57 protein-coding genes (2 of these 57 running past the window's edge) are annotated in these 55,353 nt (G+C 62.4%); 35 read left to right on the top strand and 22 right to left on the bottom strand.

The annotated features are described in order from the left end of the window. The 4 genes from AB7290_RS38635 to AB7290_RS38620 form a co-directional block, all read right to left on the bottom strand. Positions 1–695 carry the 5' portion of a phytanoyl-CoA dioxygenase family protein gene (locus AB7290_RS38635; RefSeq protein ID WP_085401952.1) on the bottom strand. The gene continues 106 nt to the left of window position 1, outside the view, so 695 of the gene's 801 nt are visible here — the first part of the coding sequence; the start codon lies at positions 693–695; the stop codon falls past the left edge of the window. A 143-nt stretch (positions 696–838) separates the two neighbouring features. Beyond that, positions 839–1,516, bottom strand: a complete 678-nt coding sequence (locus tag AB7290_RS38630; protein ID WP_085401953.1) for a GntR family transcriptional regulator — start codon at positions 1,514–1,516, stop codon at positions 839–841. 183 nt (positions 1,517–1,699) lie between these two features. Continuing rightward, positions 1,700–2,956, bottom strand: coding sequence for a M20/M25/M40 family metallo-hydrolase (locus tag AB7290_RS38625; RefSeq protein WP_085401954.1), 1,257 nt, complete (start codon positions 2,954–2,956; stop codon positions 1,700–1,702). 89 nt (positions 2,957–3,045) lie between these two features. After that, positions 3,046–3,915, bottom strand: coding sequence for a sigma-70 family RNA polymerase sigma factor (locus AB7290_RS38620; protein ID WP_085401955.1), 870 nt, complete (start codon positions 3,913–3,915; stop codon positions 3,046–3,048). Between the two features lie 99 nt (positions 3,916–4,014). On the opposite strand from AB7290_RS38620, the gene AB7290_RS38615 reads away from it, so the two are divergent. Then, on the top strand, positions 4,015–4,470 hold the full coding sequence (locus AB7290_RS38615; protein WP_085401961.1) for a carboxymuconolactone decarboxylase family protein: 456 nt from the start codon (positions 4,015–4,017) through the stop codon (positions 4,468–4,470). Between the two features lie 42 nt (positions 4,471–4,512). Here AB7290_RS38615 and AB7290_RS38610 read toward each other — a convergent pair whose 3' ends face one another. Next, positions 4,513–5,325 (bottom strand): alpha/beta fold hydrolase, encoded by an 813-nt coding sequence (locus AB7290_RS38610; protein ID WP_085401956.1) that lies wholly within the window; start codon positions 5,323–5,325, stop codon positions 4,513–4,515. Positions 5,326–5,327: 2 nt separating this feature from the next. Further along, positions 5,328–6,146 (bottom strand): alpha/beta fold hydrolase, encoded by an 819-nt coding sequence (locus AB7290_RS38605; RefSeq protein WP_085401957.1) that lies wholly within the window; start codon positions 6,144–6,146, stop codon positions 5,328–5,330. A 138-nt stretch (positions 6,147–6,284) separates the two neighbouring features. Between AB7290_RS38605 and AB7290_RS38600 the strand changes: the two genes are divergently transcribed. Continuing rightward, entirely contained in the window at positions 6,285–6,827 is a 543-nt protein-coding gene (locus AB7290_RS38600) for a methylated-DNA--[protein]-cysteine S-methyltransferase (protein ID WP_063985757.1), read from the top strand. 173 nt (positions 6,828–7,000) lie between these two features. Here the strand turns inward: AB7290_RS38600 and AB7290_RS38595 are convergent, their stop codons facing one another. Continuing rightward, complete coding sequence (locus AB7290_RS38595) at positions 7,001–8,545, bottom strand: acyl-CoA synthetase (RefSeq protein WP_085398963.1); 1,545 nt, start codon at positions 8,543–8,545, stop codon at positions 7,001–7,003. 177 nt (positions 8,546–8,722) lie between these two features. Next, positions 8,723–9,895: an acetyl-CoA C-acetyltransferase gene (locus tag AB7290_RS38590; RefSeq protein ID WP_085398964.1), complete on the bottom strand. Its 1,173-nt coding sequence runs from the start codon at positions 9,893–9,895 to the stop codon at positions 8,723–8,725. A gap of 213 nt (positions 9,896–10,108) precedes the next feature. Between AB7290_RS38590 and AB7290_RS38585 the strand changes: the two genes are divergently transcribed. From AB7290_RS38585 to AB7290_RS38550, 8 genes are all read left to right on the top strand, one after another. Continuing rightward, positions 10,109–10,711: a TetR family transcriptional regulator gene (locus AB7290_RS38585; RefSeq protein ID WP_085398965.1), complete on the top strand. Its 603-nt coding sequence runs from the start codon at positions 10,109–10,111 to the stop codon at positions 10,709–10,711. Between the two features lie 55 nt (positions 10,712–10,766). Continuing rightward, positions 10,767–11,525, top strand: a complete 759-nt coding sequence (locus tag AB7290_RS38580) for an SDR family NAD(P)-dependent oxidoreductase (protein WP_085398966.1) — start codon at positions 10,767–10,769, stop codon at positions 11,523–11,525. Positions 11,526–11,760: 235 nt separating this feature from the next. Then, positions 11,761–12,567, top strand: a complete 807-nt coding sequence (locus AB7290_RS38575) for an enoyl-CoA hydratase/isomerase family protein (RefSeq protein ID WP_085398967.1) — start codon at positions 11,761–11,763, stop codon at positions 12,565–12,567. A 44-nt stretch (positions 12,568–12,611) separates the two neighbouring features. Beyond that, the gene (locus AB7290_RS38570; RefSeq protein WP_085398968.1) at positions 12,612–14,483 is read left to right on the top strand and encodes an AMP-binding protein; all 1,872 of its coding nucleotides are present in this window, start codon (positions 12,612–12,614) and stop codon (positions 14,481–14,483) included. Positions 14,484–14,641: 158 nt separating this feature from the next. Beyond that, a complete protein-coding gene (locus tag AB7290_RS38565; protein ID WP_135214786.1) occupies positions 14,642–15,769 on the top strand; it encodes an acyl-CoA dehydrogenase family protein in 1,128 nt (375 codons plus the stop codon). Between the two features lie 119 nt (positions 15,770–15,888). Beyond that, positions 15,889–17,133: an acyl-CoA dehydrogenase gene (locus tag AB7290_RS38560; protein WP_085398970.1), complete on the top strand. Its 1,245-nt coding sequence runs from the start codon at positions 15,889–15,891 to the stop codon at positions 17,131–17,133. Between the two features lie 123 nt (positions 17,134–17,256). Continuing rightward, positions 17,257–18,501 carry an acyl-CoA dehydrogenase gene (locus AB7290_RS38555; RefSeq protein ID WP_085398971.1) on the top strand — a complete coding sequence of 415 codons (1,245 nt, stop codon included), beginning with the start codon at positions 17,257–17,259 and terminating at the stop codon, positions 18,499–18,501. A 136-nt stretch (positions 18,502–18,637) separates the two neighbouring features. Further along, complete coding sequence (locus tag AB7290_RS38550; RefSeq protein ID WP_085398972.1) at positions 18,638–19,339, top strand: nitroreductase; 702 nt, start codon at positions 18,638–18,640, stop codon at positions 19,337–19,339. A gap of 97 nt (positions 19,340–19,436) precedes the next feature. Here AB7290_RS38550 and AB7290_RS38545 read toward each other — a convergent pair whose 3' ends face one another. Together AB7290_RS38545 and AB7290_RS38540 are read right to left on the bottom strand one after the other, a co-directional pair. Next, the gene (locus AB7290_RS38545; RefSeq protein ID WP_014491704.1) at positions 19,437–19,985 is read right to left on the bottom strand and encodes a sigma-70 family RNA polymerase sigma factor; all 549 of its coding nucleotides are present in this window, start codon (positions 19,983–19,985) and stop codon (positions 19,437–19,439) included. Beyond that, the gene (locus tag AB7290_RS38540) at positions 19,985–20,215 is read right to left on the bottom strand and encodes a NepR family anti-sigma factor (protein ID WP_063986724.1); all 231 of its coding nucleotides are present in this window, start codon (positions 20,213–20,215) and stop codon (positions 19,985–19,987) included. Before AB7290_RS38540 ends, AB7290_RS38545 begins: the two co-directional genes overlap by 1 nt. 221 nt (positions 20,216–20,436) lie before the next feature. On the opposite strand from AB7290_RS38540, the gene AB7290_RS38535 reads away from it, so the two are divergent. Next, positions 20,437–21,243 (top strand): response regulator, encoded by an 807-nt coding sequence (locus AB7290_RS38535; protein ID WP_014491706.1) that lies wholly within the window; start codon positions 20,437–20,439, stop codon positions 21,241–21,243. An 8-nt stretch (positions 21,244–21,251) separates the two neighbouring features. Here the strand turns inward: AB7290_RS38535 and AB7290_RS38530 are convergent, their stop codons facing one another. Next, the gene (locus tag AB7290_RS38530) at positions 21,252–22,193 is read right to left on the bottom strand and encodes an energy transducer TonB family protein (protein ID WP_441254319.1); all 942 of its coding nucleotides are present in this window, start codon (positions 22,191–22,193) and stop codon (positions 21,252–21,254) included. 179 nt (positions 22,194–22,372) lie between these two features. Between AB7290_RS38530 and AB7290_RS38525 the strand changes: the two genes are divergently transcribed. The 13 genes from AB7290_RS38525 to AB7290_RS38465 all read left to right on the top strand — a co-directional run bounded on the left by AB7290_RS38525 (position 22,373) and on the right by AB7290_RS38465 (position 37,231). Beyond that, positions 22,373–22,987 (top strand): nuclear transport factor 2 family protein, encoded by a 615-nt coding sequence (locus tag AB7290_RS38525; protein WP_085398973.1) that lies wholly within the window; start codon positions 22,373–22,375, stop codon positions 22,985–22,987. 202 nt (positions 22,988–23,189) lie between these two features. Continuing rightward, the gene (locus AB7290_RS38520; RefSeq protein WP_441254317.1) at positions 23,190–24,461 is read left to right on the top strand and encodes a tyrosine-type recombinase/integrase; all 1,272 of its coding nucleotides are present in this window, start codon (positions 23,190–23,192) and stop codon (positions 24,459–24,461) included. A gap of 375 nt (positions 24,462–24,836) precedes the next feature. Continuing rightward, positions 24,837–25,280: a type I restriction-modification system subunit M N-terminal domain-containing protein gene (locus AB7290_RS38515; protein WP_441254315.1), complete on the top strand. Its 444-nt coding sequence runs from the start codon at positions 24,837–24,839 to the stop codon at positions 25,278–25,280. A gap of 14 nt (positions 25,281–25,294) precedes the next feature. Further along, positions 25,295–26,395: an HsdM family class I SAM-dependent methyltransferase gene (locus tag AB7290_RS38510; protein WP_441254313.1), complete on the top strand. Its 1,101-nt coding sequence runs from the start codon at positions 25,295–25,297 to the stop codon at positions 26,393–26,395. Next, complete coding sequence (locus tag AB7290_RS38505; RefSeq protein WP_441254311.1) at positions 26,392–26,814, top strand: restriction endonuclease subunit S; 423 nt, start codon at positions 26,392–26,394, stop codon at positions 26,812–26,814. The genes AB7290_RS38510 and AB7290_RS38505 overlap by 4 nt, the downstream gene beginning before the upstream one ends. Then, the gene (locus AB7290_RS38500) at positions 26,723–27,577 is read left to right on the top strand and encodes a restriction endonuclease subunit S (protein ID WP_441254309.1); all 855 of its coding nucleotides are present in this window, start codon (positions 26,723–26,725) and stop codon (positions 27,575–27,577) included. Before AB7290_RS38505 ends, AB7290_RS38500 begins: the two co-directional genes overlap by 92 nt. Beyond that, positions 27,577–30,750 carry a type I restriction endonuclease subunit R gene (locus AB7290_RS38495; RefSeq protein ID WP_441254307.1) on the top strand — a complete coding sequence of 1,058 codons (3,174 nt, stop codon included), beginning with the start codon at positions 27,577–27,579 and terminating at the stop codon, positions 30,748–30,750. Before AB7290_RS38500 ends, AB7290_RS38495 begins: the two co-directional genes overlap by 1 nt. A 14-nt stretch (positions 30,751–30,764) precedes the next feature. Next, complete coding sequence (locus tag AB7290_RS38490; protein ID WP_441254306.1) at positions 30,765–31,238, top strand: hypothetical protein; 474 nt, start codon at positions 30,765–30,767, stop codon at positions 31,236–31,238. Between the two features lie 227 nt (positions 31,239–31,465). Beyond that, the gene (locus tag AB7290_RS38485; protein ID WP_441254305.1) at positions 31,466–32,413 is read left to right on the top strand and encodes a hypothetical protein; all 948 of its coding nucleotides are present in this window, start codon (positions 31,466–31,468) and stop codon (positions 32,411–32,413) included. A gap of 107 nt (positions 32,414–32,520) precedes the next feature. Then, entirely contained in the window at positions 32,521–32,700 is a 180-nt protein-coding gene (locus tag AB7290_RS38480) for a hypothetical protein (protein WP_441254303.1), read from the top strand. A gap of 232 nt (positions 32,701–32,932) precedes the next feature. Continuing rightward, the gene (locus AB7290_RS38475) at positions 32,933–33,532 is read left to right on the top strand and encodes a DUF4760 domain-containing protein (protein WP_441254301.1); all 600 of its coding nucleotides are present in this window, start codon (positions 32,933–32,935) and stop codon (positions 33,530–33,532) included. A 464-nt stretch (positions 33,533–33,996) separates the two neighbouring features. Continuing rightward, the gene (locus tag AB7290_RS38470) at positions 33,997–34,602 is read left to right on the top strand and encodes a hypothetical protein (RefSeq protein ID WP_441254300.1); all 606 of its coding nucleotides are present in this window, start codon (positions 33,997–33,999) and stop codon (positions 34,600–34,602) included. Between the two features lie 1,204 nt (positions 34,603–35,806). Then, positions 35,807–37,231: a DUF1214 domain-containing protein gene (locus AB7290_RS38465; protein ID WP_441254299.1), complete on the top strand. Its 1,425-nt coding sequence runs from the start codon at positions 35,807–35,809 to the stop codon at positions 37,229–37,231. Between the two features lie 106 nt (positions 37,232–37,337). Here AB7290_RS38465 and AB7290_RS38460 read toward each other — a convergent pair whose 3' ends face one another. Then, positions 37,338–37,880: a recombinase family protein gene (locus AB7290_RS38460; protein WP_441254297.1), complete on the bottom strand. Its 543-nt coding sequence runs from the start codon at positions 37,878–37,880 to the stop codon at positions 37,338–37,340. Between the two features lie 453 nt (positions 37,881–38,333). Beyond that, positions 38,334–38,516 (bottom strand): hypothetical protein, encoded by a 183-nt coding sequence (locus AB7290_RS38455; RefSeq protein WP_441254295.1) that lies wholly within the window; start codon positions 38,514–38,516, stop codon positions 38,334–38,336. Positions 38,517–38,629: 113 nt separating this feature from the next. Here AB7290_RS38455 and AB7290_RS38450 point away from each other — a divergent pair, with 113 nt between their 5' ends. After that, positions 38,630–38,839, top strand: coding sequence for a hypothetical protein (locus AB7290_RS38450; protein WP_441254294.1), 210 nt, complete (start codon positions 38,630–38,632; stop codon positions 38,837–38,839). Positions 38,840–38,921: 82 nt separating this feature from the next. Here AB7290_RS38450 and AB7290_RS38445 read toward each other — a convergent pair whose 3' ends face one another. The 5 genes from AB7290_RS38445 to AB7290_RS38425 all read right to left on the bottom strand — a co-directional run bounded on the left by AB7290_RS38445 (position 38,922) and on the right by AB7290_RS38425 (position 42,298). Further along, positions 38,922–39,446, bottom strand: a complete 525-nt coding sequence (locus tag AB7290_RS38445) for a DUF5681 domain-containing protein (RefSeq protein WP_441254292.1) — start codon at positions 39,444–39,446, stop codon at positions 38,922–38,924. A 141-nt stretch (positions 39,447–39,587) separates the two neighbouring features. After that, positions 39,588–40,205 carry a hypothetical protein gene (locus AB7290_RS38440; protein WP_441254290.1) on the bottom strand — a complete coding sequence of 206 codons (618 nt, stop codon included), beginning with the start codon at positions 40,203–40,205 and terminating at the stop codon, positions 39,588–39,590. A gap of 145 nt (positions 40,206–40,350) precedes the next feature. Further along, positions 40,351–41,166: a hypothetical protein gene (locus AB7290_RS38435; protein ID WP_441254289.1), complete on the bottom strand. Its 816-nt coding sequence runs from the start codon at positions 41,164–41,166 to the stop codon at positions 40,351–40,353. Positions 41,167–41,238: 72 nt separating this feature from the next. Further along, complete coding sequence (locus tag AB7290_RS38430) at positions 41,239–41,433, bottom strand: helix-turn-helix domain-containing protein (RefSeq protein WP_441254287.1); 195 nt, start codon at positions 41,431–41,433, stop codon at positions 41,239–41,241. Between the two features lie 124 nt (positions 41,434–41,557). Next, the gene (locus AB7290_RS38425) at positions 41,558–42,298 is read right to left on the bottom strand and encodes a hypothetical protein (RefSeq protein WP_441254285.1); all 741 of its coding nucleotides are present in this window, start codon (positions 42,296–42,298) and stop codon (positions 41,558–41,560) included. A gap of 451 nt (positions 42,299–42,749) precedes the next feature. Between AB7290_RS38425 and AB7290_RS38420 the strand changes: the two genes are divergently transcribed. The 4 genes from AB7290_RS38420 (at position 42,750) to AB7290_RS38405 (ending at position 45,898) form a co-directional block, all read left to right on the top strand. Beyond that, positions 42,750–43,175 (top strand): hypothetical protein, encoded by a 426-nt coding sequence (locus tag AB7290_RS38420; RefSeq protein ID WP_071909388.1) that lies wholly within the window; start codon positions 42,750–42,752, stop codon positions 43,173–43,175. 136 nt (positions 43,176–43,311) lie between these two features. Further along, positions 43,312–45,189, top strand: a complete 1,878-nt coding sequence (htpG, locus tag AB7290_RS38415) for a molecular chaperone HtpG (protein WP_063985743.1) — start codon at positions 43,312–43,314, stop codon at positions 45,187–45,189. A gap of 127 nt (positions 45,190–45,316) precedes the next feature. Beyond that, entirely contained in the window at positions 45,317–45,595 is a 279-nt protein-coding gene (locus AB7290_RS38410) for a DUF3551 domain-containing protein (RefSeq protein WP_085398974.1), read from the top strand. A gap of 33 nt (positions 45,596–45,628) precedes the next feature. Beyond that, positions 45,629–45,898, top strand: a complete 270-nt coding sequence (locus AB7290_RS38405) for a DUF3551 domain-containing protein (protein ID WP_085398975.1) — start codon at positions 45,629–45,631, stop codon at positions 45,896–45,898. 44 nt (positions 45,899–45,942) lie between these two features. On the opposite strand, the gene AB7290_RS38400 is transcribed toward AB7290_RS38405, so the two are convergent. Then, positions 45,943–46,647 carry an SGNH/GDSL hydrolase family protein gene (locus AB7290_RS38400; protein WP_085398976.1) on the bottom strand — a complete coding sequence of 235 codons (705 nt, stop codon included), beginning with the start codon at positions 46,645–46,647 and terminating at the stop codon, positions 45,943–45,945. A 285-nt stretch (positions 46,648–46,932) separates the two neighbouring features. On the opposite strand from AB7290_RS38400, the gene AB7290_RS38395 reads away from it, so the two are divergent. The 5 genes from AB7290_RS38395 to AB7290_RS38375 all read left to right on the top strand — a co-directional run bounded on the left by AB7290_RS38395 (position 46,933) and on the right by AB7290_RS38375 (position 51,775). Continuing rightward, on the top strand, positions 46,933–48,747 hold the full coding sequence (locus AB7290_RS38395; protein WP_085398977.1) for a long-chain-acyl-CoA synthetase: 1,815 nt from the start codon (positions 46,933–46,935) through the stop codon (positions 48,745–48,747). Positions 48,748–49,110: 363 nt separating this feature from the next. After that, positions 49,111–49,356, top strand: a complete 246-nt coding sequence (locus tag AB7290_RS38390; RefSeq protein WP_014491754.1) for an acyl carrier protein — start codon at positions 49,111–49,113, stop codon at positions 49,354–49,356. Then, a complete protein-coding gene (locus tag AB7290_RS38385) occupies positions 49,343–50,725 on the top strand; it encodes a class I adenylate-forming enzyme family protein (RefSeq protein ID WP_085398978.1) in 1,383 nt (460 codons plus the stop codon). The genes AB7290_RS38390 and AB7290_RS38385 overlap by 14 nt, the downstream gene beginning before the upstream one ends. Further along, on the top strand, positions 50,718–51,440 hold the full coding sequence (locus tag AB7290_RS38380; protein ID WP_071909394.1) for an SDR family NAD(P)-dependent oxidoreductase: 723 nt from the start codon (positions 50,718–50,720) through the stop codon (positions 51,438–51,440). The genes AB7290_RS38385 and AB7290_RS38380 overlap by 8 nt, the downstream gene beginning before the upstream one ends. A 125-nt stretch (positions 51,441–51,565) precedes the next feature. Beyond that, a complete protein-coding gene (locus tag AB7290_RS38375) occupies positions 51,566–51,775 on the top strand; it encodes a hypothetical protein (protein ID WP_094183850.1) in 210 nt (69 codons plus the stop codon). A gap of 4 nt (positions 51,776–51,779) precedes the next feature. Here the strand turns inward: AB7290_RS38375 and AB7290_RS38370 are convergent, their stop codons facing one another. Further along, the gene (locus AB7290_RS38370) at positions 51,780–52,157 is read right to left on the bottom strand and encodes a hypothetical protein (protein WP_085398979.1); all 378 of its coding nucleotides are present in this window, start codon (positions 52,155–52,157) and stop codon (positions 51,780–51,782) included. A 223-nt stretch (positions 52,158–52,380) separates the two neighbouring features. Between AB7290_RS38370 and AB7290_RS38365 the strand changes: the two genes are divergently transcribed. After that, a complete protein-coding gene (locus AB7290_RS38365) occupies positions 52,381–53,535 on the top strand; it encodes a DUF3095 domain-containing protein (protein ID WP_085398980.1) in 1,155 nt (384 codons plus the stop codon). On the opposite strand, the gene AB7290_RS38360 is transcribed toward AB7290_RS38365, so the two are convergent. Next, complete coding sequence (locus AB7290_RS38360) at positions 53,532–53,966, bottom strand: DUF2147 domain-containing protein (RefSeq protein ID WP_085398981.1); 435 nt, start codon at positions 53,964–53,966, stop codon at positions 53,532–53,534. The genes AB7290_RS38365 and AB7290_RS38360 overlap by 4 nt on opposite strands. Before the next feature lie 106 nt (positions 53,967–54,072). Then, a protein-coding gene (locus AB7290_RS38355) for an MATE family efflux transporter (protein WP_085398982.1) crosses the window boundary here: on the bottom strand, positions 54,073–55,353 show its 3' portion. Its footprint extends 105 nt past the window's final position; only the last 1,281 of its 1,386 coding nucleotides appear in the window; its start codon lies beyond the right edge, outside the window — the gene reads right to left on this strand; it ends in the stop codon at positions 54,073–54,075.

The raw sequence follows: 55,353 nt of genomic DNA, 5'->3' as shown, positions 1-55,353 counted from the left end.
GGGGTACGGATGTAGTTCGAGACCGCGTTCAGCGTCAGGTACACGATCTTGCGCGGGTAGGGCGTGATGTTGCCGGCCGAGCCATGCACGAGATTGCCGTGGAACATCAGCATGCCGCCCGGCTTGCCTGTGGGCGCGACGATGCCGCCCTGCTTGACGAGGCGCGTCACGGTCTCTTCGTCCAGCGTCCACAGCGGATAGGAGGTCGTCGCAAGGTCATGCGAGGCCTGGAGATCGCCGGCATTCTGGCTCTGCGGCACCAGCATCAGGGGGCCGTTGATCGGCATGACTTCGTCGAGGAAGATCGCGATGTTCATCGCGCGCGGCTCCGGCATGCCGTCGTCGCGCTTCCAGGTGCCGTAATCCTGGTGCCATTGCCAGACGTCGCCGGTGAAGGCCGATTTCGCGTTGATCTTGAACTGGTGCATGTAGACCGGCTCGCCGAACAATTGCTCGACCGGGTCGATCATGCGCGGATGCGCGCCCAGGATGCCGAAGGCCTCGTTGTAGAGATGCGCGGCAAAGGCCGTGCGCGGCGCGCCGCTCTTCTCGCGCCAGACCTCGGGCCGATCGGCGTCATAGATGCCGACAGCCTCGCGCGCGAGGAAGTCGACCTCCTCCTGGCTGAACAATTCGGGGAGGAACAGCCAGCCCTCGCGATGGAAGAACTCCAATTGCTCCTGAGACAGTTTCATGGGTCGCTTCCTCCTTGGTTGTTTCATTGTTTTCTCTCGTCATGGCCGGGCTTGACCCGGCCATCCACGTCTTTGCTCCACGTTCGCGAGAAGAACGTGGATGCCCGGGACAAGCCCGGGCATGACGGCGGGCGCGCAAATGGCTACGCCGCCGCCTCGTCCGTCGCCTTCAATCTCTCCTCGGTCATCCGTCCCGCCGTCTGCGCATGCGCCAGCGCGGCGCGCTCGGCGGCTTTCGCATCGCCTGCGAGAATGTGTCCGGCAATCGTCGCGTGCTCGGCCCACGCGCTGCCGCGATAATCGAGCTCGGAGAGCACCGTCGCCATCGAGCGGCGCATATGCGGCCATTGCGGCGCGATCGTCTCCTCGATCACGGGATTGCCCGCGAGCTGATAGATCGCGCGGTGAAAATCGACGTCGAGCACGATCAGCTCGGCGAGCGAAGTCTTGCGGTCGATGCGGCGTCCGGCGGCGAGGGCCGCGTCCAGCCGCGCGCGTCCCGCCGCGTCGCTTGCGGCGCGCTGAGCGGCGAGCCGGGCGGCCAGCGCATCGATGGCGCCGCGCACCTCGTAGAGCTGGCGGATGCGCGAGGGGTCGAGCTGGGTGACTTCAAAGCCGCGACGGCCGCTCTCGGCGACGAGACCCTGCCGGTGCAACAAATGCAGCGCATGCGACACCGGCTGGCGCGACACGCCGAGCTTGTCGGCGAGTTCGTTCTGCCGGATGCGCTGGCCGGGCTGAAGCGTGCGGTCGGAGATCGCCTCCAGGATCCGCGCATAGACCTGGTCGATCAGGTTCGGGAGCGGGTCGAGAGGGATCACGCCGGCAGCTCCGAGACATAAAAGGGAATACGGAATTCCGTATTCGAAGGTATCGCAGGAGGGGGAGGGCGTCAAGGCGGACCTCAAGCCGCCGTTTTGGCCTCGCTAAGCCATTGATATCGCTAGGGCCGTCTACTGTGCATGGGGTTGTTTTCGCCGAAATGGCTTGGCCGGCCCCGGCGCCTACTTCTTCTTGCCCTGCTCGATCAGTATCCGGCTCATCAGATAGAGCCGCGGCACGATCGAGTTGGTGTCGATGAACTCGTCCCGGGCGTGATAGCCGAAGCCGGCGAGGCCAAAGCTCTCGACCACGACCGCCTTGCCGCTGCGGTTGGCATAGCCGGCGTCGGTGGCGCCGCCGGTCATCTCGGCGATGTCGAGCTTGCGGTCGATCTCGGCATAGATCGCCTGCCCCTCCTGCGCGAGCGCGCGGCCGCGATCGCTGGCGACGAAGGGCGGGCGGCCCGCAATGATCGTCACTGTGGTCTCGGTGTCGGGCACGAACTTGTCCTTCACCTTCGCGTCGAGCGCCGCCTGCAATTTGGCGATGCCATCGGGGATGGTCAGGCGGATGTCGGCGCCGGCCTCGGCCTTTTCCGGAATCTGGTTGCGCACCGTGCCCGCCTGCGCCGTGGTCCAGTTGAGCTGCGTGCCCGGGATCGACTTGGCGACGTCCTTCGTCTGCTGCAATTGATGTGCGAGCTCGATCAGCGCGTTGCGGCCCAGATCGGGCGCGGCGCCGGCATGCGAGGCGCGGCCCTTCACCTCCATCTTCGCCGTGGCAGTGCCGCTCGCGCCCAGCAGCAGCCCGTCATTCTTGGCGATCGGCGCGGCCACCGTCGGTTCGCAGGAGAGCACGACGTCGTGCTGGTCGGCGAGCTCGGCAATGATCTCGCCCGACCCGATCGAGCCGACCTCTTCATCCGGATTGAAGGACACGGTGAGCCTGGCGTAGTCCTGCCAGCCGGCGTCCTTCAGGATCTTGAGCGCATGCAGGACCACGGCAATGCCGCCCTTGTCGTCGGCGATGCCGGGGCCGTAGATGCGGTTGCCGTCGATACGGTACGGCTCGCTTGCGAGGATGCCGCGCTGATAGACCGTGTCCATATGCGCGATCAGCATCAGCTTGCGCGACCCGGTGCCCTGGAAGGTGGCGATCACCATGTCGGCGCCCGTACCCGCGGTGGTCTTGCGCCGCTCGATGGTGGCGCCCAGCGCCTTCAGGCGCGCTTCGGTGAATTCGGCCATCTTCTTCAGGCCGTCGGCATCGCTGCTGCCGCTCTCGATCATCACCATGTCGTGCAGGGTCTCGATCAGCGGCGCCTTCTCCTGCTCGGCCGCGGCTTTCAGCTTTTCGTCGGCGGCCGCAAGCGCGGTGGTGCTGCCGGCGGCGAGGCCGAGCAGGGACAAGGCGAGCAGGGGAATGAAGCGGACTGTCATGGAAATCGTCCTTTCGCGTCTTGAGCGCTGGCACCGCGCGCGATTGCGCGGAAAGCCTAGCATCCGGAAAGACGCGATGCCACGTCCCGCTAGCGCTCCAGCACCTCCACCTCCATCGTCGCGATCTGGTCCGCATCGGCTACCGCCTCGATCCCCGCGATCCGGTCGCCGTTGAACGTCACGCGCAGCGCGATGCGCAGACGTTCGCCGAAGATGACGGCGACGCCGATCTCGCCATCGACCAGCGCCGTCCGTGCAGCCTGCGCACGGCCCTTGTAGAGCTGTGCGACCGCATCCGCGCCGCGGATCTCCGGCAGCGTGCCGAGCCGCACCGCAGCCTGGTCGGCACGGAACACGACGTCGGGATCGAGCAGGGCCAGCAGGCCCTCGAAATTGCCCTCGCGCGAAGCCCTGAGGAAAGCATCGACGATCGCGCGCTGGTGCGAGATGTGCGCCTCGGGCACCGGCGCACCCTGGACGCGCCGACGTGCGCGGCTCGCAAGCTGCCGTGAGGCGTCGACCGAGCGTCCGACGATCGGCGCGATCTCCTCGAAGGGGACTGCGAACATATCGTGCAGCACGAAGGCCAGCCGTTCCGCCGGCTGCAATGTCTCGAGCACGACGAGAAGGGCCGCGCCGACGGAATCGGCCATCTCCGCCTCGCGCTCCCGCGTCTCGTCGACCGGCTCGGGCACGTGCGGGCCCATCGGGTCCTCGCGGCGCGATTTGCGCGCGCGCAGCATGTCGAGGCAGATGCGCGCGACCACGGTGGTCAGCCAGCCGCGCAGGTTCGCGACATCGGACGTGTCGTAACGGCTGACCCGCAGCCAGGCCTCCTGCACGGCATCGTCGACCTCGGCACTGGAACCCAGCATCCGGTAGGCGACCGCGCGCAAATGGTCCCTGCTGGCCTCGAACTGGCGGCTGAGAAAATTTTCTTCGAAGTTTTTCTGGGTCATCGGTCACATTCCCTCATCGCAATCCGTCATGCCCATGACGAAGCCAATCCGGCCGATGTGACCGGAACCTTCGAAATTCTCAAACGGAGACGCAAGATGATGCACGCGCGCATGAACCACCCCGTCATGGTCCTGCCTGAAGCCATGAACCACCTTCAATCCCTCGGCAATTTGACCAAGCAGGGGCTGCCGGAAAAGCTCCTGGAACTGGTGCACCTGCGCGCCAGCCAGATCAACGGCTGCAGTGTCTGTGTCGACATGCATCCGAAGATCGCCCGCAGGGCTGGCGAGACCGACGAGCGCTTGTTCGCCGTCTCGGCCTGGCGCGACGCGCCCTATTTCAGCGACGCCGAACGCGCCGCGCTGGCGCTGACCGAAGCCGTCACGCGCCTTGCCGATCGCGAGGACCCGGTGCCGGATGCGATCTGGAACGAGGCCGCCAAGCATTTTGACGAGCGCGAGCTCGCAACCCTGATCCTCTCGATCGCGACCATCAACGTCTGGAACCGGCTGAATGCGACGATCAAGATGCCGGTGGGTGTCTGGAAGGTGTGAGGCTCTTTTTCCTCTCCCCGCACGCGGGGAGAGGCGAAGAAGCTACTCCGCCAGAAACCTGTTTACGACCTCGCCGAACTCAAGCGGCGCCTGCTCGAACATCCAGTGGCCGGCATTCTCGATCACCGCCGTCTTGCTGCCCGCGATGTGCTCGGCCAGCACGCGCCACATTACCGACAGGCTGCCGGTGGTCGCACCGCCGCCGATCAGCAGCGTCGGTGTCCTGATCGCCTGCGCATCCGCGAGCGTGTAGGACCGGCGCTGCTCGTTGATCTGGCCGAGGAAGGTGAGCGTGTTGTCGCGCAGCTGTTGCTTCGCCGCCGCCGGCACGCGCCGCCACGAGCCGTCGCCTTCGATGCCCTCGTAGAAATTCTGCAGCGCGCCGTCGATGTCGCCGGCACGGATCATCTCGACCGAGCGCACCGTCTTCGCGGCGAGCGGCGGATGCGCGGGCGTGCCTTCCGGCACCGGCAGGCTGGCGTCGAGATCGCCGCCCGGCTCGGCCAGCACCAGCTTGCGCAGCAGGTCAGGCCGCGCTTGCGCGACGCGAAACGCGATGTGGCCGCCGCGCGAATGGCCCATCAGGTCGACCGGGCCGGGTCTGACCTGCTCGATGAAGGCGATCGTGTCCGCGACGTGCTGCGCCATCTTGTAATCGTCGCCGACGGCGTCCCAATGCTCGGGAAAGAAGTGCCGCAGGCTGACCGAGATGACGCGATGGGACTTCGACAGCGAGCCGAGCACTGAATACCAGGTGCGGAAATCACCTAACGTGCCATGGACGCAGACCAGCGGCGGGCCGTCGCCGACTTCGAGATAGGCCATGTCGTAACCGTTGACGCGAAAGCTCTGCATGATCAGCTCGCCAGGAAATCCAGAACCAGTTCGGTGTATTTTTGCGGCGCCTGCTCGAACATCGGATGGGTCGCGTTCGGGATGATCGCCGTCTTGGAATAGGGTACGTGCGCGGCCAGCGCATGCAGCACCTTTGGCAGCAGGCCTTTGGTCCGCGCACCCAGGATGAACAGCGTCGGCATCCTGATCGATTCCGCATCCGCCTTCAAGAAGGGCGGACGGTTGTCGCGGACCTGCCCGATCAGGGTATAGGCGTTGTCGCGCAGATTCTGCTTCACCATCGCCGGCAGCCGCGGCCAGGTGCCGGCGCCCTCCAGCGTGTCCACGAAGACGGCAAGGCCGCCGTCGACATCGCCGGCCGCGATCTTCTCGGCCGAGGCCGTGAACCGCGCCAACAGCGGCGAGGGGCCGCCGACGTAATCGGGATCGAGGCTCGCATCGAGCTCGCCGCCGGGTTCGGCCAGGATCAGCCGCCGCAACAGGTCGGGGCGCGCCTGTGCCACGCGGAAGCAGATGTGCCCGCCGCGGGAATGGCCCATCAGATCGACCGGGCCGACGTCGAGCTTCTCGATGAAGGCGATGACGTCCTGGACATGCTGGGCGATCGAATAGGTGTCGCCGACGCCATCCCAGCGGTCCGGGAAGAAGTGCCGCAAGCTGACGGCGATCACCCGATGCCGCTGCGTCAGCGGTCCGAGCACGCAGCCCCAGACGCGGAAGTCATTGAGCGAGCCATGTACACAGACCAGCGGCGGCCGGCTCCTGTCTTCGCCCACGTCGAGATAGGGCATGTCGTATCCGTTGACGTGGAGGCTTTGCATTCGGGGCTCGCGGGAGGGGGCAGGAACTCCTGTGCAAGATTCCCGGAAACCGGGTGGATCGCAACTATTTCCAAGCCTAGATTTAGGCATGGATCACAATGGGGGCATGCGACGAGGGCGCAAGCCAGGAACCAAGTCATGACCGACCAGCATTTTGCCCTGTTCGACACCAGGATCGGCCTCTGTGCCATCGCCTGGGGCCCGCGTGGTATCAACGGCACGCAACTGCCCATGGGCGGCGAGGAGAAGATCCGCACCCGCATCAGCCAGCGCCATGCCGACGCCACCGAGGCAGAGCCGACCGCCGAGGTGCGAGAGGCGATCGACCGCATCACAAAATTGCTCGCGGGCGAGCCGGACGATCTCACCGACATCCCGCTCGATCTCGACGGCGTGCCCGACTTCAACCGCGGCGTCTACGAGATCGCCCGCGCCATCCCGCCCGGCAAGACCATCACCTATGGCGACATCGCCAAGCAGCTCGGCGGCGTCCAGCTGTCGCGCGATGTCGGTCAGGCGCTCGGCCGCAACCCGTGCCCGATCGTCGTGCCCTGCCATCGCGTGCTGGCCGCCGGCAACAAGCCCGGCGGCTTCTCGGCCAATGGCGGCGTGGTGACGAAGCTGAAGATGCTCGAGATCGAAGGCGCGCTGGTGAACCACACGCCGAGTTTGTTTGATTAATCTCCGCTTCACCCTCCCCTGGAGGGGGAGGGTCGATGCGCATGCAGCGAAGCGGAATGCGCAGCGGGGCGGGGTGACAGTCTCTCCGAGTGGAACAGTGCCCGAGTGGAGAGATCACCCCACCCCGTCGCTTCGCGCCGACCCTCCCCCTCCAGGGGAGGGTAAGCAAGTGGCTAAATCTTTGCCGTCGTCTTCGGCCAATACCGGTCGCGCAGATGCCGCTTCACCAGCTTGCCCGTCGGCGTGCGCGGCAGCTCGGCTTCGAAATCGATCGAGCGCGGGCATTTGATCGCCGAGAGACGTGTCTTGCAGTAGGCGATCAGGTCGGCTTCGAGCGCCTTGCCGGCGCGGCTCATGTCGTGTGGCTGCACCACCGCCTTCACCTCTTCGCCCATCTCCTCGTTCGGCACGCCGAACACGGCGACGTCGGCGATATCAGGGTGAGTGATGAGCACGTCCTCGGTCTCCTGCGGGTAGATGTTCACCCCGCCGGAGATGATCATGTAGGACTTGCGGTCGGTGAGGAACAGAAAACCGTCCTTGTCGAGGTAGCCGACGTCGCCAAGCGTCGACCAACCCTTGGCGTTGTAGGCCTTCTTCGTTTTCTCTGGATCGTTGTGATAGGTGAAAACAGGCGCATCGGCGAAATAGACCGTGCCGATCTCGCCCACCGGCTGCTCCTCGTCGTTCTCGTCCAGGATCTTGATCTTGCCGACCACGGCGCGGCCGACGCTGCCGCGATGCTCCAGCCATTGCTGCGAATTGCAGACGGTGACGCCGTTGCCTTCCGAGCCGGCGTAATACTCGATCAGGATCGGTCCCCACCATTCGATCATTTTTGCCTTGACGTCGACAGGGCAGGGGGCAGCGGCGTGGATCGCGCCCTTCAGCGTGGAGACGTTGTACTTGCCGCGAACCTCGTCCGGCAGCTTCAGCATGCGCACGAACATGGTCGGTACAAGCTGTGACTGCGTGACCTTGTACTTCTCGACGAGCTTGAGAAAATCCTCGGCGTCAAAATGCTCCATGATGATGGAGGTGCCGCCCAGCACGATCGCCATCATGTTGAAGCGCAGCGGAGCCGCGTGATAGAGCGGCGCCGGCGAGAGATAGGTGCTCTCCGCATTCATGCCACACATGTCGGCGCAGAGGACGCGCAGGAAGGCGTTCGGCACGTCGATCTTGTTGCCTTCGAAGGCCCTCTTGATGCCCTTCGGTCGGCCGGTGGTGCCGGACGAATACAGCATGTCGTAGCCGGCGACCTCGTCCGCAATCGGCGTTGTCGGCTGTGCCGACGCTTCCTTGTCGTAGGAGCGGAAGCCGGGCTGGGGTTCGTCGACCATGTAGAAGATCGGCTCGCCTGCGGTCCCCTTGATCAGGGCCCTGATCTGGTCGGCGCATTTCGGCGTGGTGATCACGACCTTGGCGCCGCAATCGCCGATGATGTAGTCGATCTCGTCCTGCTTCAGATAGCGGCTGATGGCGGTGTAATAGAGCCCGCTGCGTTGCGCGGCCCAGCAGATCTCCATGAACGCGAGACGGTTTTCCATCAAGAGCGCGATGTGGTCGCCGGCCTTCAGGCCGAGCGAGCGGAACAGGTTTGCGCCCTGGTTCGAGAGCTCGTCGAGCTCGCGATAGGTGATCGCCCTGCCGGTCCCGGCCATCTGGTAGGCGATCTTGTCGGGCGTGGTTTTGGCGTAGACGGACGGATGGGTCATAAGCGTAGGTCCCAAGGCACACGAGATGTCGTCCCGGCGAAAGCCGGGACCCATAACCACAGGGCGTCGTTTGGCAGAGGATTGTCGTTCGGTACTGCGACCAACCACAATCGATAGATTTCGCGGTATGGGTCCCGGCTTTCGCCGGGACGACACCGTTAGTGTGGCAGCAGCAGCTTACAGCCGCTCCACGATCGTTACATTCGCCATGCCGCCGCCTTCGCACATAGTCTGCAGGCCATAGCGCTTGCCGCGCTGGTGCAGGGCGTGGACCAGTGTGGTCATCAACTTGGTGCCGGAGCCGCCGAGCGGATGACCGAGCGCGATGGCGCCGCCATTGACGTTGAGGCGGGCTGGATCGGCGCCGGTGGTCTTGAGCCAGCCGGTCGGCACCGAGGCGAAGGCCTCGTTGACCTCGAACAGGTCGATGTCGTCGATCGTCATGCCGGCCTTCTCCAGCGCGCGCTTGGTGGCGTGCAGCGGAGCATCGAGCATGATGACGGGATCGCCGCCGGTCATGGTCATGTGATGGATGCGCGCCAGCGGTGTGAGTCCGAGCTGCTTGAGGCCGCGCTCGTTCACCACCATGACACCGGAGGCGCCGTCGCAGATCTGGCTGGCGCTCGCCGCCGTCAGCTTGCCGTTCTCGGCAATCAGCTTGACGCCCTTGATGCCGTCGAGCGTGGCGTCGAAGCGGATGCCTTCGTCGATGTGATGGGTGTCCTTGCTGCCGTCGGCGCGGGTGATCTCGAGCGGCACGATCTCCTTCTTGAAGTGGCCGGCTTGCGTCGCTGCGATCGCGCGCTGATGGCTGTTGTAGGAGTATTCGTCGAGATCATTCTTCGACAGGCCGTACTTCTCGGCCATCATCTCCGCGCCGGTGAACTGGCTGAACACGATGTTCGGATATTTGTGCTCGATGCCCGGGCTCTTGTAATTGCCAAAGCCGTTCTTGGCCGGAAGCTGCGAGGACAGGCCCATCGGCACGCGCGTCATCGATTCCACGCCGGCGGCGATCACCACGTCCATCGTGCCGGACATCACGGCTTGCGCGGCGAAGTGCAGCGCCTGCTGCGAGGAGCCGCACTGCCGGTCGATCGAGGTGCCCGGAACGCTCTCCGGCAGCTTCGAGGCCATGATCGCGTTGCGCGCGACGTTGTTGGACTGCTCACCGACCTGCATCACGCAGCCCATGATCACGTCCTCGACCAGGGCGGGATCGATCTTGGTGCGATCGACCAGTTCGTCCAGCACTTTTGCGGCGAGATCGGCCGGATGCCAGCCGGCGAGGCGGCCCCCCTTGCGCCCGCCCGCGGTACGCGCAGCGGCGACGATGTAAGCCTCGGCCATGTCGGTCTCTCCCTGGATTGTTCTCTATCGAGTTGGATTGTCGGCGCGGATTTAATGGGCGTGATATCGTTTAGTCAATCGATCAATTAACTCTTGTGATGAGGCGCTGCTTCGGCTTATCTGCGGCCGCTTCAAGCGGCGAGAACAGGGAACTCCGTGACTACCAGCGTACCGAACAGGCTCCCGAGCGGAAAGAATTCCACGGCAGAGAAATTGCTCGTGGCCGCGAGCGACCTGATGATCGAACGCTCGTCGATCGAGATCTCGCTGTCCGACATCGCCCAGAAGTCGGGCGCCAATGCCGCGCTGGTCAAATATCATTTCGGCAACAAGGACGGCCTCTTGCTGGCGCTGCTCGCGCGCGATGCCGCGACCGAGATGTCCAATCTGGAATATCTGCTGGCGCAACCGATCACATCGACGGCGAAGCTGAAGCTGCATATCGCTGGCATCATCCGCGCCTATTACCGGTTCCCCTACATGAACCGGCTGATTCATTATCTGCTGCATGAGACCAATGCCGGCTCTGCCGACGAAGTCTCAAAATTCTTCGTCGCGCCGCTGCTGGACTTCCACCGGCGCCTGCTCACTGAGGGCGTCAGCCGCGGCGAGTTCCGCGCCACCGATCCGGTGCTGTTCTACACCAGCCTGATCGGCGCCTGCGATCACCTGTTCTTTGGCCGGCACGCGATGTCTCGCGCGATCGGCGTCGGTCCGGTCACCGATGACGTCTGCCGGCAATACATCAAGCACATGGAAACGCTGATCTGCGGTGGCATCCTCACGCAAGCCGAGGAAGCTGCCGCGGCCGGATAATCCGGCCGAGACGTACAAGTCTAGAGAAGAAACGCCCAAGGAAAGGTAGCCTGTCATGGAATTGAAAGACGTAGCCGTTCTCATCACCGGTGGTGGTTCGGGTCTTGGTGAAGCGACCGCGCGCGCCATGGCCGCCAAGGGCGCCAAGATTGGTGTGATCGATCAGAACAAGGACAACGCCGAGAAGGTCGCTGCCGAAGTGAAGGGCGTCGCGCTCCATGCCGACGTCACCAGCGAAGAGCAGATCAAGGCCGCGATCGCGAAGGCGGAAGCCGCGCACGGCGTCGCGCGCGTGCTGATGAACTGCGCCGGCATCGGCGGCTCCCAGCGCATCGTCGGCCGCGACGGCGTCTATCCGCTCGAAAAGTTCGCGCGCATCATCAACGTCAATCTGATCGGCACCTTCAATTGCCTGCGTCTGTTCGCCGAGCGCCTCGTCACGATCGAGCCGGTCGGCGAAGAACGCGGCGTCATCATCAACACGGCTTCGGTGGCCGCCTATGAAGGCCAGATCGGCCAGATCGCCTATTCGGCTTCGAAGGGCGGTGTCGTCGGCCTGACGCTGCCGGCCGCGCGCGACTTCGCCAGCCAGAAGATCCGCGTCAACACCATCGCGCCCGGCCTGTTCTTCACGCCGTTGCTGATGGGCCTGAACGAGGAGGCCCGCAAGAGCCTCGGCGCCCAGGTGCCGCATCCCTCGCGCCTCGGCGATGCCAAGGAATACGGCTCGCTCGCGGTGCACATCGTCGAGAATGCGATGCTCAACGGCGAGACCATCCGTCTCGACGGCGCCATCCGCATGGCGCCGCGGTAGTAGATGCGCTCTTCCTTCTCCCCTTGTGGGAGAAGGTGGCATAGGCGGCCTTTGGCCGCCGTCCTTAAAAGGACGCCGATGCTTCGCATCGGCTATGGCGCCGGATGAGGGGTCTCTATCCGCGGAGACAGACCCCTCACCCAAGCGAGTTCTTGGTCAGCGACGTACATGCCCTCTCCCACAAGGGGAGAGGGCGCAATAACCGCCACTCGAAGAGCGGATGCAGGAGCGCCCCATGTCCCAACCGCTGCTGATCGAGCACAACGACGGCGTCGACACGGTGACGCTCAATCGTCCTGAAAGCCTCAACGCGCTCGATCCTGCGCTGATCGATGCGCTCAACGTTTACTTCCAGGGCCTTCAGCGCAACCGCGACACGCGCGTCGTTGTGCTCAAGGGCGCCGGCAAGAATTTTTGCGCCGGCCTCGACCTCAAGGCGGCGATGGCCCGCCGCGCCGGGCAGCAGGAGCCGCCCGGCGTCACCGAGTCGCTCGACTCGCAGCGCCGCATCGCCGACATCGTGATGCTGATGCGGCGTTGTCCGCAGCCGATCATCGCTCTGGTGCAGGGCGCGGCGGCCGGCGGCGGGTTCGCGCTGGCGCTTGCCTCCGACATCCGCATCGCGACGAAGTCGGCGCGCATGAACTGTGCCTTCATCAAGCTCGGCCTTGGCGGCTGCGATATCGGCACCAGCTACTTTCTGCCGCGGCTCGTCGGCGTCTCAGTCGCATCCGAGTTGATCCTGACCGGACGCTTCATCGGCGCCGAGCGTGCGCTCGCGGTCGGGCTCGTCTCGGAAGTCGTCGACGAAGACAAGCTCGACGAAGCCGCTGAACCTTACGTCGATGCGATGATGACGGCCTCACCCGTGGGGCTGCGCCTGTCAAAAGAATGTCTCAACATGAGCGTCGATGCGGGATCGCTGGAAACCGTTATCGCGATAGAGGACCGCAACCAGGTCCTGTGCAGTCGCTCCGAGGAATTTTCGGAAGGCATCAGGGCCTTCCTTGAGAAGCGAAAGCCTGTCTATATCAGGCGCTGAAACGAGAACGATCCGCAAAGGACGATAATTTCGGGAGACGCAAAATGAGTGGAAGTGCGGCGGCCGTAATGACGAAGCCCGCCTTTCGCAAGGTCGAGTGGCTCGCGCGCGACATCGACGTCGAGCGCCGCGACGACGGCACGGTGGTGCTGAAGTCGCGCATTCCGCTGCAAGCCTACGAGACGCATCTTCCGGCCTCGCTGGCGAAATGGGCCAGGCAAGCGCCTGAGCGCATCTGGCTCGCGCAGCGCGGCGGAGCGAACCGCGAATGGCGCAAGGTCTCCTATGGCGAAGCCAAGCATACCGTGGATGCGCTGACGCAGACGTTGCTCAATCTCAAGCTCGACGGACGCCCGGTCACGATTCTCTCCGGCAATTCGATCGAGCACGCGCTGATGACGCAGGCCGCGATGCAGGCGCGCTCGCCGGCGGCTCCGGTGTCGCCGGCCTACTCCTTGATGAGCCATGATCACGTCAAGCTGAAATATCTGTTCGACCTGATCAAGCCGGCCGTGGTGATGGTTCAGGATGGCCCGACCTTCGAGAAGGCGCTGAACGCACTCGATCTCACCGGCGTCACCGTCGTTCACGTCGTGCGTCCCTGCGACGGCATCACGAGCGTCAGCTTTGCCGAGCTCGCGGCAACGTCCGTGACCGCCGATGTCGAAGCGTCGATCGCGAAGATCACGCCGCAGACCGTCGGCAAGCTGTTGTTCACCTCCGGTTCGACCGGCATGCCCAAGGCGGTCATCAACACGCAGGAGATGATGTGCGCCAATGCGGCGATGATGATGCAGGTGCGGCCGCGCGATCCCGGCGGTCCGATCTCGACCATGCTGGACTGGATGCCATGGAACCACACCATGGGCGGCAATGCGGCGTTTCACCCGGTGCTGGTCGACGGTGGCACGCTCTATATCGATGACGGCCGGCCGATGCCGGGCCAGTTCGAGGAGACGCTGCGGAATCTGCGCGAGATCTCGCCGACCTATTACGCCAACGTGCCGGCCGGCTATGCCGCGCTCGCGGCCGCCATGGAGAAGGACGATGCGCTGTGCCGCTCGTTCTTCAAGAACCTGTCGATCATGGCCTATGGCGGCGCGCGGCTGCCCGACGATCTCTATGAGCGCATGCAGGCGCTCGCGGTGAAGACGACCGGCGAGCGCATCGTGTTCTACACTGGCTGGGGCTCGACCGAGACGGCGCCGACCTCGACCGGCACCTATTGGGACACCGAGCGCGTCGGCCTGATCGGCCTGCCGTTCCCCGGCGTCGAATTGAAGATGGTGCCGTGCGGCCCGAAATACGAATTGCGCCTGCGCGGCGTCAACGTCACGCCCGGCTATTTTGGCCAGCCTGATCTCACCAAAAAGATGTTCGACGAGGAAGGCTTTTACTGTATCGGCGATGCCGGCATCTTCGTCGACGATGCCGATCCGGTGAAGGGCATCATCTTCGCCGGCCGCGTCGTAGAGGACTTCAAGCTCACCACCGGCACCTTCGTCCATGTCGGATCGCTCCGCACTGACGCGATCGCCGCGGCGACGCCCGTTGTGCATGACGCGCTGGTTGCCGGGCAGGATCAATGCTCGATCGGTCTGCTGGCATGGCCGAACCTGCACGCCTGTCGCCAGCTCGTCGGCAATCCCGATTTGAGCTTCGAGGATGCTGTAAAACATCCCGAGGTGATCGCCTGCTTCAGACGTGGCCTCGAAGCACACAACACGGAATGTGGCGGCGCCAGCAGCCGCGCTATCGCGCGCGCAATGCTGATGGCCGAGCCGCCCTCCATCGACGGCAATGAGCTCACCGACAAGGGCTACATCAACCAGCGTGCCGGCCTGGAACGCCGCGCGGCGCTGGTGGAGCGGCTCTATGCGGATAAGCCTGATCAGGATGTGATCGTGCTGCGATGAATGCGCAACTCTCTCAACTCGTCATTCCGGGATGGCCCGAAGGGCCGGGCCCGGAATCCATAACCCCGGCTGGTGGATATGGATTCCGGGCTCGCGCTCCGCGCGCCCCGGAATGACGGCGCAAATAAATGACAACGAATAAATAAGGGTAGCCCGCCATGAACTTCGATTTCTCCGACGACCAGAAACAGCTCCGCGACCAGGCGCGCAAATTCCTCACCGAAGAATGCTCGCCGAAGGCGGTGCGCGTCGTGCTCGACGGCAAGGCGCCCTACGACAAGGACCTCTGGAAAGGCCTCGCCGAGATGGGCTTTCTCGGCGTCGCGATCCCCGAGGAGTTTGGCGGCGCTGGCGCGGGCCATCTCGAGCTTTGCGTGATCGCCGAGGAAATGGGCCGTGCCAACGCGCCGGTGCCGTTCTCCTCGACCGTGTACCTCGCCGCTGAAGCGCTGTTGATCGCCGGCAGCGACGCGCAGAAGAAGAAATGGTTGCCGGCCATCGCTTCGGGGGACGCGATCGGCACGCTGGCGCTGTTCGAGGGCAAGGGCAATCCGTCGCCGAAGAACGTCAAGCTCACCTCTGCGAATGGCGTGCTCAACGGCGTCAAGAAGCCGGTCGCTGATGGTGCGATCGCCGATTTCGCCGTGGTTGCCGCACGCGCGGGATCGAGCGGTCGCGACGGCGACATCTCGCTGTTCCTCGTCGACCTCAAGGCCGGTGGCGTCGAGGTGAAAAGCCTCACCAATCTCGATCCGACCCGCGGGCAGGCCGAGATCACCTTCAAAGACTGCAAGGCCGAGCCGCTGGGAGCTGCCGGCGAAGGCTGGAGCATTTTGACCCAAGTGCTCGACCGCGCCGCGGTGCTGTGCGCCTTCGAGCAGGTCGGTGGCTCCGACCGCGCGCTGGAGATGGGCCGCGACTACGCGCTCGACCGCATCGCCTTTGGCCGCCAGATCGGCTCGTTCCAGGCGGTCAAGCATATGCTCGCGGACATGTATGTGTCTGCGACGCTGGCGCGCTCCAACAGCTATTACGGCGCCTGGGCGCTCTCGACCAACGCGGCTGAGCTGCCGGAAGCCGCAGCCGCCGCGCGCATCAGCGCGACGCAGGCGTTCCAGCATTGCGCCAAGAACAACATCCAGGTTCACGGCGGCATGGGCTTCACCTGGGAGTTCGACTGTCACATGTACTACCGCCGCGCCAACGCCATGGCGCTCGGGCTCGGCAGCCTGTCCTATTGGGAAGACCAGTTGATCGACCGCATGCGCAAGAAGAACGCGGCGTAACGACAGGTGATTTGTAGGATGGGTAGAGCGTAGCGAAACCCATCATGACGCGGGTGGTCTGACAGATGGGTTTCGCTTCGCTCTACCCATCCTACGACGCCGGCGAAGGATGAGAGACCATGAATTTCGACGACACCCCGCAGGAAGCCGAATTCCGCGCCACCGCCCGCGCCTGGATCGGCGCGAACGCGCCCAGGCAGTACGAGGAAGAGCTGCGCAAATCCTCGCTCGGCCGCACCCAGCTCAAGAACGCCAATATTCTCGAGGTCGCCAAGGCCTGGCAGAAGAAGAAGGCCGATGCCGGCTGGGCCTGCCTGCACTGGCCGAAGGAGTATGGCGGGCGCGGCTCGTCGCCGATCGAGCGCGTGATCTGGCAACAGGAAGAGGGGCCGTTCGGCCAGCTGTCCCGCATGTTCATCATCGGCCATGGCATGTGCGGGCCGACCATGATGGCGTTCGCGCGCGAGGAGCATAAGCGCACCTATCTGCCGCCGCTCGCCTCCGGCGAAAAGGTCTGGTGCCAGCTGTTCTCCGAGCCTGCCGGCGGCTCCGACGTCGCGGGCCTGCGCACGCGCGCGGAAAAGGACGGCGACGACTGGGTGATCAACGGCCAGAAGATCTGGACCTCGGGGGCGCATTATTCCGACTACGGCATCCTGCTCACGCGCACCGACCCGACCGTGCCCAAGCACAAGGGTCTCACCATGTTCTTCCTGGACATGAAGAGCCCGGGCGTCGAGGTGCGGCCGATCAAGCAGGCGAGCGGCGCATCCGACTTCAACGAGGTCTATTTCACAAACGTCCGCATTCCCGATCATCAGCGTCTCGGCGAGGTCGGTGACGGCTGGAACGTCTCGCTGACCACGCTGATGAACGAGCGCAGCGCGATCGGCGCGGCCGTCTCGACCGGTTTCCCGGAGCTGTTCGAATATTGCTCCAGCCTGATGCTCGACGATGGCCCGGCGATCGAGGACCGCGCAGTGCGCTCGAAGCTTGCGAACTGGGCGGCGAAGGCGAGCGGGCTGAAGTACACCAGCATGCGCGCGATCTCGGCGCTGTCGAAGGGCGAGCGGCCGGGGCCGGAGAACTCGATCGGCAAGCTGGTCGCAGGCTCGATGATCCAGGACGTCGCGACCTACGCGCTGGACCTGCAGGGTGCGAGCGGCGTGATCAGCGGCGAGGATGCTGAACTCGTCGGCCGTTTCCAGGCGATGCTCTTGCGCGCGCCGGGCACGCGCGTCGAAGGCGGCACCGACGAGATCATGCGCAACATCATCGCCGAGCGGGTGCTGGGCCTGCCCGGCGATATCCGTGTCGACAAGGACGTGCCGTTCAACAAGATCCCGACGAAGGGAAGAGGTTAGAATCGTAGGGTGGGCAAAGGCGCGTAGCGCCGTGCCCACCAATTCTGTCGAGAACGAGGGAAGGTGGTGGGCACGCTTCGCTTTGCCCACCCTACGCACCGAGCAAGAATTGAGAGGTTCGCCATGAATTTCGACGACACCCCGCAGGAAGCCGCTTTCCGCGAGACCGCGCGCAAATGGGTCGAGGCCAATGCGCCCAAGGAATTGCATACCGAGCTGTCAAATTCCTCGCTCGGCCGCATCCGGCTGGCCAATCATGACATCGTCGATGTCGGCAAGGCCTGGCAGAAGAAGAAGTTCGAGGGCAATTGGGCCTGCCTGCACTGGCCAAAGGAATATGGCGGCCGCGACGCCACGCCGATCGAGAAGGTGATCTGGCAGCAGGAGGAGGGCGTCTACGGCAAGCTGACGCAACCGTTCCAGATCGGCGAGGGCATGTGCGGCCCGACCGTGATGGCTTTCGGCAGCGAGGACGCCAAGCGCCGCCATCTGCCGAAGCTCGCCTCCGGCGAGGAGATCTGGTGCCAGCTGTTCTCCGAGCCGTCCGCCGGCTCCGACGTCGCGGGGCTGCGCACCCGCGCGGAGAAGAAGGGCGACAATTGGGTCGTCAACGGCCAGAAGATCTGGACCTCGGGCGCGCATTATTCCGACTTCGGTCTGTTGATCGCGCGGACCGATCCGAATGTGCCCAAGCACAAGGGCCTCACCATGTTCTTCCTGGACATGAAGAGCCCGGGCGTCGAGGTCCGCCCGATCAAGCAGGCCAACGGCATGCAGGAGTTCAACGAGGTCTATTTCACCGATGTGGTGATCCCCGACAGCCAGCGCCTCGGCGCCGTCGGCGAGGGCTGGAGCGTGTCGCTGACGACGCTGATGAACGAGCGGATGTCGATCGGCTCGCGGCTTGCGACCGGCGTCCCTGAAATGTTCGAGTTCTGCTCCAATCTGATGCTGGAGGACGGGCTCGCCATCGACGATCCCGCCGTGCGCTCGAAACTCGCGAGCTGGGCGGTGAAGTCGAGCGGGCTGAAATACACCAGCTACCGCGCGATCTCGGCGCTCTCGAAGGGCGATCGCCCGGGGCCGGAGAATTCGATCGGCAAGCTCGTCTCGGGCATGATGCTCCAGGACATCGCGACCTACGCCATGGATCTTCAGGGCGCGGCTGGTGTTCTCACCGGCGCCGACGAGGAGACGGTGCAGGGCCAGTTCCAGCAGATGCTGCTGTCCTCACCCTCGATGCGCATCGCCGGCGGCACCGACGAGATCTTGCGCAACATCATTGCCGAGCGCGTGCTGGGATTGCCGGGCGACATTCGCGTCGACAAGGACGTGCCGTATAACAAGATCCCGACCAAGGGTCGGTGATCCAGCCTCTCGCTGTATCGCGTAGGGTGGGCAAAGCGAAGCGTGCCCACCATATGCAGATGCGCCGGGGCAAGTCTGTCGGTGGGCACGGCGCTATCGCGCCTTTGCCCACCCTACGAGGAGCGCGAGCTAATTCATGGATGCAAAAGTGAGCCAGACCCAAGACCGCATCGGCGTGCTCGAAGAGCTCCTCAACGAGCGCTACTCCGTCCGCGCCTTCTTGGCCAAGGAGGTCGACCGCGCGACCATCGAGCATGTGCTCGCCACCGCGCAGCGCACCGCGTCCTGGTGCAACAGCCAGCCCTGGCAGGTCATCATCGCCAGTGGCGCGGCCAAGGAGCGCTTCCGCCAGGCGATCTACCAGGAAGCATCAGGCGGATTGGGTGACGATTACGACTTCACGCCACCTCGCGAATATGCGGGCGTCTATCTCGAACGCCGCCGCGAGAGCGGCTTTCAGCTCTACAACACGCTCGGCATCGCCCGCGGCGACAAGATGGCTTATGCAAAACAGGCGCTGGAGAATTACAATTTCTTCGGCGCGCCCCATGTCGCGATCATCCACACCAACGAGCCGCTCGGCATCTACGGTGCGATCGATTGCGGCGCCTATGTCTCGAATTTCATGCTGGCCGCGCAGGCGCTCGGGCTCGGCACCATTCCGCAGGCGGCACTGGCGCGCCACTCCGGCCTGATCCGCCGCCACTTCAATCTGCCCGACGACCGCCGCGTCGTCTGCGGCATCTCGTTCGGCTATGCCGACGACGCCGACAAGGTCAACAGCTACCGCACCTCGCGCGCGAGCGTCGCCGACACCGCCACGTTCGCGGACGAATGATCCCGTCTCACGCGCGCCGTCCGGTTTTCACGCACGCGCAAAGGCGGCCGCAGAAACGGCCGCCTTCACATTCGTCTCGGTCCGGTTGACGCGGCCGTTATCCGCCGCTGCCGCCGATCACGGCGCGCACGGTCTCGTCGGGCCCGAAGTCCTCGGCGCCATCGACATAAAGCAGCGCAGCGAGCTTTGAGCGCGCGCGATTGACGCGGCTCTTGATCGTGCCGACTGCACAGCCGCAGATCGAAGCTGCGTCCTCATAGGAGAAGCCGGAGGCGCCGACGAGGATCAAGGCCTCGCGCTGGTCCTGCGGAAGCTTTTCGAGCGCGCCGCGGAACTCCTCGAACTCGAGATGCGCGTTCTGCGACGGCTGCGTCTTCAGCGTCTTGGCATAGTTGCCCTCGGCATCCTCCACCTCCCGCCGCCGCTTGCGATAGTCGGAGCGGAACAGGTTGCGAAGGATCGTGAACAGCCACGCCGGCAGGTTTGAGCCGGGCTGGAACGAGTCGATGTTGGCGAGCGCACGCAGAAGCGTTTCCTGCACCAGATCGTCGGCGCGGTCGGCATTGCCGCTCAGCGAGATCGCGAACGCGCGCAGACTTGGCACGGCCGCGAGGATGTCGTCACGAAGGGAGTCCGTGAGAGGCATTAATCCCTCCCATTGTTGTCGTTGGAGCCCCTGTCAGGTTCCACTTGGGGTGCGCCTCCGGGCGCATCAAGCTTCTTGATCAGTTCCGCGAACCGGTCCGGAACCCCCTGCCGCACCACGTCGTCGTACATGGCGCGCAGCTGGTGGCCGATCCGGGACTGAATCTCCGGAGTGAGGCCTCCCTTGCCGGGGGTCGTGCTTTTGCTGGCTTGAGACTTGAGATCTTTCATGACCTGTTCCACGTTTCCCCGAGTTAAGTAACTGTAAAATCGAGAAGTTCTCTCAACCGGGAGCCGTTCCCTGAATAGGCACAATTCCAGGTTCGACAAAAAGTTCCCAGATAAGCGGAACTTTTCTTGGCGTGAGGCGTAGACAGCCCAGCAGGGGAACCCGGGCCTCCCCGCTTGTTGCCTGGTTCGTCAAGGTTGGCCCGAAGATGAATGGAGTGGGGATGTCCCGTTCGCAGCTTGTTGCTGAACACTTGCCGTTGTTGCGCCGGTACGCGCGCGCCCTGACGGGCAGCCAGGCCTCCGGTGACGCCTATGTCGCAGCCATGTTGGAAGCGATGCTCGGAGATCCGTCCGTGCTCGACGAGAGCCATGGTCCGCGCGCCGGCCTGTTCCGGCTGTTCACCCAGATATGGAATTCGGTCTCCGTCAACGACGATGCCGAGGTGACGACCTTGCCGATGCCGCCGGAGCGGCGGCTGTCGAACATCACGCCGCTGCCGCGGCAGGCGTTCCTGCTGCTCTCGCTCGAGGGATTCTCGGAAGAGGAAGTCGGCTACATCCTCGGCACCGACGTCGCCGAGACGCGGCGGCTTGCCGATGCCGCGGGACGCGAGATGGCGGCCGAGATCGCGACCGACGTGCTGATCATCGAGGACGAGACCTTCATCGCCATGGACCTCGAGAGTCTGGTGAAGAATCTCGGTCACAATGTCGTTGGTGTCGCGCGCACCCATGCCGATGCGGTGGCGCTGGCCAAGAACAAGCGGCCGGGCCTGATTCTCGCCGACATCCAGCTTGCCGACGGCTCGTCGGGCCTGGACGCCGTCAACGAGCTGCTCCGCACCTTCGAGGTGCCGGTGGTGTTCATCACCGCCTATCCGGAGCGCTTCCTGACCGGCGAGCGCCCCGAGCCGGCGTTCCTGATCTCAAAACCGTTCCAGCCCGCGATGGTGTCGGCGGTGGCGAGCCAGGCGCTGTTCTTCCAGCGGAACTCGCGCAACCGCGCGCCCAAGGCGCCGGCGGCGTAAGCAAGCCTCTATCGGACTAAGGAAACGGCGCGTCGCAAGGCGCGCCGTTTTTGCATGTGGCAGAGAGTTGTTCTGTTCTGCTTCAGCAGCCGCGGCAGATGCTGCGAAGCATGGAATTCAGCTTGGTATCGTGGCCCAGGGGACTTCGCATTCAGCCTGGCCTGGTCCTCGATCCAGGATTTGAGCAATTTTTCTCGTTCCGGCGACGGCCCTGGGTTTAGCCGCGTTCCGTCGAAGCTCATGAGGACGGTCACTCTCTGCAGGTCGTCCTTCGCCTCAGCGGGCGGTTTCGGGAATGGCACGGATCGCTCGACCATGGCGAGCGTTGCGGCATCTAGCGGCGCGAAGCCTGTGCTTTCTACCAGCACGTTCGAGATCAATTTGCCTGAACGATCGACCACGAACGTGACGCCGGTATCGCCCCTCTGACCGATCGCCTCCGGAGGAAATGCCCTGTGGCGCCAGACGTGTTGGGTGACCGTCTTGCGCCAGGCGGCCATGGGATCGGCCTCCGTGGAGGCGGGATCCGTGGAGGCGGGATCCGGCCTGCTCAGCACGACCCCTAAGGGCGGCACCTGAAATTGACGGCCGCTGAAGACAATCTGCACCGTGAAAGGGAACGAGTCCTCCTTGAGCTCCGAAGGTGGCGCCGGAAACGGTTCGGCGCGGGCGATGATCGCCAGCGCAGCATCGTCGAGCGACCGCGAGCCGGCGCTTTCAGCCAACGCCCGCGAGATCAACGTGCCCGACCGGTCGATGACGAAAGTGACTCTGGCCTTGCCGGTTTGCCCCCGTGCTCCAACTGGAAAGAACCTGTTGCTTGCAATATGTGCCGACAGCCCCGCCTTCCAGGCTTTGACGGTCTCGCTCTGCGGTTCAGTCTGCGCATGTGCGGGGAACGCCGCCAACAATCCGAGAAGCGCGGCCAACAAGGGGAATTTCATCTGCATCGGTGCGGATACTAATCGCGGTCAGGTTGATTGCAAGGCTCCCTACCCGTATCGCGCTCGCGCGGCTGTGGGCAATTCGAAGGGCTGGGAAGCCCGCTTGACGGCGGCCAAATTGCCTCGTTCATACGTCGGGTCGATGACATCAGTCGCGACCTCGAGCCGCCAGGGGATTTTTCATCATGGACCAGCAACTCCTCGACCGCCTCGCCATCCGCGACCTCGTCGAGAACTGGGCGGTGTGGCGCGACGCCGGTGACTGGGAGCGTTTTGCTACGGTCTGGCATGACGAGGGCTGGATGTCCGCCACCTGGTTTCAGGGACCGGCGCGGGATTTCATGCGGGTCAGTCAGGAGGGGTTTGCCAAGGGCGTGCGCATCCTGCATTTCCTCGGCGGCACCAGCATCGATCTCGCAGGCGAGCGCGCCATCGCGCAGACCAAGATGACGATCTCGCAGCGTGCCCCGGTGCATGACGTGCTCTGCGACGTCGTCTGCACCGGGCGCTTCTACGATTTCCTGGAGAAGCGGCATGACCAATCCGGTATTGGCAAATGGGGCATCGTCCGCCGCCAGCCGATCTACGAGAAGGACCGGATCGATCCGGTCGATCCCGCCGCAACGCTTCAACTCGACCAAAAAGCGCTCGCCGCACTGCCCGAAGGCTACCGCCACCTCGCCTACATGCAGGAGCTGATCGGCTACAAGGTCAAGCGCGACATGCCGGGCCTGATCGGCACTGAAGTCGAGAAGCTCTATGGCGAGGGGCGGAATTGGCTGGCGGGGAAGTCGAAGTGAACCGCAGACAAAAGTAAGGCGCGACTGGCATCACCACAGTCGCAATGAATGTCCGCCGTTGTTCGCAATCGTCCGCGGAACGTTTCTAACTGCTTGTCTTCTCAGCTATAATTCGCCCGTCGAATGTTCGCTGAGCCCCGCCAGTGTTCGCCTCATTTCACGGCGAACCGCGCTCAAAGGTGGGGCGGATGGTGGGGCGGAAATGGCCAAGAGGCAATTGCACAAACTCTCCTCGCGTGCGGCGGAGACCATCACTACGCCAGGGCGTCATAGTGATGGTGGCGGGCTCTACCTTGCGATTGAAACTGGAACCCACGGCCGGAGGCAGTGGGTTTTTCTGTATCGTGCGCCGGGCACCGGCAAGCGCAGAGAGATCGGGCTGGGTGCAGCCAAGGGGCCGAGCAGGGATGGATTGTCGCTCGCCCAGGCCCGCCTCAAGGCCGCTGAAGCGCGCAAGGCATTGGCCGAGGGTAAGGACCCGATTGTCGAACGCCGGGCTAAGACAGCGGATGACACGACGTTCGGGGAGTTCGCCGACGCGCTGCTTCATTCGATCAAGTCCGGCTTCAAGGGCAAGAACACTCACGCGGACTGGAAGCGCGACCTTGAAGTGCGCTGCAAGCCCATTCGCGGCAAGCGGATTTCCGAGATTGCGACCCCCGACGTGCTGGCGATCATCTCGCCGATGTGGCTGACGAAAAATCGGACAGCCCGAGAGACAAGGAGCCGGATCGAGCGCGTGTTGTCGGCGGCGAAAGCGAAGGGCCTTCGCTCCGGCGAAAATCCCGCAATGTGGCGCGGCAACCTGAAAGAACTCCTGCCGAAGGCAAAGAAGACCAAGCGGCACCATGCCGCTGCGCCGTACAAGAGCATGCCGGGGATCGTGCGGGCCTTGCAGGAGAGGCATCAGTCCGCCAACACTCCGGTGAACTACGCCGCCGAGTTCATTATTCTGACAGCAGTTCGGACCGGCGAGGCCAGGTTCATGCGAGTTCGCGAGATCGATCTTATCGAGAAGTTGTGGACGATCCCGGCGGAGCGCATGAAGACGGAAGATGATCCTGAGGGCACGGATTTCGAGGTGCCGCTTTGCGACCGCGCGGTTGCAATCCTCAGGACGGTGATCCCCGACGATGCTTCGCCCGACGCCTACGTGTTTGCCGGGCAGTGGTCGAAAGATCACATGAAGCCCCTCGGGCACAACGCCGTGCTCCACGCCCTCAAGGCGGTCTACCCGGCGATCACGACCCACGGATGCCGGTCGAGCTTTCGCGATTGGGCGGGTGATGAGACGCGGTTCGCGCGCGATATCGCCGAAATGGCTCTAGCGCACAAAGTGGGCGATGACACGGAGTTGGCCTACCGGCGCGGGAATGCGTTGAAAAAGCGCACGCAGTTGATGGAAGCTTGGGGAAGGTACGTAGCAAATGCCTCCAACGTTATCGCGCTTCCTAGCAGCGCATCGAGGCGTTGAGATCAGCTTGCGGTGGCTGGAAGACTAGGCGGTGTGATCGGTCTGCCCGGTTGGATGACACTGCGCGCCAGCGGGATTGCTCCCGTGTCGAGCGCGAGCGGTGACAGCTTCGCGGGGCAGCGCGACCGAGAGCTGGCAATGTCCGGTTCCTCGCGCGCCGCAGAACGTGCTGCCATCGAGCGACATTTGGCTGGCGGCCGGCTGGGAGTCAAGGAGATCATCGTTTCTCGGCAAGTTCGACAACCATCTGATTTTGCTATCTAACCGATCTAACTGCGACCGCCGGAGGTGGATCGAGGGGGATGCAAGTGTACCGCACAATTGCGCATTGCGAGGTGTGTTCGTCCTCCGTTACAACGCGACAGAGGGGGAACTATGCCAACCGATTTGAGAGAATTTACGCGGACCCTGTTCGCGGCCGCAAACCAGCTCTGGACAAACACCAGCCTGAGGCCCGACCAGTACGCCCAGCCAGTCTTGGCGCTGATCGCACTGCGGCAGATGGAGGCCAAGTTCGAGGGGGTCCACGCCGAGTTGGCGCCGAACTACAAGGGGCGCCTGAAGCCAGCCCCGGCGGACTACCAGGCCAAAGGCGCGATCTTTTTGCCGGAGACCGCGCGGTTCTCTCGACTGCTGGCGCTGCCGGGCACCGCCAACCTTGGCGCCGAGCTAAACGGTGCCATGAAGGGGATCGCTGACGCGAACCCCGACCTCGCTGGCGTTCTGCCACAGGGTTACGCGGGGTTGCCGAATGATGTCCTGCAGGAGCTGCTGCGGCTGCTCGCGCCACTGAAGATCGAGGCGACGCCTACGGGTTGATCTTTGAATATTTCATGGGGCAGTTCGCCGCGAACTACATGACTAAGGGGGGCGAGTTCTTCACGCCGTCCTCAATCGTCAAGCTCATTGTCGAGGTCATCGAGCCCTACTACGGCAAGATCCTTGATCCGGCGTGCGGCTCAGGCGGCATGTTCGTTCACTCCGCCGAGTTCGTTCGCCGTCACCACAAGTCGCCGTCAAAGGAGATCAGCATCTACGGCATCGAGAAGATGTCTGACACGCTGAAGCTCTGCCGCATGAACCTCGCAGTGCATGGGCTCTCAGGCGACATTCGCGAGGCGAACAGTTACTACGACGACCCGCACAAGCTGCTCGGCCGGTTCGATTTCGTGATGGCCAATCCGCCATTCAACCAGTCGGAAGTGGACCGGACCAAACTCGTTTCGGAAAGCGGCAAGATCGATGCGCGCTATCCGCTCGGCCTCCCGACCGCTAACAATGCCAACTATCTCTGGATCAACCTTTTCTACTCGGCGCTGAACCCGACCGGGCGCGCCGGCTTCGTTATGGCGAACAGCGCATCGGATGCGGGCGGCACTGAGCGCGAGTTGCGCGGGAAGCTGATCGAGACTGGCGCGGTGGACTGCATCGTTTCGGTCGGCCCCAACATGTTTATCACCGTCACCCTGCCGGTCACCTTGTGGTTCCTTGACAAGGGCAAGTCTAAAAGTGCGCGCGACGACAAGGTGCTTTTCATCGATGCTCGGCATTTGTTTCGGCAGGTGACACGAGCGCACCGCACATTTGATCCCGAACACATCGAGTTTCTGGGCAACATCGTGCGGATGTGGCGCGGCGAAGAGATCGAAACAGAGGCCGGGAGCAAGGAGCGCATGAAAGAGGCGTTTCCAAAGAACCGCTACCGAGATGTTCCGGGTCTCTGCAAGATCGCGTCGCGCGACGAAATCAAGGCGCAGGACTGGAGCCTCAACCCCGGCCGGTATGTCGGGGTCGCGCCGGGACAGGCGCACGACGATGAAGAGTTCAAGACGAAGATGGGGGCGTTGCAGGAAGAACTGGAGGGCCTGAGCATCGAAGCGGCGCAGCTACAAGACCGAATCGCAGAAAATATAGCAGAGCTACTGCAGTCATGACCATTTGGAAGTCTACTACTCTCGGACATGTCGTGGAGTTGCAGCGAGGCTTTGACCTCCCTGAGTACAAGCGACGACCAGGAAAAGTACCGGTGATTGGCTCGGCGGGCCCAACGGGCTGGCACGACACTGCGGTCGTCGAAGGCCCTGGAATTGTAATCGGCCGAGCTGGCGCTTCCGCTGGCGAAGTGACCTACGTGCGCGAACCCTTCTGGCCTCACAACACTACGCTCTTCGTTAAGAATTTTAGAGGAAACGATCCCAAGTTTCTTTACTTTTTTTGCAGACGATGCCATTCCGCGACCTTACTCGGGAGCGGCGCAACCGATGTTGAACAGGAATTACGCCTACACACTTCCGGTGCGGCTTCCGCCACTTCCGATGCAGACTCGCATCGCCTCCATCCTCGGAGCCTATGACGACCTGATAGAGGTCAACCGGCGGCGGATAGCGCTACTGAAGGAGATGGTACGGCGGCTGTTCGAGGAGTGGTTTGTTCGCTTTCGCTTTCCGGGTCACGAAGGATGCGCAATGGTCAAGGAAGCGAATGGCCGGCAACCAAAAGGGTGGACAACTCAAATGATCGAAGATGTTTTCGAGATCATTGGTGGTGGCACTCCCAGCAAGGCTGAACCGCGATATTGGGATGGCGGGACAATCAATTGGTACACACCGAGCGACCTTACAGGTTCTGATACCACTTTTATGGACGCCTCGTCGCTAAGGATCACCGAGGAAGGCCTCCGGCGCAGTTCTGCGCAATTGTTTCCCGCGTTCTCTGTGATGATGACCAGTCGGGCTACTATAGGTGTTGTTTCCGTTAACGCTACCGAGGCATCAACCAACCAAGGCTTCATCACGTGCATTCCGAATGAACGCGTCCCGCTCTGCTTTTTACTTCATTGGGTTCGCGCAAACGTTCCCTTGTTTATTGCCCACGCGGGCGGCGCGACTTTCAAGGAAATTACAAAGGGGACCTTCCGCCGACTTCCAATTACGCTTCCGCCAAAGGAACTCGTCGGACGATTTGAGAGCCTGACAAATCCGAGCGCCAAGATGATCCATACATTGGAGCGCACACAACGCTGTTTGATGGCCTCCCGCGATCTGCTGCTGCCGCGCCTCATGTCCGGCGAGTTGTCGGTCACAACTGCCGAGCGCGAACTGGAGGTCGTCGCATAGTGCCACCAATAGCTCCCCATCAGTCGCTCACGGGCGCTATCACCAGCGAGTACGGACTGGTTGAGACGCCGGGCGTCGATTTGCTGGCGGAGATGGGCTGGGCCTGTGTCAATCTGATGGAGGAGATGCCCGGACCCAATAGCTCAACGGGAAGGCAATCTTTCCGTGAGTTACTGCTGCCGGCACGTCTGCGGGCCGCCCTACGCAAGCTGAACCCGGAGTTGTCCGATGAGGCGCTGTTGCAGGCTGAGCTCGTTGTCTCGGCCGACCGCTCCGCCATGCTGCCCGTGCCGGCGAACCGCGAGGTTTACGGGTTGCTGCGCGATGGCATCGCGGTGCAGGTGCGCCGACCCGACGGGCTGCTTAAGGACGAGCGGGTCGCTATCATCGATTGGACCAATCCTGTTGCCAATGATTTTTTCTTTGCCGCACAGGTCTGGATCGAAAGCAATCTCTACTCGCGCCGTCCGGACGGCATCGGTTACGTCAATGGCATTCCCCTGCTTCTGATTGAGTGGAAGGACATTACCAAGCCCGTTCAGGAAGCCTACGACGCCAATCTCCGAGACTATCGCGACACCATTCCGAGACTGTTCGACTTTAACGGCTTTACCATCCTGTCGAACGGGCTGGAAGCGCTTATGGGGGCAAGTCACGCGCCGTTTGAGGCATTCGCGCCGTGGAAGCGCCTTGAGGAAGAAGGCCCCGAGAGCGTGGCGCTGGAGACGATGTTGCGGGCCACCTGCGAGCCGTCACGCTTCCTCGATCTGGTGGAGAGCTTCCTGCTATATGAGGACACGCGCGGCGGGTTGCGCAAGGTTGTCGGCAAGTATCACCAGGTTCTGGGTGTCAATCGCGCCATCGAGGCCGTCAAGGAAATCGGTCAAAATCGAGGCCGGCTCGGCGTCTTCTGGCACACGCAGGGCAGCGGCAAGAGCCTGTCGATGGTGATGTTTGCAGAGAAGGTGCTGAGGCGCCTGGGCGGCAACTGGACCTTCGTGATCATCACAGACCGGCAGGAGCTGGACGACCAGATTGCCACGACTTTTGCCTCCACCGGGGCGCTCACGAAGCTCGTCAAGGATTGTCAGGCACAGAGCCGCGTCCATCTGCGCCAGCTTCTGTCGGGTCAGGAGCGTTACATCTTCACGCTGATCCACAAGTTCTCCACCGAACGCGGCGAGGCGATGCCGATGTTGTCCGACCGGGACGACATCATTGTCATCACGGACGAGGCGCATCGCAGCCAGTATGACCAGCTCGCTGCCAACATGCGCCGCGCGCTCCCGAACGCCGCTTTCATCGGATTCACCGGGACGCCGCTGATCGCCGGACAAGAGGAGCGGACGCGCGAGGTCTTCGGCGACTATGTCTCGATCTACAATTTCGCTCAGTCGATTGCCGACGGCGCGACCGTGCCGCTGTACTACGAGGCGCGAAAGCCAGAATTGCAACTCGCGGCCGATGAGTTGAAGGACGAACTGGACGCGCTCCTAGATGAGGCCGCGTTGGACGAGGAGCAGGAGAAGAAGCTTCAACAGACATTTGGCAAGCAGTATCACCTGATCACGCGGAACGACCGCCTCGACGAGGTCGCGACCGATCTCGTGCGCCATTTCTCCGCACGCGGCTATCTCGGCAAGGGCATGTTCGTCGCTATCGACAAGGCAACGGCTGTCCGGATGTACGACAAGGTGAAAACGGCGTGGTCAGATGAGTTGGCATCGCGGGAGCGGCAGTTTTCGGCCGCATCGGACGAAGCGCGGGCCGGCCTTGCCGAGCGGCTCGAATGGATGCGCACCGTGGACATGGCCGTCGTCGTTAGTCAGTCGCAGAACGAAATCGACGACCTGAAGCACAAGGGTCTCGATATTCTCCGCCATCGCGAGCGCATGCAGAAGGAAGATCTTGAAACAAAGTTCAAGGACTCTGCCGACCCGCTCCGGCTCGTGTTCGTCTGCGCGATGTGGATCACCGGCTTCGATGTCCCGACCTGTAGCACGGTATACCTCGACAAGCCGATGAAGAACCACACGTTGATGCAAACCATTGCGAGGGCCAATCGCCGGGCGCCGGGCAAGAGCGCCGGCGTTATTGTTGACTATGTCGGCGTCTTCAAGAACCTTCAAAGGGCGCTCGCGGTATATGCCGCAAAAGGCAGCAGCGACCGACCTATTAAGGACAAGGACGAGCTGGTTGCGTTACTGGAGAAAGCGCTGGCCGAAGCGCGAGCCTTCTGTGCAGATACAGGGGTGGACATTGACGCGATCCACAAGTCGGAGAAGTTCGCGAGACTCGCTCTAATTAGCGATGCCGTCGAGGCGCTTGTGGCTCCCGACGACCGGCGACGCAACTTCTTTCGGCTCGCCAGTGCGACCGTGCGGGCGTACAAGGCGCTATTGCCGGATGAACGAGCCGCACCTTTTCTCAAGCCTGCGGCAACCGTTCACGTGGTAGCTGATGCGGTTCGCGGGAAACTCGGGCCTGTAGATATTTCCGCCGTGTCGGCAAAGATCGAGGCCCTGCTCGACGACAAGATTGAAGGTGTGGCCATTACAGCTCCAATCGTGGAGGGGGATGACGCAGGGGGGCGTGTCGATCTTTCTTCCATCGATTTTGAGAAACTAGCGAAACTGTTTGCGGTTCGGCCGAGGACCGCTGCGGACAAGTTGCGGTCCGATGTGGACGCCAAGGCCCATGAGATGGCCACCCGCAACCCGACACGTGTTCATCTCGTGGAAAAATTTGAGAAGCTGGTCGAGGAATACAATCTCGGCACAGTGGACGTCGAGGCGTTCTTTGAGGCGCTCAAGGCGCTTATTGCCCAGTTGGAGGAGGAGGAACGTCGCGCCGCCCGCGAGAACCTTAGCGAGGATGAACTAGCGATCTTTGATCTACTCACAAAGCCGAAGCCAAAACTCACTAAGGTGCAAGAGACGGCAGTCAAGAAAGTCGCGCGCGAGTTGCTGGATAAATTGCAGGAGCAACTTTCGATTGCCGAATGGCAGAAGAAGCAGCAGACCCGAGCCGCCGTCCAGAGCACGATCCGGTTCACGCTCAATGAATTGCCGGAGGATCCCTATCCAGAGCCTGTCTGGAATGAGAAGGTGGACGCGGTCTGGTCGTTCATTTTTTCGCGACGGCAGGCAAGCGGGAGAGAGAGCCGCATATAGCGGGAGCGACCAGCATGGACCACGTGCGCCGAGAGAGACTAGAAAAGATGGCGCTCGAACGCCTTGAGGCCTCTTCCAACGACAGTGAAAAATGGTCCTACGCGTGGGCCGTCGAGGGCGCGAGGGACTTTTCGTTCTGCTCCTGGTCGAAGTACGAAGAAGAAGATTTCGATGGCGGTGTCTATGGGCTGGATTTGCCCTGGTCTAACGAGCGGCTGGAGGAGATCGAGGGCGGCGCGGCCGATCCCGACGAACTGGAGCTGCGCCAATGGCGAGTAGCTAAGTGCCGTAGGGCTGCGACGGGCGGCGAAGCTTCGATTGCGTGGATCACGCCGATGAGAACGGAGTCGGGAGAGGTTGAAGCAGCCGCGCTATGGATATTTAGTGTGCAGGCCGCTCCCGAGGACCCTCCCATGCTGCACGGCGTGTTTGATACTATGGACGAAGCCGAGGCTGAGCTGCGCGCGAGCGGCGCTGTGCATGGGTAGGGCGGTGAAATCCGCCGGCCTTCGCCAGCTACGTCTTGCGTTGCGGAGCAGTGGACCTTACCCACGCCTCCGACGGGTGTCACGTCTGCACGCTCGATGCCGCCGGCGAAATTCCTCGACGTACTGCCGCTCGCGGAACGCTGCGACTACGATTGATGTAGTTCACATCTTGAGTCGCGCGCGAGTTGCACAACGACAATCGAAATTCATAAGCAAGAGAACTAATAATGTCGCTCTCAATTCACACTAAGCGGGAAAGCGCAAGTTTCGTTTGCCGCCTAAACTTTTTGAACATTGCCGGCGGCCTGGGACGCGGCGAGCGAATAGACGATACCTTCTATATTACGAACGACAGAACCGTCATCGAGAGCCTTACACCTCATGACTACAAGGATGCTTTAGGTACTCTTGAATACAAGTCTCTCAGAGAGAGTGCTCTAATTGCGTACAGTCCGGTTCAGAACCTGAGCCCAGAAGATCATCAGAAAGAAATTTTAACTCACCTGCTACGGCTCGACTCTTTCGAAAATTTCTTCTGGTTGTTCTATGATTGCTGCTTTGGTCACGAGATCGCTTTTCTATTCCATCGCATGGTGGGGCGCACTCAAATCAGCAGCAACATCTATCGAGGACTGCGATCCCTCGCAGACGGTTCATCCCAAGAACTCGCCATAACGGCTGATCAATTTCGCGAAATCATAAGAACGTATCGTACCTTACACAAACCAAATAACAACCCGCCGGCACATTTCGCCACAAAGGACAACTCCAATCGCGTTTCCCGAACCTTGTCGCTGATCGATAGAGCTAGAGCATCGATGAATTTTGCTGAGAAGATCGCCTTCTATTGCTCAGGTCTAGAGGCCATGTTTTCTACCTCACATACCGAACTGACCCATCAGATCGCTGAGCGCGTTGCTCTTATTTCATCCGACGACAAAGCGGAGCGGTTCGAGTCGTTTCGGTTTGTGAAACGATGTTACTCGTTCAGGTCGAAGTTCATTCATGGAGACACCGTCAAAGGGGACGTTCCGACATTATCAGCAATGTCTCAAAAGCTTGATGGTGTATCGAGAAAAGCAATTGGAAATGCTCTGAGAGACACCGACTTTTTAGGGGCGATGTCGGATCAGGAGAAGTTGGAGACGTATTTTTATGAAAAGATCTTTGAGTGAGCCCTTCGGTTGTGGGGTCGAGCAGCATGGCATAGTCTCAATCGAGCAAGCCTCGCTCTTCAATCTTGCTGGCGGAATTGGTGCGCCTGAGTGGGCACGAAGCAGCGTTGGCGCTCGTGCTCCGGCACTTGGATCAACGTATCGGTAGGCTCGCGGAGACCTTCATCCAGATCAATTGGTGGGGCGAAGAGCCTGAGGTGATCGAGCCGGAAGAGCAGCACATCATCGATCTGCTGCGCGAGTACGACGCCGCCTTGCTTGAGAAGGAGTCGCGGCGGGAGCGCTAGCAAACCGCAGTGTGCCCGAGCGCGGCGGGATCATGATGGTGGCGCGGGCCGCGATACTGCGGAGATCCATCCTGCCACCTTTGCCAAGTTAGGCAGCGCGGAAAAACGCGAATGGAGACGTTGAGGATAATCCGGTCAAGCGGCCTTCGTCATTTGGACCAGCCCTTGATCGTAGTACGGGGATGCTGTTGGATGCGCCAATCGACGGCTACAACTTCAGAACGAGAGAAGAATGCGTGAGATCGAAGGCAAGATCGCGGTTATGTTTCTTGGGCTGCTCGCGATATGGCTACTAGTGGTTCTGCCCTTGCTCTATTTCCCTTGGCACAACCTCGTCGCGGATGCATCAGGCAGCAAGTTCGCAGGTTTGGATAATACAGCGTGGACGGGCATTAGCGCCTTAGCGAATAGTGCTTTGGCCTTCCTTACTTTGGGCCTCTTGGTGTTTGCGATCTATCAAGTTGTGACCATTAAGCGAGACGCTAAGATAACCCGCACGCTTGCAGCATGTGAGCGGTACGACATTGATCCGGTGCTCGACCAAATCACTCGCCGTATTTCTGTCGCCTACAACGAAGGATCGTTGCAGAAGGAGCCGGTCAAGTACGCGGTCGATCTCAATAGTATATTCAACTACTTTGAGTCGCTGGCGATTGGTGTGCATCGAGGTCACTACGATGCTGACATCGTTCGCGACCAGTTTGAGACCATCATGACTGGCCATATCGACATGATGGACGGAATTGCGAAATGGACCGTTGCCACAGTCGCAACCCGTGACATAGACCATTTCGACAAGATGATGGCTCTCTACGCAAAGTGGAAAGGCTGACAATAGCCAATGCTCGGAGGCAATATTGCGGTACGCGCGCGACGATCTGGAGGCCTCGATAGACGCCCTAAGCTACGTGTTTGGAGAGATTTTTCCTCCCCCGGTGGGGCGGCAGTAATTTCACGATTGGCCTAAGTCGAAGTATCACCTGCGGTAATGGCCCCGACGCTCACATGCGCTGCTGCAATGGTCGCTGGCTTAGCAATCATCGCCAGCCCCTTGATGATCAGCCGCAAGGGACTGCTTCCGCCCTTGGCCGCCGCTGTCGGCCTCGCCGTTGCCGCGGCTTTGCTCATAGCGGCAGTCCGCGCCTTCGGATCGCGAAGTAACGGGCCGGCTCAGTTGGCGGCCTCACGCATCGTGTTGCTGCGATCAAACAATGCAGCCTGGCTTCTGCCCGGCTTGCGGCAGAAAGATTTTAATCGCGGCCCCTGAGCCCACCTGACATAGGATTTGTCCCCATCATGACAGTGAAGATCGCAACGGTGCGGACTTTCGAGGAAGCTGCAGACGCCGTGATCCGCGTTTTCCTCGCGTCTAACAATCCAAAACTTCTGCGCTTCGAGGGCTTCGACGGAGTGGGAAAGTCAGGTCTCGCGAGACTGGTTGCGTCGCGCATCGGCGCGGAACATGTCGATTTTGACAATTTTGCCTTCAGGCCAGAGACGCCGACGCCATATCCCGGCTGCCTACGACGAGCAGAACTCGACGCTGCGATCAACACGGCCCTTGCTTCGGGAAAGCCGGTCGCATTGGACGCAGTATGCCTTGATGACGTTGCTCCGATGACCACTTGGGGGCGTGGGCTAGTCACCTATGTTAGGCGGCTGTCCTTCAACAACCAGTATCATCCACTGTGGCACAACGGGTTTGCAATAGAGGATGAGCCGCCAAAGGATGAACCTCACCGTGGTATCGTCCTTTATCATAAAAAGGCAAAGCCGCACGAGCGCGCCGACCTCATTATAGAACTGCCCGAAGAGGGGCATACCATTTCGAACTTCGCCTTTAATCGTGATCATTTGTCTGATCCGCCCGGTGCGGAGGTCATTTCAGCCGGGGCGGGATAGGCTATCGATGACCTGACCACCGGGCGCAGAAAGCATTCTTTCCAAGGAGATTTTTCCTCCCCCCAATGGAGCGGCCAAGAACACTGGGGGCTGGCTTTAGCTTTCGAGTGCGCGATAGACCGATGCACGGCCAATATTCAGCGCCTTGGCGATGGCCTACGGGCCCATGCCTTAGGCCTTTATCTTCCGAATTTCTCCGGGTCGATTGTCGCCTTGCGCCCCTTATAGCGCCGCGCGCCTTTGCATTATTCCTTCAAGCCGGCGCTCGCGGCGTGCGACCTCGGCGGCACTCGCTTAGGCGCCCTTGGCATCACTTTGGCAGTTTCCGATACCGGGTCTTGGCCAGCCTGCGTCATACCGTCAGCGACTTCCGAGCGCGGCGTTACGCATTGGCACAAAGTGCACTAGCCAAACACTGAGGTTCTGCTTGTTTGGAGCGCGCCTCACCGATCTTTCTCAGCCCCCAAGCTTCCAAGATTGGCGGGGACGTGTAAGGCCCCGGCGCGGCCATCAACTTCGCCGGGACCAGTTAACTCGGATAGCCCAAGGCGATGGACGCAGAGGCAGATCGGCAACGCGGTTTGGAGTTGGGTCGCCGGTGGGCCGAGCATGCATCGGCACATGAGCTGGTCACCATGGTAAGCGGCTCGTTCAATGATCTCAGCCAAATTCTGCCACCGGAAGTATCTGATCAATTCGTCGGCGGCTTTCGCGAAGGCGTATTGCGCGTCTGGCGCGGAGCCTAGGCCTCGGCACAGGGCGAGTCAGCGAGCGCGCTTCTACGTCGCTCCGCGACCATCGCTTGCCACGGTGTTCATTCGGCAATGACGGGCGTCGGGTGACTTCGTCAGGGGGGTGCCGAAAATAAGCATGCTTTCGGGGAGTTTTTCCCTCCCCGTTTGGGGCTGCCCGGTGTCGTACGGCAACGGAGTTCGATCAGTTCGCGAATACCTGTGATTTGTCCAGAGCAAGCTGCGCCCGGTGTTCGGTCGGATATATCAGCATAATTCTTCCGCTCATCCCCCTGATAGCAGACATTCTCAGAGGCGGTCGGCAGGTCTCAAAAGGGCCAATAAGCGACATCGGCGGGCGTCGGATTAAGCCGATTTGGCATAGTCAGCGGTCGCGGTGGCGCTTAATCTCTCAAAGCCAGATCGATATGGGAGCAGCGCACGCTCGCTATAAACTGGAAGGAGTGCCGAAAATGTTGACCAAACGCGACTTCCTTCGCTCCGTCTCACTTGCTGCAATCACCACCGTAGTGACGATGCCAAAATGTGCGCATGCGCAGAACGCACAAGTAAAGCTCGACCATGCGCAGGTCGAAAACATTGTACGGCGGTCGTACCAATACGTCGCCATGTACAATGTGAATAACAAGGCAGCTATGGACGCACGCAACCCCTTGAGTACCGATGGCTGGAATAAGTTTCACAAGTCTACCGAACTCGCCAACGCCAACATGCACGCCATTGCTCGGCCGAACAATGACACCCTTTATCAAATCGCTATGCTTGATCTGCGAAATGAGCCGGTGATACTCGACGTTCCTGCATTCGACACACGATATGCTTCGATGGAAACCTCCGCTTACGATGGCTATATCGACATACCGTTATCGACCAGATCGGGCGACTATAAGGAACCTACAAAGCTCCTGTTCTATTCGGCTCGCACTCAAGGGTATACGCCGGACACCAAGGTCGCCGGGGTAGGTAAGTCGCTAGCGATGACGGGCGATTTCGTTATCGCTTTCATCCGCGTCATGCCGGAATCCAGCAACCCCGCAAAGCACGCCCGCATCCTTGAGCAGATCAAGGATTTGAAAGTCCAAACCCTGTCCGAATACCAAGGCAAGTCGGCCACAGCGTCAAGCAAGGTCCAATTTCCCGCTTACGGCGCGACCGACCAAGACACCTATGGCACCAACCTGCTGGAAGTGATGCAGTTCGTCTTTAACCACACTACCTTCGATTCACGTAACGAACTCGATCAGGCTTTGCTCGACGCCTACAGACCTCTCGGTGTCGAACCAGGCAAGACCTATGACGCAGCGAAGGTGACGCCGATTGATGGCGCGACGTTCCGCCAAGTCTCAGAGGAAGTGAAGCAGGCAAACATCGCAATCTTGGGCGATCAGCGCAAGGCTGAGGAATTTCTCTTTCGCGCGTTTAAGCCGAAGGGCCACATGGACCTTGCGACTCTGGTGTTCCAGAACGTGATCGGGCCTATCGGTCAGCCAGCAGACGAAGCTCTGTATCTTCCAGTCAACCCCGCAGATAACAAGCCCATGAATGCGTTGCATGACTACGTCATAAAGATGACAAAGGACGAACTGCCGCCTGCCTTGGCCTTCTGGTCAGTCACTCTTTACGACACAAAAAACGGCTGGTTCATCCCAAACAAGGAGAACAAGTATTCGGTCGGCCAAAATGCGGGATACAAACTGAACGCCGACGGGGGAATCGAAATCCACATTGCTGCCAATAAGCCCGATGGTGTGCCGCCGGAAAATTGGCTGCCGATCAACCGCGAGGACCAAGGGATCAGTCCCATGCTGCGGCTATATCAACCCGATCTTGCGAAGGCGACGACTTGGAAGCCTCCGAAAGCGCAGCTCGTGAGTTGAGAGGTGCGGAGTTGAGCTAGAGGCCAACCTTCCGAGATGGGTCAATCGCGTCGGTTTGGGCGATGACTGTGGACTTCTCCCCTCGGGGTGCAGGAAACAGGCGGGCTCACTCCGCGAGTGCGCGATAAACTGACGCTCGACCGATCTTCAACGTCTTTGCAATCGCAGACGGCCCCACGCCGTCGGCCTTCATCTTCCTGATCTTCTCGGCATCGATGCTCGCCTTGCGGCCCTTGTAGACGCCGCGCGCCTTTGCACCCGCAATCCCCTCAAGCTGTCGTTCACGCCGCAGGTTGGTCTCGAACTCGGCAAACACTCCCAACATGTCGAGGAAGCACTTGCCCGCCGCCGTGCTGGTGTCGATGGGCTGTTCGGTGGCCTTCAGGATCGCGCCGCGAGCCTTTACAGCGCGGACGATGTCTTGGAGGTCACCGATGCTCCGCGCCAGGCGGTCGATACGGGTGACTGTCAGAACGTCTCCCTCGCGCAGGAAGTCGAGCACCGTGCGCAGCTCCTCGCGACCAGCCGTCGTGGTGGCGCTGCGCTTCTCCGACCGGATGAGTTCGCAGCCTGCAGCACGGAGTGTGCTCACCTGAACGTCAAGGTTCTGGTCGGTGGCGCTTACTCGGGCGTAGCCGATGACGGTCATGGCGATCCTGTCTCGTTAGGGTCTAAACCCAAAGACAATGTCGTCTCACAAATCAGAAGTCAACCCTAATGAGACGGCATTCTTGTCTCAGCGCCATGACTCGCTTGGGTAAACCCAAATGAGGCGTGCAACGGTTCGGGCCATGTCCAAAGGCTCGTTCCTACACCAAGCCGGGCGTTGGCCTTGGCCAACACCCCGCCGGGGGCTGTCTGTCTGTGTTTCCCGGTGTCCCAATCCCCTCTGCGGGTGTCACAGAACGCGACACAAAACCTTGGCACAACTTGTGCAGTATCATCGTCACCGGAGTTTTGCGTCAAACCCGCCGGGGCTGGAAAGCCGCCGTCCGCGCGACATTTAAGCGGGCGGCGTTTTTATTGGATCAAACGAAAAGGCCCGCCAGTCTAAGGGCCGGCCGAGACCAGGGTCTCGGCAGAGCCGGCCCAGCTTCGGCGGCTAACCTGATTTGTCAGGGCGGCTCGGCGGTGGCATCCCGTAAAGCTCCGCACGATTTACTGCCAGCTTACGGTACGCATCCGCCTGCTTTAGTAGCTGCACCTTGAACTTGAACTCGGTTTCGCCCTCGGCAAGGGCTTCCAGTTGCAGTGCGCGTTCAATGTACTCGGCAAGCAACTTCACCGGAAGCTCCACGATATGTCCGCTCGGCATTGCTGGACATACGGTCGTAATAGGTTTTCAATTCGGAGGTTGATTTAGGTCAAGACGCTGATTTTTGGTTGCGAAAGCCAGTCATGGATAAGTGGGCGGATGCACCCGGCGAACGGGACGCTATAACGTTTCTCAAAGAGCGTGAGGACTGCTTGGCAGAAGCTGCCAAGAGCGACATCCCGTCAGCCAAGGCACAATGGCTCATGTTCGCCGACGAATGGCTAAAGCTGGCGCAGGCCGCAAGGGCCCAGCGAAGTAGCGAGGAAGCGGCAATGAGGGCGACCGTCAAATAAGGCGCCTGTTCGTGTGGTGCGGTACCCACCCGATTGGACCACGCCGCGCCGTTACGTGTTGAGCGACAGCCTGCGAAGTCGATCAGTCGATGCCCGTCTTGTTAGCTATCTGGCGCCGCTGAGCGGCTAACTCCGGTGACGTTCCGCGTGAAATGATGTCGAGGAGTTGCGCGTCTGTGTAGTCATTGATCGTTTTCCCGGAAACCGACTGATGGGTGGCCTCAAATGCCCTCGCGGCGCGACTCAAAACGCTGGAGATCGCATCGGCGTCACTCGGGGTGATCTCACCGGCAGCAACAGCGGCCGCCACATCGGCGAGGGCGTCCGCCGCGTCCTGCGCGGTGTAGATCAGACGCAAGGGGAAAGCTACGGGGCTACCTTTCTTGGGCGGGCAAATCCGTTCGAGGCAAAGCCGCATCGCGACCACGTCGCCCGCCAAGGCCATTTCGATGGCCTTTTTCGTCAGCCTTGCGGCCTCACCATCAAGAAGGGTTTCAATCGCGATGGTGGTCGCATTGCGAGCCCCGCGCGGTCGACCGGACGGATTTCCGGATCGCCCCGGCTGAAACCGGCCTGCCTGTTTCCGATCTGTATTTTCAGGTGCCATAGCCCGTTACTCTATCGCCGCGCCATTAGGATCATCGCAATGTGGAAGGTCAAGCCGCGACTTCATGCGCGCCCTCATCTTATGTGCGCGCATCGGAGTTTGGGACGCGCATGAGCCTGACACTGCTGGCCGAAGCGCGGCTCATTGCCGTCGCACTGCGTCGTCGTCGGCCTTCCATCCCGAGAACGCCTTGAATGCTTCCTCTCGGTCCTTGGGGCTGGGCGAGGCATCGGGATGCAGGGCCTTCGCGATCATGGACTTCGTTTCAAAGCTCATGCGAGCGTGTTTCTTGTTTGCGTGTTCAAGCTGGCCCTGGAGAGTTTTGATGCGCGTCCTGAGGCCCTTGATCTCACTGGCGGCTGCGCTGTCAGGATCGAGTGCCGCCTTGGCGGTCCGTGTTCGGGCGGCCTTACTTGCACTGTTACGCCGAGCGCGCTCCTGCTCAAGCGCTCGGATTCGCTGACTCAGGGCGGCAATCCGTTCAGGCTCGGCCTTGTGCGCCTCCTCCAGTTCCCTGCTCAGCCGGTGTATCTCAAACTGGGCATGCATGAGCTTGCCCGATAACTCCCTGTGGCTCACATCGCTGAGCGGCGCTGCCTCGGCGTTGGCGGCGAGTGCGGTCTCAAGCTCTCTAACCCGCTTGCGCAGCGCTTCGATCTCCGCACCTTGCGACGGTGCCGCTCCGTTACGTAACGCCTCCATTTTTGCGGCTTGCTTGGCACGATGGCGCGCCTGTCGCTCGGCATTGCTGAGGCCCATGACGATCTCCCTTTCGTTACGTAACGGGCCCGTCCGTTACGTGCCTGACTATTGTTATGAAACAGCGGTCAGTGCTGACCCGCGTGCGAGCACGCTCCACCCAGCAGGGCTTCGACGCTGGCCGATGGCTGGTTGCTGCGCCCGTTCATGCTTTGCCCATCTGGGCTGCCGCTATTGCAGGTCCGAGCGCTTCATCCGTGAGCGTGCCGGTCCGCTCAAGCTCCGTAAGACGTTCGAGCTCGTCGCTGGGCAAATTGCCAAGGACGATCCAGCCGTCTGGACCGATGCGCATCGCGATGCGGTTCTGAACGACCGCGGTATCTTCCGGTGAGGCCGGATCGCTCGCTTCGGCGCTCCCTGACGGGCGCGCTTCGCGATCCGGTACCGGCATCCCTCCCCGAAATATCGAGAGTAGTGCGGGTTTTTCCACCTTGGCCTGTGGTGGGGATTTCCCCGGTATGAAAATGTGCTTTTCGGTGGGGATTTCCCCGCCGACTTTCGGCGGAAACCCGCACTGGACTTTTGTTTTTCTGGAAGCTGCAGTGCGCGCGGCGCGAGCCACCGCGAGGGCCTCCTCCGTTGTGCTAAATTGCCGCCACTCATTCGTTCCGTGACCGGGGTGGCCCTTCGCCGGCTTATAGGCCAAGCGGAAATAATTGGGTCTCCGCCATTCCCCATTGCCTGCGCGGCCCTGAGCAGTGATCTCCAAGAACCCAAGCGCGACCGCTTCCCGGATAGCTGGCGCGATGCAGTGGCGGTCGATGCCGTAAGACTCGAAGTCCGCGTAGGTCACCGGCAACCTGCCGTTATCTTGGCCGCCGTGATGTGCAAGTTCGATCTCGACGCGACTGAGGACGCGATGGGCCGAAACGGACAACACTCGATAGGCCGGGCTTTCGAGCATCTCGATAATCCGGGCCGCCCATTGGCCGGGAATGCTTTTATCGCGCTTGCGGATCACTCTCGCTTCTCCTGAAAGGGGTAGCGAATGCCCGGCGACGGTGGCTCAGACCGTGCCGGGCAATATCTCACGTCACTGGGCGAGCGGCAGAGATGCCAAGAACTCGTCGAGTTCGGCCTTCAGGATCAGGCGGCGCTTGCCAAGCTTGCGGCACTTCAGGCGGCCGTCGGCAATGGCCTCGTACAGCATGGTGCGGCCAATACCGGCGACGACGCACGCCTCGGCAATCGACAGGCCTTCGCGCTCAATGGGAATGATCTTGTTCACTGCTGCCTCCCGTGCTCCGAATAAAAATGAGCGAACGAGAGCGTAGCGAGGCGGACACTTGGATGCCCGGATCAGGCGATCTCAGCGAATTGTTTTTTTGCGATCCGAAACGTCAGTTTCGATTTCACGTGAAATCATCGTGGACAGGGCTTTCATCAAGCGCGCGCGCTACCGCTGAAGACAATGCGGTCGGGCCGTTTGTGTGATGATGATACCGCCCAGCGAGAGACGACTGCAGAATGTCGATCAGGGTGACAAAATCGGAAACTTTGGGGTCGCCGTCGTGTCGTACGGAAACCGGACGAACATACTTCCCCCAAGCCCGAGCGGTCTCCCTCACCCAGATGTCCCACATTTTCGTGGGCTGCAGACCAGCGCCTGAAAAGGCCGCCGTCTTCAGCGCTGCTTTGCTGGCTGCCGCGACGGCACGCACCATCCCCTCGTACTCGCGCGTGATCTCCTCGTATTCGCGCGTGCGATCATAAAATTCGGTCAGCTTTCCCTGCCGTCCGCCGTCGAGCTTGGGGTGCGAGAGGTGATGCTCGATGAGCCCAGTGTCGAAGTCGCCTTCGTCCCCCACCTGCAGCTTCTCCGACAGGCGAAGGAAGGTGAGGAGAGCCTGACGATACTTGCGGATCTGTTTGCTCTGCCGGTCCCGAATGGGAGCGGACGTGGCTACATCTGCGCGCAGCAGATAGCGGCCAGTGGCCCCCTCCAGGTCGCTCTTCAACTGAGCAATTTGATCCGCGGGCAGGGGGCGTCCGAACAGAGGAATTATCCGGTCCCATGTCTCGGGATCGATGGTGTGCTGGGGCGTCGCGCCGCCCCCCGACAAATTGGGCAGGCGTCGTGTTAGCTGCGGCATAGTGGCAATCCCGCGTGATCTCCGACGTTCGCCAGCGTCCGCGCGAATAGTGGCAGCCCACCCGCCCGGCGGGCAGGCGCCGGCACTCGTCCCCATGATCCACAGAAACGTGAAGTCGCCGACCGGACAGCGACCCGGCAGAAAGTGGGGCGGATGGTGGGGCGGGAACGGGCTAACCTGCGGATTTCCCGCGAAAAAAAGTAAGGCGCGACTGGCATCACCACAGTCGCGCCCTACGTCGCCGGCTTATGGGGCAGGGGGGAATAGCCGGCTGTTGAGACGACTCTCGGGCCTGAGAGTCGTTCCAGGCGGTTGAAAATTTTTTTGTGCGGCCTTTTTATGCGCCCTGCCGTGAATTTCGCACACGGTTAAGTGATCTTAACGGCTGAGAACTGCCGGTCCTCCCATCGCGTTGTTCCCGCGATCGCCATGGGGCGAGGGATCGACAGCCATGTTGCAGATGCAAAAGGTATTTTTGGGTGTTGTCGCGATTGCCGCGACGCTTGGTGCCGTCCAGGTCGGTGCCGTCCAGCTGGCCTCTGGCCATGATCTGGCCGACCGCTGGCAGGCGGTCGCCGACAGGCCCACGCAAGATGCGGGTCACAACGTCAACCGTTCCGGCAAGGCCGACCGGTTCGCCGACGTCAAGCAGGCCCCGGTTCCCACCCGCACCGTGTCGATGCGGCTGAACGATCTGGCCGAGACGTCGGTGCTGCTGCGGGTCCGCGCGGTCATCGAGACCGGCAACGCCAAGCCGCCGGTGCTGCTCCAGAACCGGAAGCAGGGTCCCAAGAGGCCGACGATTGCCTGCGAGCCGATGGTCAGCTCCCTGACCGAGGTCGCAAAGCTGCTCCAGCCCGGCCGCTGTGTGACCTGATTCGTCTTCGCCGCCCTTGGCCGCCACGGACAAATCGCCTTCCCGCCGGGAGGGCGATAGTTCACGTCCACTTGATCCCCTATCCCCTCGCGTTATATCCCGGGTTTCTTTCCCCTTTGATTGACCGGGTAAACGCATGACGACGTCAGATACGGCCGCGCATACGCAGCCTTTCCAGGCCGAGGTTTCCGAGCTTCTGCACCTCATGGTGCACTCCGTCTATTCCGAGACCGACATCTTCCTGCGCGAGCTCGTCTCCAACGCATCGGACGCCTGCGACAAGCTGCGCTATGAAGCCATCGCCAGCCCGGCGCTGCTGGGCGAGGGCGACGCGCTCAAGATCCGGATCATCCCCAACAAGACGGCCGGAACGCTCACGATCGCCGACAACGGCATCGGCATGGAGCGCCAGGAGCTGATCGACCATCTCGGCACCATTGCCCGTTCCGGCACCAAGGCGTTCGTCTCGAAGCTGAAGGAGGCCAAGGACGGCCTCGGCCTGATCGGCCAGTTCGGCGTCGGCTTCTATTCCGCCTTCATGGTCGCCGAGAAGATCGTCGTCGTCAGCCGGCGTGCCGGCGAGAGCGACGTGTGGAGCTGGACGTCCTCCGGCGGCTCCGGCTTCGAGATCGCGCACGCAAGCGATGAGGAAGTGGCGCGCGTGGCACGCGGCACCGAGATCGTCCTGCACCTGAAGGACGACGCCAAGAAGTATCTCGAGACCTACGAGATCGAGCGCATCGTCAGTGCCTATTCCGACAACATCCTGTTCCCCATCGAGCTGGTGCCGGAAGAGGGTGAGCCGCGCCAGATCAACTCGGCGAGCGCGCTGTGGCAGCGCTCCAAGTCCGAGCTGACGGCCGAGGACTACAAGAAGGCCTATCAGCAGATCGCCTCCGCCTTCGACGATCCCGCGATGACGCTGCACTACCGCGCGGAAGGCCGCTATTCCTACGCCGTGCTGCTGTTCGCGCCGTCGACGAAGCCGTTCGACCTGTTCGAGCCGAACCGCAAGGGCCGGGTGAAGCTTTACGTCCGCCGCGTCTTCATCACCGACGATGCCGATCTGCTGCCCGGCTATCTCCGCTTCATCCGCGGCGTGGTCGACAGCGAAGATCTCCCGCTCAACATCTCGCGCGAGATGCTCCAGAACAATCCGCAGCTCGCGCAGATCCGGAAAGCCGTGGCGACCCGAGTCGTTTCCGAGCTGGAAAGCCTTGCCGACAAGGACCCGGAGAATTTTGCCAGGATCTGGGACGCCTTCGGCGCAGTGCTGAAAGAAGGCATCTACGAGGATTTCGAGCGGCGCGAAAAGCTGCTGTCCTTGTCGCGCTTCGCCACCACCTCGGGCGAGAAGCGTTCGCTGAAGGACGTCATCGCCGGTTTCAAGCCGAACCAGACCGAGATCTACTATCTCGTCGGCGACAGCATCGAGCGGCTGAAGTCCAATCCGCGGCTGGAAGCCGCGACCGCGCGCGGCATCGAGGTGCTGCTGCTGTCGGATCCGGTCGATGCCTTCTGGACCTCGATGCCATCGGAGTTTGACGGCAAGCCGCTGAAATCGCTGAGCCAGGGCGATCTCAATCTCGACCTGATCCCGCGCACCGACGAGGCCGACGAGGCGAAGAAGGACGAGCCGCAAGCCGACGAGGCCGCTACCATCGCGGTGATCAAGGCCGCGCTCGGCGAGCGCGTCAGCGACGTCAAGGTCTCGACGCGCCTCACCAGCTCCGCCTCCTGCCTCGTCGCCGACAGTCAGGGCCCGAGCCGCGAGCTCGAGCGCATCCTGTCGCAGCAGAACCGCGGCATGCGCACCAAGCCGATCCTCGAGATCAATCTGCGCCATCCGCTGGTGACGGCGATCACCGGGGCGCAGGCCGGCTCCAGGGCGGTCGACGATCTCAGTCTGATCCTGCTCGAACAGGCGCAGATCCTGGACGGCGAATTGCCCGAAGACCCTGCCGCGTTTGCGGCAAGGCTCAACCGGCTGGTCCTGCAGGGGCTGGGCGGGTAGCGCGCGCAGCGCACCCTGCTCACCTTGCCGTCATCCGCCGGAGGAACAGTCGCCTCCGGCGTGGTGTTATGCCATAGGAGGACGTCGGCATCAGATCCGACGCCGCCATCGATTCGAGGATGTCTCCATGCGCCTGCCTGTCCTGACCCTCACCGCGATTGCCACGCTGTTCGTGGCGGCAGATGCCGAAGCCCAGACCTATGATCCGCGCTATCCGGTGTGCATGCACGTCTATACTTCGGGCGGCCGGGGCGGTGGCGGCGACTATTACGACTGCTCCTTCACCTCGATCCCGCAGTGCCGGGCCACGGCGTCGGGCCGCGCGGCGAGCTGCGATGTCAATCCCTATTACGCCTACAACGAACCGCCGCCGCCCCCGCGCAAGCGTCACAAGAAGGTGCAGTAGTTGTTCGCGATGCGGCACGCAGCAACATCCCTCATGCGTTTCTCATCCGGCCTGATCATCACCGTCGGCGCGCTGACCGCAGCTGCGCCGTCGCATGCGCAGACCTTTGATCCCAGCTTTCCCGTCTGCATGCACGTCTATTCCGGCGCGAACGGCGGCGGCGGGGAGTGGTACGATTGCTCCTTCACGTCGCTGCCGCAGTGCCGCGCCACGGCGTCGGGCCGCGCCGCGACCTGCGATCTCAATCCGTATTATCCGGTCAACGTTGCGCCGCCGCGCCCACGCTACAGGCGAAGCGGCTAGCGCCCACCACCCGTTCAGCTGCGAATCCGGCGGAGCATGCAGAACTAGGTGCCGTGAGGCGCCTTGTTGGCAGCCGCGAAGATCGCGTCGGTCAATTGCCAGGTCATCTTGTCCGTGGTCCAGTCGCTGGCGTGCAGCCTGGTGTCATCGCCCGGGTCGACCAAATGGTCGAACGAGATCCTTGCGACCTCGTGCCAGCTCTTCATCAGCGCGAAGCGGCGGAAGACGTTGACCTGTTTCTCGTACGCGATCTGGCTGATCGCCTCGACCATGGCGTCCGCTTTCTGGTGCTTGGCCGGTGTCAGCACCGCAGGCACATATTGAAGGTCCATCAGGATCACGTCGATCCGCTTCGCGCCGAGCAGCTGGTCGACACCCTCACGAATGGCCTTCGTGGTGTCCGCAAACGAGGGACCGTCGGCTTGCCACACCGAATTGGTGCCGACCTGCCAGATGACGAGATCGGGATTGAGATCGAAGACGTCGTGCTCGAACCGCTTCAGCTCCAAAGGAGCGTCTTCGCCGCCGACGCCCCGGTTGATCACCTCGATTCCGACATTTGGAAATTTGATCCGAAGATCCGCCAGCAGCCGTTGCGGATAGGGAGCGATGCCTCCTTCGCCCGCCGTGGTCGACGAGCCGATCGCAACCACTCTGGCCTGCCCACCCTTCACGCGGCTGCCGAAATTCTCCAGGCGCTGGTCGAACGGCGCGGCCTGGACCGGAAACTCTGACGGATCGAAAGCCACGGGACGCCTCCCTTTCGTAGCCATGACAACGCAGGGTAGAAAAGCATAGCCCGTTTACCAGGGAGCGCATAGCCTCGGCGAGGCCGGATCGCTACCCCGTCCCGATCCCCGACAACTCGATCACCTTGCACCAGCGATCGGTCCCCGCCGTCAGCACGCCGCCCAACTCGCCCGCGTCGGACGGCCAGAGTTAATCACGTACTAACCTGGCTTTACCTTGTCTCTTAACACCTGGGCAGGGCATGCGAGCTAAGCTTGGAGAAACAGCAGACACGTTCCGAAAGAATGGACGGCATGACCATCGGCGTCATCGAGCAACCGAAAGTCGCGCGCGCACCTTCGGCTTCAAAGATCTGGCTGAAGGCGATCGAGCTCACCGCACGCATCGAGACGCTGCCGGGCCGGCTGTTCGCCGACGTCGTTGACGATTGGGCGCAGCGTCAGCCCGATCGCACCGCGCTGGTCGCAGATGAGACAACGATCGACTACGCAGGCCTCTCGAAGCGCATCAACCGCTATGCGCGCTGGGCGCGCTCGGTCGGCGTGGCCAAGGGGGATACCGTCGCGCTGATTATGCCGAACGGCATCGACTATCTTGCCGCGTGGCTCGGCATCAGCCGGGTCGGCGGCGTGGTCGCGCTGATCAACACCAGGCTCGTCGGCCAGTCGCTCGCGCATTGCGTCGATGTGGCCAGGCCGTCGCATGTCATCGTCGCGCACGAGCTCATGGAAGCCTTGGACGGCGCGTCGCCGCACCTGAAGACAGAAGCAAAAGTCTGGACCCATGGCGATGCCCGCAGCGAGCGCGCGATCGACGTCGCACTTGTCGCGCTCGAGGACGGGCCGCTCTCGCCGGACGAGCATGGCGACGTGACGATCAACGACCGGGCCCTGCTGATCTACACCTCCGGGACCACCGGCCTGCCGAAGGCGGCGAGCATCAGCCACCGACGCATCCTCAACTGGGGCTTCTGGTTCGCCGGCCTCACCGGCGCCAGCCCGCAGGACCGGCTCTATGATTGCCTGCCGCTGTTCCACTCGGTCGGCGGCATCGTCGCGCCGTGCAGCATGCTCGCCGCCGGCGGCTCCGTGGTGATCGCGGAAAAATTCTCGGCCTCGAACTTCTGGCCCGACATCGTGCGGCACGATTGCACGCTGTTCCAGTACATCGGCGAGCTCTGCCGCTACCTTCTGAAGGCGGCGCCGTCCGAATACGAGAACCGTCACCGCCTGCGGCTCGTCTGCGGCAACGGCCTGCGCGGCGACATCTGGGAGGATTTCCAGGGCCGCTTTGCCATTCCGCGCATCCTCGAATTCTATGCAGCGACCGAAGGCAATTTCTCGCTGTTCAACGTCGAGGGCCAGCCGGGTGCGATTGGACGCGTTCCGCCATTGCTCGCGCATCGCTTTCCGGCGGGGCTCGTCAAGCTCGATCCTGATAGCGGTGCACCCTTGCGCAACGAAGAGGGCTTTTGCGTTGCCTGCGCCCGGGGCGAGGCCGGCGAAGCCATCGGCCGCATCGGCACCGCGGACGAGGGCGGTGGCCGTTTCGAGGGCTATACCGACGCGGGCGAAACCGAGAAGAAAATCCTGCGCGATGTCTTTGCCAAGGGCGATGCCTGGTTCCGCACCGGCGATCTGATGCGGCTCGACGACAAGGGTTTCTTCCATTTCGTCGACCGCATCGGCGACACCTTTCGTTGGAAGGGTGAGAACGTCGCGACATCGGAAGTCAACGACGCCGTGCGCGATTTCACCGGCGTGATCGATGCCACCACCTATGGCGTCAGCATCCCCGGCACCGACGGCCGCGCCGGCATGAGCGCCATCGTCGTCAACGAGGGGTTTGACATCGAGGGGCTGCCCGCCCATCTCGCGCAGCGTTTGCCGGCTTACGCCCGCCCCGTCTTCATCCGTATCTCCCGCGAGCTCGATGCGACCGAGACGTTCAAGCAGAAGAAGGGCGAACTGGCCCGGGAGGGCTTTGATCCGGGCCTGATAAGCGAGCCGCTGTTCATGCTCGACCCGAAATCCGGCGCCTACATCGCCTTGGACGCTGAGACATATGCGCGTGTCGTCGTTGGTACGATCAGGCTGTAACTCATGAGCACGTTGCCACGAGGCAGGTGCGCTCCCTCCCCCCTTGCGGGGGAGGGCTGGGGAGAGGGGTAGCCCCGGAAAAGGACTAACCGTCATCTCGGGTGTCGCAACAGAATTTGCCAGCGCCGAGAGAGTGTGCCGTGCGGCACCCCTCTCCCTGCCCCTCCCCCGCAAGGGGGGAGGGAATGCGAGCAGCGTGCTCACCTCACTGCAACACGCAGCAAAATCCGCCAGATAGGTCCAATTTTATCTGAATTGTCCAAGAAGCCATTTACTTCTGTCGGGTAAACAACACGGGCCTTGGGGAGGCGGTCATCAAGAGCCGCTGCAACACGAACCATCAATAACAAGAGTGAGCCAGCCATGTCGGTAAGGTCTAAGGTCATCGAAGCGATCCAGCAGATCGCCAAGGAGCAGCACGTCACGCTTCCTGCGCTCTCGGACGATCTGTCCCTGCACGAGACGGGTTTCGATTCCCTCGCCTTCGCAATTCTGGTGGCGCGCCTCGAGGACGAGACCGGCGTCGATCCCTTCACCATTTCTGAGGACGTAGCGTTCCCCGCCACCGTGGGCGATTTCGTGCGGGCCTACGAAAATGTCCCCGCGTGAGATTTTCGCGCTTCGCGACTATCTAAGCCCGGAGCTCAAGAGCCGCACGATCTCCGACGCCCATCATGTGGTGTCGCTGACGGACGTCCTGGGGCATACGGTCCTGGGCGGCCGCCTGCGTGAGCTGGCGGGCCGATCTGTCCTGCTGAAGCTGTCGGACCAGCTCAAGTCGGGCCTCGCCATGATCGAGCTCGACGGTGTCGCGCGGCGCATGCTGCTGTGCCCGCCCGATCTCAATCCTGACCACCTCGACGCGCTGATCGCGGACGCCGAGATCGATGCCGTTGTCACCGATGAGCCCGCGCAGTGGGCCGCAAAGACAATCGCGCTCGCCGTCACCGCGCAATTGCCGCTTCAGGCCGCCACGCCGGCCAGGACCGAACGCGCCACGGAATGGCTGATGCTGACGTCCGGCACGTCGGGCGTACCAAAGATCGCCGGCCACACGCTGGAAGCACTGACGGGCGCCATCGTCGCCGAAGGTCCTGCGCGCGGACTCGCGCCGGTCTGGGCGACATTTTACGACATTCGCCGCTATGGCGGTCTGCAGATCTTCCTGCGCGCCATCCTCTCGGGCGGCTCGATGGTGCTGTCCGATCCGCACGAAGCGCTCGGCGACCACGTCGCGCGGCTGAACACTCGCGGCGTCTCCCATATCTCCGGCACGCCATCGCACTGGCGCAAGCTCTTGATGAGCGGCTCGGCCGCACAGTTCGCGCCGGGATACGTCCGTCTGTCCGGCGAGATCGCCGACCAGGCGGTGCTCGACGGCCTGAAGGCCGCGTTCCCCAATTCCTCCGTCGGTCATGCCTATGCCTCGACCGAGGCAGGCGTCGGCTTTGCCGTGAATGATGGGCTGGAGGGCTTTCCGGCCGATTATCTCGGCAACCGCAACGGTGTCGAGATGAAGGTCGTGGATGGCTCGCTGCGCATCCGCTCGACGCGCACGGCGCATGCTTACATCGGCCGCAATGTAGCCGCGCTGACTGATGACGACGGGTTCGTCGACAGCGGCGACATCGTCGAGTTGCGCGGCGACCGCTATTATTTCGTCGGCCGCCGCGGCGGCATCATCAATATCGGCGGGCTGAAGGTTCACCCCGAGGAGATCGAGGCGGTCATCAATCGTCATCCTGACGTGCGGATGTCGCGGGCGAAATCGCGCCGCAGCCCGATCACCGGCGGCATCGTCGTCGCCGACGTGATCCTCGCCGACGGCACCGATCAGGCGCGGGCAAAGGAGATCCGCGACCAGATCCTGGATCGGTGCCGCGCGCAGCTCGCTTCTCACAAGGTGCCGGCGGTGATCCGCTTCGTCGAGGCGCTCGACGTCACTCCGGCCGGCAAACTGGCGCGCACCGATGCATAATGTCCTCGTCACCGGCGGCAGCCGCGGCATCGGCCTTGCGATCGGCAAGCGGCTGGCTGATGCCGGCTATAATGTGATTGCGGCGGCACGGCGCGAGAGCGAAGAGCTCAGGGCGGCGATCGGCCTCTCCGAAGGGCGCCTGCATTTCCGCGCCTGCGACCTCGCCGTGATCGACGCGATCCCGGCCTTCGCGAAGCTTATCCGCGACGAGTTCGGCCCGATCTACGGCCTCGTCAACAATGCCGGCCTCGGCACCGAAGGCCTGCTCGCCACCATGCACAATTCCGAAATCGAGGCGCTGGTGCAGCTCAACGTGCTGTCGCCGATCATCCTCTCCAAATATGTCGCGCGCCAGATGATGGCCGACGGCGCCGGCCGCATCATCAATATGTCCTCGATCATCGCGACCACGGGCTACAACGGCCTGTCCGTCTACGGCGCGACCAAGGCCGCCGCCACCGGCTTCACCCGCTCGCTCGCGCGCGAGGTCGGCAAGCTCGGCATCACCGTGAATGCGATTGCGCCGGGCTTCATCGACACCGAGCTGACCCACAATCTCTCCGACGAAGGACGCAAGCGCATCGCCGGCCGCAGCGCGCTGCGTCGCCTGCCGGAGACCGATGATGTCGCGCGCATGGTCGAATATCTCCTCGGCGAGGGCGGTCGCAACGTCACCGGCACCGTGTTCACGATCGATGCGGGGAATACGGCGTAAGCGGAACTCCGCCGCCACAATTGAGTTGATCCGGGCGATGACATCAAGCCGGAATTGGTCGTAAGATGCCCCGCAATCGGTTGGGTTATGTCAATCGATCTGCCCCAATCGACAGGGAGCAGTCCATGGCCACTTCAAACATGACCGCTTCAAATCAAGCCCGGATCGAGGAGCCTCGCGCGAAGCCGGACGATGTCCATTGCCCCCCGATGACGCATCAGAATTCCGGCGGACACGGTCATGAAATGTATCCGCAGCAATTCGTGCGCCTGGTCGGCTGCCACGACCTCTCTCTCGACGCCCTGCGCAAGCGCGAGGCCGAAAAGCTGCACTAGGCGTTCACTTCGGCAGGTCAATCCGCTCGCGTGAAAATTCCGGCGGCCCTTCGGTCAGGCGGCGGATGCGGCGTTCGCGTTCGTCCGTTGGCAATGCGGGGTCGAGCAGCCGCTCGATCTCGTGCACGGCCAGCGCCTCGATCTTGGTGGCGTCGGATGCGACCGGCTGGGCCGACGAGAATGCCGGGGGCGCGACCTTCAGGCCCAGTTCGACCAGCTTGCAGATCGCAGCCGAACGCGACAAGTGATGAGCTTCAGCCCAGGCGTCGACGGCCGCGGTCAGTCCTTCCGGCATCTTCACCGCGCTGAGCGGATCGAGCCCCGTACGCCGGTGCACCGGAGCGGTCGAGTCCTTGTTGTCGAAGTCGGGCACTTCGATCATCCCATCAATCTCTGGAGATGCCCCGACCATAGCCGCTCTTCCGGCCGGCTGTTTGACGCCGATCAATGACGGATCGCGCCATTTGCGCCGGCGCGATCTTGTTGTCCGGGTGCATTTCGGCCAATGATCGGGAATCGAAAGAGGGGCGCCGGCCGGCGAACCCGGATCGATCCTGCCTCGTATCTTTCCTCGGACGCGCTTCCCAACCATCCGGCATCACCCGATGACATCAGGCGAATCCTTCTACGGCGGCATTCCCGTCTTCCGCGGCTTCACGAGCCTGATGGACCCCGCGCTCTATGCGCCGCTGCCGGATGATTGGAACATCGGCGTCGCCGATATCGTCGATTCCACCAAGGCGATTGCGGCGCAGCGCTACAAGGCGGTCAACATGGCCGGTGCGGCCGTGATCGCGGCGGTGACGAACGCATTGGAGGGGCGCGAATTCCCCTTCGTGTTCGGCGGCGACGGCGCGAGCTTTGCGGTCGCGCCTTCTGATGTCGAACGCGCCCGCGAGGCGCTGGCCGCGACCGCGACCTGGGTGCGGGAAGACCTCGATCTGAAGATGCGCGTCGCGCTGGTGCCGGTGAGTGCGATCCGCGCCCAAGGGCTCGACGTGCGCGTCGCGCGCTTCGGTCCGTCGGCCAATCTGTCCTATGCGATGTTTTCCGGCGGCGGGCTCGCCTGGGCCGACGCCGCCATGAAGCGCGGCGAGTTCGCGGTCGCCGAGGCGCCCGCCGGCACGCAGCCCGATCTTTCCGGTTTGTCCTGCCGCTTCGAGGTGATGCCGTCCGCGCGCGGTCTGATCCTGTCGGTGCTGGTGATGCCGGCGCGCGGTGTCGATCCGCATGCTTTCCGCAAGGTGATCGAGGACATCATTCATCTCGTCGAGCGCAGTCCGGATGGCGGCCGCCCGGTGCCGCCGCAGGGGCCGCCGCTGAAATGGCCGCCGCAGGGGCTGGAATTCGAAGCCCGCACCAAACGCGGCGGTCCGCTGGTCGCGCGCCGCGCCCGCGTGCTGGCCTACACGCTGTTCGTCTATCTGATCATGCGTTTCGACCTCAACGTCGGCGGTTTCGTGCCAAACGTCTACAAGCGCCAGGTGGTCGAGAATTCTGACTTCCGCAAATATGACGACGGCCTGCGCATGATCCTCGACTGCACCCCGCAGCTCGAGCGCGCGTTGAGCGACCGTCTCGCGGCTGCGGCGCGCGACGGCGTCGTGCGCTACGGCCTCTACCAGCAGGACGCCGCGATGATGACCTGTTTCACGCCATCAGCCCTGCGCAGCGACCACGTCCATTTCATCGACGGCGCGCGCGGCGGCTACGCGTCGGCGGCAACGGCGTTGAAGGCGATGATGGCAGGCGCGAGCTAGCGTCCCGCGCGCGTCCAGGTCTCGCCGCCGCAGAGCGCGCCGACGCAGCCTTCGACCCGCAGCGAATCCGCACCCGTCACGGAGACGTTGCTCGCATAGGTGCTGCCGTCATCGGCATTGTAGATCTGGCCCGACCATTTGTTCGGCCCTGAGGGCTCCATGCCGCTGAACAGCGGCAGGCCGATCATCGCGCGTTTGGCGAGCGCGGGATTGGGATTCTTGCTGTCGGTCGCAGGCTGGCCAGTCGCGGTGTCATAGGGCTCGCGCAGCCAGACGATATGGCCGCAGATGCCGCCGCCGCATTTGCTGATCTTGACGCGCGCATCGCCGGCCTGAGTCAGCCAGGTCCCATCGGCGCTCTGCGCGTGGGCGGCAGTCGCACCAAACAGCGTAGTCAGGATGACGGAAAGGATGGCGAATCTGCCGAACATAGAGAGCCCCCGAAAATGGAGGCGCCTCCATAGCAGTCCGGCAGGATAGTGCAACGCTGGATGGAATCACATTCCTGCGTTTATCTGCCCGCTTATTTGCCTGCGCTCATTTGCCCCAGCGGGCGAAGGCGACCGAGGCTGCGGTCGAAAGTCCGAACACGACCATGGCGCCGCCGACCAGTGCGAACAAGGTCCAGGCCGGCGCCTGCGCAGTCATTAGACCGACGCCGCCGATCGCGACGATCAGCAGCCTCGCCGTGGAAGCCAGCACCGGACCGCCGACGCGCGCCGCGCCTTGCGAGGAGAAGTACAGCGACACGCCCATGCCGAAGAACGCGAAGGCCGGGCCGGCCCAGTGGAAATAGCTGTGCGCCGCCGCGGCGACGCCGGGATCCCCGGTGAAGAGCGATACCCACAGCGCCGGATCAAGCGCGATGACGAGGCCGATCAGGCCGACGGTCAATCCCGAAGCCGCGGCTGCGGTCCAGGCGACACGCCGCGCGCGTTTCACATGTCCGGCGCCCATCGCCATGCCGACCATCGGCACCGAGGCGATGCCGAAGGCGAAGGTGATCGGGATCAGCAGGAATTCCAGCCGCGAGCCGATGCCGTAGCCGGCCAGCATCTCGGTGCCGAAGGTCGCGAGGATTTTTGTGAAGATCAGAATCGTGAGCACGGTCTGGAGCGGCGACAGACAGGCGACCGCGCCGACCTTGAGGATGTCCAGGAACATCGCGCGTTCGAAATGGAAGGCGCGGACCTTCAGCGGCAGCCGGCTGCGGCCGGACAGGAGATACCAGAGGAAGAAGATCGCCGCGCAGGTGAAGGCGATCAGCTGGCCGGCGGCGACACCGGGCATGCCGAATTGCTTCACGCCGAACAGGCCGAGCCCCAGCGTGCCGCCGAGCGCGATCTGGAGCGCGCTCGCCCCGATCAGCGTCATTGAAGGCAGGCGCATGTCGCCGGTGCCGCGGATCACCGAGGCCAGCGTGTTGACGAGCCAGATCGCGACCGCGCCGGAGAACAGCATTTGCGAATAGCCGCTGGCTTCCTCGAGCACGCGCTCGCGTCCGCCGAGCAGCGTGAAGAAGCTGCGGCCGAAAGCTAGCATCATCACCGTGAAGAACAGCCCGCCGCAGAGGCCGATGATGGCGGCATGCAGCGCCAGCGTCGCGGCGCGGTCACGATCGCCTGCGCCGAGCGCGCGGCTGATCGCGGACGAAACGCCACCGCCCATTGCGCCCGCGCTCATCATCTGCGTCAGCATCGCGAACGGAAACACTAGCGCGATCGCCGCCAGCGGAATGGTGCCGAGCCGGCCGATATAGGAGGTCTCGGCAATCGCAACCAGCGTGCTGCCGACCATCGCGATCATGTTGGGGATCGC

Origin of the sequence: Bradyrhizobium sp. 613_E4_N2_2, from assembly GCF_052075995.1 — a bacterium.
GTDB classification, from domain to species: domain Bacteria; phylum Pseudomonadota; class Alphaproteobacteria; order Rhizobiales; family Xanthobacteraceae; genus Bradyrhizobium; species Bradyrhizobium barranii.
The sequence above is the reverse complement of the archived record's forward strand: the minus strand, read 5'-3'. Positions and strand labels throughout refer to the sequence as shown.

What these genes read in the sequence shown, in the direction of transcription:
- AB7290_RS38525 (WP_085398973.1), top strand. Translation starts at nt 22,373, where the DNA reads ATGGACCAGCAACTCCTCGACCGCCTCGCCATCCGCGACCTCGTCGAG.
- AB7290_RS38485 (WP_441254305.1), top strand. Translation starts at nt 31,466, where the DNA reads ATGTCGCTCTCAATTCACACTAAGCGGGAAAGCGCAAGTTTCGTTTGC.
- AB7290_RS38470 (WP_441254300.1), top strand. Translation starts at nt 33,997, where the DNA reads ATGACAGTGAAGATCGCAACGGTGCGGACTTTCGAGGAAGCTGCAGAC.
- AB7290_RS38505 (WP_441254311.1), top strand. Translation starts at nt 26,392, where the DNA reads ATGACCATTTGGAAGTCTACTACTCTCGGACATGTCGTGGAGTTGCAG.
- AB7290_RS38440 (WP_441254290.1), bottom strand. Translation starts at nt 40,205, where the DNA reads ATGGGCCTCAGCAATGCCGAGCGACAGGCGCGCCATCGTGCCAAGCAA.
- AB7290_RS38580 (WP_085398966.1), top strand. Translation starts at nt 10,767, where the DNA reads ATGGAATTGAAAGACGTAGCCGTTCTCATCACCGGTGGTGGTTCGGGT.
- AB7290_RS38390 (WP_014491754.1), top strand. Translation starts at nt 49,111, where the DNA reads ATGTCGGTAAGGTCTAAGGTCATCGAAGCGATCCAGCAGATCGCCAAG.
- AB7290_RS38475 (WP_441254301.1), top strand. Translation starts at nt 32,933, where the DNA reads ATGCGTGAGATCGAAGGCAAGATCGCGGTTATGTTTCTTGGGCTGCTC.
- AB7290_RS38530 (WP_441254319.1), bottom strand. Translation starts at nt 22,193, where the DNA reads ATGCAGATGAAATTCCCCTTGTTGGCCGCGCTTCTCGGATTGTTGGCG.
- AB7290_RS38395 (WP_085398977.1), top strand. Translation starts at nt 46,933, where the DNA reads ATGGACGGCATGACCATCGGCGTCATCGAGCAACCGAAAGTCGCGCGC.
- AB7290_RS38520 (WP_441254317.1), top strand. Translation starts at nt 23,190, where the DNA reads ATGGCCAAGAGGCAATTGCACAAACTCTCCTCGCGTGCGGCGGAGACC.
- AB7290_RS38450 (WP_441254294.1), top strand. Translation starts at nt 38,630, where the DNA reads ATGGATAAGTGGGCGGATGCACCCGGCGAACGGGACGCTATAACGTTT.
- AB7290_RS38380 (WP_071909394.1), top strand. Translation starts at nt 50,718, where the DNA reads ATGCATAATGTCCTCGTCACCGGCGGCAGCCGCGGCATCGGCCTTGCG.
- AB7290_RS38385 (WP_085398978.1), top strand. Translation starts at nt 49,343, where the DNA reads ATGTCCCCGCGTGAGATTTTCGCGCTTCGCGACTATCTAAGCCCGGAG.
- AB7290_RS38460 (WP_441254297.1), bottom strand. Translation starts at nt 37,880, where the DNA reads ATGACCGTCATCGGCTACGCCCGAGTAAGCGCCACCGACCAGAACCTT.
- AB7290_RS38545 (WP_014491704.1), bottom strand. Translation starts at nt 19,985, where the DNA reads ATGCCTCTCACGGACTCCCTTCGTGACGACATCCTCGCGGCCGTGCCA.
- htpG (WP_063985743.1), top strand. Translation starts at nt 43,312, where the DNA reads ATGACGACGTCAGATACGGCCGCGCATACGCAGCCTTTCCAGGCCGAG.
- AB7290_RS38620 (WP_085401955.1), bottom strand. Translation starts at nt 3,915, where the DNA reads ATGACCCAGAAAAACTTCGAAGAAAATTTTCTCAGCCGCCAGTTCGAG.
- AB7290_RS38550 (WP_085398972.1), top strand. Translation starts at nt 18,638, where the DNA reads ATGGATGCAAAAGTGAGCCAGACCCAAGACCGCATCGGCGTGCTCGAA.
- AB7290_RS38365 (WP_085398980.1), top strand. Translation starts at nt 52,381, where the DNA reads ATGACATCAGGCGAATCCTTCTACGGCGGCATTCCCGTCTTCCGCGGC.
- AB7290_RS38500 (WP_441254309.1), top strand. Translation starts at nt 26,723, where the DNA reads ATGTTGAACAGGAATTACGCCTACACACTTCCGGTGCGGCTTCCGCCA.
- AB7290_RS38510 (WP_441254313.1), top strand. Translation starts at nt 25,295, where the DNA reads ATGGGGCAGTTCGCCGCGAACTACATGACTAAGGGGGGCGAGTTCTTC.
- AB7290_RS38615 (WP_085401961.1), top strand. Translation starts at nt 4,015, where the DNA reads ATGCACGCGCGCATGAACCACCCCGTCATGGTCCTGCCTGAAGCCATG.
- AB7290_RS38575 (WP_085398967.1), top strand. Translation starts at nt 11,761, where the DNA reads ATGTCCCAACCGCTGCTGATCGAGCACAACGACGGCGTCGACACGGTG.
- AB7290_RS38555 (WP_085398971.1), top strand. Translation starts at nt 17,257, where the DNA reads ATGAATTTCGACGACACCCCGCAGGAAGCCGCTTTCCGCGAGACCGCG.
- AB7290_RS38610 (WP_085401956.1), bottom strand. Translation starts at nt 5,325, where the DNA reads ATGCAGAGCTTTCGCGTCAACGGTTACGACATGGCCTATCTCGAAGTC.
- AB7290_RS38570 (WP_085398968.1), top strand. Translation starts at nt 12,612, where the DNA reads ATGAGTGGAAGTGCGGCGGCCGTAATGACGAAGCCCGCCTTTCGCAAG.
- AB7290_RS38425 (WP_441254285.1), bottom strand. Translation starts at nt 42,298, where the DNA reads ATGCCGCAGCTAACACGACGCCTGCCCAATTTGTCGGGGGGCGGCGCG.
- AB7290_RS38560 (WP_085398970.1), top strand. Translation starts at nt 15,889, where the DNA reads ATGAATTTCGACGACACCCCGCAGGAAGCCGAATTCCGCGCCACCGCC.
- AB7290_RS38535 (WP_014491706.1), top strand. Translation starts at nt 20,437, where the DNA reads ATGTCCCGTTCGCAGCTTGTTGCTGAACACTTGCCGTTGTTGCGCCGG.
- AB7290_RS38370 (WP_085398979.1), bottom strand. Translation starts at nt 52,157, where the DNA reads ATGATCGAAGTGCCCGACTTCGACAACAAGGACTCGACCGCTCCGGTG.
- AB7290_RS38420 (WP_071909388.1), top strand. Translation starts at nt 42,750, where the DNA reads ATGTTGCAGATGCAAAAGGTATTTTTGGGTGTTGTCGCGATTGCCGCG.
- AB7290_RS38625 (WP_085401954.1), bottom strand. Translation starts at nt 2,956, where the DNA reads ATGACAGTCCGCTTCATTCCCCTGCTCGCCTTGTCCCTGCTCGGCCTC.
- AB7290_RS38605 (WP_085401957.1), bottom strand. Translation starts at nt 6,146, where the DNA reads ATGCAAAGCCTCCACGTCAACGGATACGACATGCCCTATCTCGACGTG.
- AB7290_RS38490 (WP_441254306.1), top strand. Translation starts at nt 30,765, where the DNA reads ATGGACCACGTGCGCCGAGAGAGACTAGAAAAGATGGCGCTCGAACGC.
- AB7290_RS38565 (WP_135214786.1), top strand. Translation starts at nt 14,642, where the DNA reads ATGAACTTCGATTTCTCCGACGACCAGAAACAGCTCCGCGACCAGGCG.
- AB7290_RS38410 (WP_085398974.1), top strand. Translation starts at nt 45,317, where the DNA reads ATGCGCCTGCCTGTCCTGACCCTCACCGCGATTGCCACGCTGTTCGTG.
- AB7290_RS38515 (WP_441254315.1), top strand. Translation starts at nt 24,837, where the DNA reads ATGCCAACCGATTTGAGAGAATTTACGCGGACCCTGTTCGCGGCCGCA.
- AB7290_RS38600 (WP_063985757.1), top strand. Translation starts at nt 6,285, where the DNA reads ATGACCGACCAGCATTTTGCCCTGTTCGACACCAGGATCGGCCTCTGT.
- AB7290_RS38465 (WP_441254299.1), top strand. Translation starts at nt 35,807, where the DNA reads ATGTTGACCAAACGCGACTTCCTTCGCTCCGTCTCACTTGCTGCAATC.
- AB7290_RS38540 (WP_063986724.1), bottom strand. Translation starts at nt 20,215, where the DNA reads ATGAAAGATCTCAAGTCTCAAGCCAGCAAAAGCACGACCCCCGGCAAG.
- AB7290_RS38445 (WP_441254292.1), bottom strand. Translation starts at nt 39,446, where the DNA reads ATGGCACCTGAAAATACAGATCGGAAACAGGCAGGCCGGTTTCAGCCG.
- AB7290_RS38595 (WP_085398963.1), bottom strand. Translation starts at nt 8,545, where the DNA reads ATGACCCATCCGTCCGTCTACGCCAAAACCACGCCCGACAAGATCGCC.
- AB7290_RS38375 (WP_094183850.1), top strand. Translation starts at nt 51,566, where the DNA reads ATGGCCACTTCAAACATGACCGCTTCAAATCAAGCCCGGATCGAGGAG.
- AB7290_RS38405 (WP_085398975.1), top strand. Translation starts at nt 45,629, where the DNA reads ATGCGTTTCTCATCCGGCCTGATCATCACCGTCGGCGCGCTGACCGCA.
- AB7290_RS38590 (WP_085398964.1), bottom strand. Translation starts at nt 9,895, where the DNA reads ATGGCCGAGGCTTACATCGTCGCCGCTGCGCGTACCGCGGGCGGGCGC.
- AB7290_RS38360 (WP_085398981.1), bottom strand. Translation starts at nt 53,966, where the DNA reads ATGTTCGGCAGATTCGCCATCCTTTCCGTCATCCTGACTACGCTGTTT.